The sequence below is a fragment of the Marinobacter sp. genome, assembly GCF_035268745.1.
Taxonomy (GTDB): domain Bacteria; phylum Pseudomonadota; class Gammaproteobacteria; order Pseudomonadales; family Oleiphilaceae; genus Marinobacter.
The window spans coordinates 1-57,310 of sequence record NZ_DATFKH010000238.1 but is presented as its reverse complement, the minus strand read 5'-3'; the positions used below and the strand labels follow the sequence as shown (position 1 = coordinate 57,310).

54 protein-coding genes are annotated in these 57,310 nt (G+C 57.1%); 32 read left to right on the top strand and 22 right to left on the bottom strand.

Features of this window, described 5'->3' with window-relative positions; genetic code table 11:
• The first annotated feature begins 578 nt into the window (after positions 1-578).
• Positions 579-1,970 carry a diguanylate cyclase domain-containing protein gene (locus VJ956_RS15300; protein ID WP_324085905.1) on the top strand — a complete coding sequence of 464 codons (1,392 nt, stop codon included), beginning with the start codon at positions 579-581 and terminating at the stop codon, positions 1,968-1,970.
• Positions 1,971-2,109: 139 nt separating this feature from the next.
• Here VJ956_RS15300 and VJ956_RS15295 read toward each other — a convergent pair whose 3' ends face one another.
• From VJ956_RS15295 to VJ956_RS15260, 8 genes are all read right to left on the bottom strand, one after another.
• Positions 2,110-2,829 carry a HAMP domain-containing sensor histidine kinase gene (locus tag VJ956_RS15295; protein WP_324085904.1) on the bottom strand — a complete coding sequence of 240 codons (720 nt, stop codon included), beginning with the start codon at positions 2,827-2,829 and terminating at the stop codon, positions 2,110-2,112.
• Entirely contained in the window at positions 2,826-4,463 is a 1,638-nt protein-coding gene (locus tag VJ956_RS15290) for a tetratricopeptide repeat protein (RefSeq protein WP_324085903.1), read from the bottom strand. The genes VJ956_RS15295 and VJ956_RS15290 overlap by 4 nt, the downstream gene beginning before the upstream one ends.
• Positions 4,460-7,975: a PAS domain-containing hybrid sensor histidine kinase/response regulator gene (locus tag VJ956_RS15285; RefSeq protein ID WP_324085902.1), complete on the bottom strand. Its 3,516-nt coding sequence runs from the start codon at positions 7,973-7,975 to the stop codon at positions 4,460-4,462. The genes VJ956_RS15290 and VJ956_RS15285 overlap by 4 nt, the downstream gene beginning before the upstream one ends.
• Positions 7,976-7,985: 10 nt before the next feature.
• A complete protein-coding gene (locus tag VJ956_RS15280) occupies positions 7,986-8,489 on the bottom strand; it encodes a hypothetical protein (protein ID WP_324085901.1) in 504 nt (167 codons plus the stop codon).
• A 99-nt stretch (positions 8,490-8,588) separates the two neighbouring features.
• Complete coding sequence (locus VJ956_RS15275) at positions 8,589-10,355, bottom strand: sodium:solute symporter family protein (protein WP_324085900.1); 1,767 nt, start codon at positions 10,353-10,355, stop codon at positions 8,589-8,591.
• Positions 10,356-10,360: 5 nt separating this feature from the next.
• Complete coding sequence (locus VJ956_RS15270) at positions 10,361-10,624, bottom strand: DUF4212 domain-containing protein (protein WP_324085899.1); 264 nt, start codon at positions 10,622-10,624, stop codon at positions 10,361-10,363.
• A gap of 201 nt (positions 10,625-10,825) precedes the next feature.
• Positions 10,826-11,539: a 3'-5' exonuclease gene (locus tag VJ956_RS15265; RefSeq protein ID WP_324085898.1), complete on the bottom strand. Its 714-nt coding sequence runs from the start codon at positions 11,537-11,539 to the stop codon at positions 10,826-10,828.
• A gap of 17 nt (positions 11,540-11,556) precedes the next feature.
• Positions 11,557-13,509 (bottom strand): putative nucleotidyltransferase substrate binding domain-containing protein, encoded by a 1,953-nt coding sequence (locus tag VJ956_RS15260; RefSeq protein ID WP_324085897.1) that lies wholly within the window; start codon positions 13,507-13,509, stop codon positions 11,557-11,559.
• Positions 13,510-13,641: 132 nt separating this feature from the next.
• Here VJ956_RS15260 and smrA point away from each other — a divergent pair, with 132 nt between their 5' ends.
• The 6 genes from smrA (at position 13,642) to VJ956_RS15230 (ending at position 17,519) form a co-directional block, all read left to right on the top strand.
• Positions 13,642-14,220: a DNA endonuclease SmrA gene (gene smrA / locus VJ956_RS15255; protein ID WP_324085896.1), complete on the top strand. Its 579-nt coding sequence runs from the start codon at positions 13,642-13,644 to the stop codon at positions 14,218-14,220.
• 63 nt (positions 14,221-14,283) lie between these two features.
• Entirely contained in the window at positions 14,284-14,475 is a 192-nt protein-coding gene (locus VJ956_RS15250) for a hypothetical protein (RefSeq protein ID WP_324085895.1), read from the top strand.
• A 90-nt stretch (positions 14,476-14,565) separates the two neighbouring features.
• Positions 14,566-15,192, top strand: a complete 627-nt coding sequence (locus VJ956_RS15245; protein ID WP_324085894.1) for a methylthioribulose 1-phosphate dehydratase — start codon at positions 14,566-14,568, stop codon at positions 15,190-15,192.
• Entirely contained in the window at positions 15,189-15,749 is a 561-nt protein-coding gene (locus VJ956_RS15240; RefSeq protein ID WP_324085893.1) for a cupin, read from the top strand. Before VJ956_RS15245 ends, VJ956_RS15240 begins: the two co-directional genes overlap by 4 nt.
• Entirely contained in the window at positions 15,746-16,462 is a 717-nt protein-coding gene (mtnC, locus tag VJ956_RS15235; protein WP_324085892.1) for an acireductone synthase, read from the top strand. Before VJ956_RS15240 ends, mtnC begins: the two co-directional genes overlap by 4 nt.
• 1 nt (position 16,463) lies before the next feature.
• Positions 16,464-17,519, top strand: coding sequence for a DUF3080 domain-containing protein (locus VJ956_RS15230; RefSeq protein ID WP_324085891.1), 1,056 nt, complete (start codon positions 16,464-16,466; stop codon positions 17,517-17,519).
• Between the two features lie 69 nt (positions 17,520-17,588).
• Here the strand turns inward: VJ956_RS15230 and VJ956_RS15225 are convergent, their stop codons facing one another.
• The 3 genes from VJ956_RS15225 to wrbA are packed head-to-tail and all read right to left on the bottom strand — an operon-like array spanning position 17,589 to position 20,404.
• Entirely contained in the window at positions 17,589-19,391 is a 1,803-nt protein-coding gene (locus VJ956_RS15225; RefSeq protein ID WP_324085890.1) for a GspE/PulE family protein, read from the bottom strand.
• A gap of 11 nt (positions 19,392-19,402) precedes the next feature.
• The gene (locus VJ956_RS15220) at positions 19,403-19,771 is read right to left on the bottom strand and encodes a DUF2069 domain-containing protein (protein ID WP_324085889.1); all 369 of its coding nucleotides are present in this window, start codon (positions 19,769-19,771) and stop codon (positions 19,403-19,405) included.
• Between the two features lie 30 nt (positions 19,772-19,801).
• Positions 19,802-20,404 (bottom strand): NAD(P)H:quinone oxidoreductase, encoded by a 603-nt coding sequence (gene wrbA / locus VJ956_RS15215; RefSeq protein ID WP_324085888.1) that lies wholly within the window; start codon positions 20,402-20,404, stop codon positions 19,802-19,804.
• Between the two features lie 122 nt (positions 20,405-20,526).
• Here wrbA and VJ956_RS15210 point away from each other — a divergent pair, with 122 nt between their 5' ends.
• From VJ956_RS15210 to rpoS, 16 genes are all read left to right on the top strand, one after another.
• A complete protein-coding gene (locus VJ956_RS15210) occupies positions 20,527-21,018 on the top strand; it encodes a TlpA disulfide reductase family protein (RefSeq protein WP_324085887.1) in 492 nt (163 codons plus the stop codon).
• Positions 21,019-21,056: 38 nt separating this feature from the next.
• On the top strand, positions 21,057-24,539 hold the full coding sequence (gene dnaE, locus VJ956_RS15205; protein WP_324085886.1) for a DNA polymerase III subunit alpha: 3,483 nt from the start codon (positions 21,057-21,059) through the stop codon (positions 24,537-24,539).
• A gap of 116 nt (positions 24,540-24,655) precedes the next feature.
• Complete coding sequence (gene accA, locus VJ956_RS15200) at positions 24,656-25,609, top strand: acetyl-CoA carboxylase carboxyl transferase subunit alpha (RefSeq protein WP_324085885.1); 954 nt, start codon at positions 24,656-24,658, stop codon at positions 25,607-25,609.
• Positions 25,593-26,954, top strand: coding sequence for a tRNA lysidine(34) synthetase TilS (tilS, locus tag VJ956_RS15195; protein WP_324085884.1), 1,362 nt, complete (start codon positions 25,593-25,595; stop codon positions 26,952-26,954). The genes accA and tilS overlap by 17 nt, the downstream gene beginning before the upstream one ends.
• An 88-nt stretch (positions 26,955-27,042) precedes the next feature.
• Entirely contained in the window at positions 27,043-28,671 is a 1,629-nt protein-coding gene (locus VJ956_RS15190; RefSeq protein ID WP_324085883.1) for a CTP synthase, read from the top strand.
• Positions 28,672-28,673: 2 nt separating this feature from the next.
• Complete coding sequence (gene kdsA / locus VJ956_RS15185) at positions 28,674-29,519, top strand: 3-deoxy-8-phosphooctulonate synthase (protein WP_324085882.1); 846 nt, start codon at positions 28,674-28,676, stop codon at positions 29,517-29,519.
• A gap of 185 nt (positions 29,520-29,704) precedes the next feature.
• Positions 29,705-31,000, top strand: coding sequence for a phosphopyruvate hydratase (gene eno, locus VJ956_RS15180; RefSeq protein ID WP_324085881.1), 1,296 nt, complete (start codon positions 29,705-29,707; stop codon positions 30,998-31,000).
• Positions 31,001-31,184: 184 nt separating this feature from the next.
• Complete coding sequence (locus tag VJ956_RS15175) at positions 31,185-31,457, top strand: septum formation initiator family protein (RefSeq protein ID WP_324085880.1); 273 nt, start codon at positions 31,185-31,187, stop codon at positions 31,455-31,457.
• A 29-nt stretch (positions 31,458-31,486) separates the two neighbouring features.
• The gene (ispD, locus tag VJ956_RS15170; RefSeq protein WP_324085879.1) at positions 31,487-32,185 is read left to right on the top strand and encodes a 2-C-methyl-D-erythritol 4-phosphate cytidylyltransferase; all 699 of its coding nucleotides are present in this window, start codon (positions 31,487-31,489) and stop codon (positions 32,183-32,185) included.
• Between the two features lie 37 nt (positions 32,186-32,222).
• Complete coding sequence (gene ispF / locus VJ956_RS15165) at positions 32,223-32,702, top strand: 2-C-methyl-D-erythritol 2,4-cyclodiphosphate synthase (RefSeq protein WP_324085878.1); 480 nt, start codon at positions 32,223-32,225, stop codon at positions 32,700-32,702.
• On the top strand, positions 32,699-33,787 hold the full coding sequence (truD, locus tag VJ956_RS15160) for a tRNA pseudouridine(13) synthase TruD (protein WP_324085877.1): 1,089 nt from the start codon (positions 32,699-32,701) through the stop codon (positions 33,785-33,787). Before ispF ends, truD begins: the two co-directional genes overlap by 4 nt.
• Entirely contained in the window at positions 33,765-34,541 is a 777-nt protein-coding gene (gene surE / locus VJ956_RS15155) for a 5'/3'-nucleotidase SurE (protein WP_324085876.1), read from the top strand. The genes truD and surE overlap by 23 nt, the downstream gene beginning before the upstream one ends.
• The gene (locus VJ956_RS15150; protein ID WP_324085875.1) at positions 34,541-35,197 is read left to right on the top strand and encodes a protein-L-isoaspartate(D-aspartate) O-methyltransferase; all 657 of its coding nucleotides are present in this window, start codon (positions 34,541-34,543) and stop codon (positions 35,195-35,197) included. The genes surE and VJ956_RS15150 overlap by 1 nt, the downstream gene beginning before the upstream one ends.
• Positions 35,198-35,250: 53 nt before the next feature.
• On the top strand, positions 35,251-36,141 hold the full coding sequence (locus VJ956_RS15145) for a DUF368 domain-containing protein (protein WP_324085906.1): 891 nt from the start codon (positions 35,251-35,253) through the stop codon (positions 36,139-36,141).
• 323 nt (positions 36,142-36,464) lie between these two features.
• Positions 36,465-37,214: a peptidoglycan DD-metalloendopeptidase family protein gene (locus tag VJ956_RS15140; protein ID WP_324085874.1), complete on the top strand. Its 750-nt coding sequence runs from the start codon at positions 36,465-36,467 to the stop codon at positions 37,212-37,214.
• Positions 37,215-37,440: 226 nt separating this feature from the next.
• Positions 37,441-38,442, top strand: a complete 1,002-nt coding sequence (gene rpoS, locus VJ956_RS15135; protein WP_324085873.1) for an RNA polymerase sigma factor RpoS — start codon at positions 37,441-37,443, stop codon at positions 38,440-38,442.
• 109 nt (positions 38,443-38,551) lie between these two features.
• Here the strand turns inward: rpoS and nth are convergent, their stop codons facing one another.
• The 8 genes from nth to metG are packed head-to-tail and all read right to left on the bottom strand — an operon-like array spanning position 38,552 to position 46,699.
• On the bottom strand, positions 38,552-39,190 hold the full coding sequence (gene nth / locus VJ956_RS15130) for an endonuclease III (RefSeq protein WP_324085872.1): 639 nt from the start codon (positions 39,188-39,190) through the stop codon (positions 38,552-38,554).
• Positions 39,187-39,897, bottom strand: a complete 711-nt coding sequence (locus VJ956_RS15125) for an electron transport complex subunit E (RefSeq protein ID WP_324085871.1) — start codon at positions 39,895-39,897, stop codon at positions 39,187-39,189. Before VJ956_RS15125 ends, nth begins: the two co-directional genes overlap by 4 nt.
• A gap of 1 nt (position 39,898) precedes the next feature.
• The gene (gene rsxG, locus VJ956_RS15120; RefSeq protein WP_324085870.1) at positions 39,899-40,600 is read right to left on the bottom strand and encodes an electron transport complex subunit RsxG; all 702 of its coding nucleotides are present in this window, start codon (positions 40,598-40,600) and stop codon (positions 39,899-39,901) included.
• Positions 40,601-40,603: 3 nt separating this feature from the next.
• Positions 40,604-41,656: an electron transport complex subunit RsxD gene (gene rsxD, locus VJ956_RS15115; RefSeq protein ID WP_324085869.1), complete on the bottom strand. Its 1,053-nt coding sequence runs from the start codon at positions 41,654-41,656 to the stop codon at positions 40,604-40,606.
• Positions 41,656-43,431 (bottom strand): electron transport complex subunit RsxC, encoded by a 1,776-nt coding sequence (gene rsxC / locus VJ956_RS15110; RefSeq protein WP_324085868.1) that lies wholly within the window; start codon positions 43,429-43,431, stop codon positions 41,656-41,658. Before rsxC ends, rsxD begins: the two co-directional genes overlap by 1 nt.
• Entirely contained in the window at positions 43,431-44,009 is a 579-nt protein-coding gene (gene rsxB, locus VJ956_RS15105; RefSeq protein WP_324085867.1) for an electron transport complex subunit RsxB, read from the bottom strand. Before rsxB ends, rsxC begins: the two co-directional genes overlap by 1 nt.
• A gap of 15 nt (positions 44,010-44,024) precedes the next feature.
• The gene (gene rsxA / locus VJ956_RS15100; RefSeq protein ID WP_324085866.1) at positions 44,025-44,606 is read right to left on the bottom strand and encodes an electron transport complex subunit RsxA; all 582 of its coding nucleotides are present in this window, start codon (positions 44,604-44,606) and stop codon (positions 44,025-44,027) included.
• 35 nt (positions 44,607-44,641) lie between these two features.
• On the bottom strand, positions 44,642-46,699 hold the full coding sequence (gene metG / locus VJ956_RS15095; RefSeq protein ID WP_324085865.1) for a methionine--tRNA ligase: 2,058 nt from the start codon (positions 46,697-46,699) through the stop codon (positions 44,642-44,644).
• Between the two features lie 147 nt (positions 46,700-46,846).
• On the opposite strand from metG, the gene apbC reads away from it, so the two are divergent.
• The 4 genes from apbC to VJ956_RS15075 all read left to right on the top strand — a co-directional run bounded on the left by apbC (position 46,847) and on the right by VJ956_RS15075 (position 50,662).
• Positions 46,847-47,947: an iron-sulfur cluster carrier protein ApbC gene (gene apbC, locus VJ956_RS15090; RefSeq protein WP_324085864.1), complete on the top strand. Its 1,101-nt coding sequence runs from the start codon at positions 46,847-46,849 to the stop codon at positions 47,945-47,947.
• A gap of 250 nt (positions 47,948-48,197) precedes the next feature.
• Entirely contained in the window at positions 48,198-48,764 is a 567-nt protein-coding gene (gene dcd / locus VJ956_RS15085) for a dCTP deaminase (RefSeq protein ID WP_324085863.1), read from the top strand.
• Between the two features lie 16 nt (positions 48,765-48,780).
• The gene (locus VJ956_RS15080; RefSeq protein WP_324085862.1) at positions 48,781-49,380 is read left to right on the top strand and encodes a YjaG family protein; all 600 of its coding nucleotides are present in this window, start codon (positions 48,781-48,783) and stop codon (positions 49,378-49,380) included.
• A 1-nt stretch (position 49,381) separates the two neighbouring features.
• Positions 49,382-50,662, top strand: coding sequence for a valine--pyruvate transaminase (locus VJ956_RS15075; protein WP_324085861.1), 1,281 nt, complete (start codon positions 49,382-49,384; stop codon positions 50,660-50,662).
• Here VJ956_RS15075 and VJ956_RS15070 read toward each other — a convergent pair.
• The 3 genes from VJ956_RS15070 to purM form a co-directional block, all read right to left on the bottom strand.
• Entirely contained in the window at positions 50,631-51,401 is a 771-nt protein-coding gene (locus VJ956_RS15070; RefSeq protein ID WP_324085860.1) for a DUF3108 domain-containing protein, read from the bottom strand. The two genes, VJ956_RS15075 and VJ956_RS15070, sit on opposite strands and share 32 nt — an antisense overlap.
• Positions 51,402-51,545: 144 nt before the next feature.
• Entirely contained in the window at positions 51,546-52,226 is a 681-nt protein-coding gene (gene purN, locus VJ956_RS15065; RefSeq protein ID WP_324085859.1) for a phosphoribosylglycinamide formyltransferase, read from the bottom strand.
• Positions 52,223-53,287 carry a phosphoribosylformylglycinamidine cyclo-ligase gene (purM, locus tag VJ956_RS15060; RefSeq protein ID WP_324085858.1) on the bottom strand — a complete coding sequence of 355 codons (1,065 nt, stop codon included), beginning with the start codon at positions 53,285-53,287 and terminating at the stop codon, positions 52,223-52,225. Before purM ends, purN begins: the two co-directional genes overlap by 4 nt.
• Before the next feature lie 161 nt (positions 53,288-53,448).
• Here purM and VJ956_RS15055 point away from each other — a divergent pair, with 161 nt between their 5' ends.
• The 5 genes from VJ956_RS15055 to VJ956_RS15035 all read left to right on the top strand — a co-directional run bounded on the left by VJ956_RS15055 (position 53,449) and on the right by VJ956_RS15035 (position 57,298).
• Positions 53,449-54,756 (top strand): DUF2066 domain-containing protein, encoded by a 1,308-nt coding sequence (locus VJ956_RS15055; protein WP_324085857.1) that lies wholly within the window; start codon positions 53,449-53,451, stop codon positions 54,754-54,756.
• Between the two features lie 32 nt (positions 54,757-54,788).
• A complete protein-coding gene (locus VJ956_RS15050) occupies positions 54,789-55,346 on the top strand; it encodes a CDP-alcohol phosphatidyltransferase family protein (protein WP_324085856.1) in 558 nt (185 codons plus the stop codon).
• Positions 55,343-56,044 carry a DnaA regulatory inactivator Hda gene (gene hda, locus VJ956_RS15045; protein ID WP_324085855.1) on the top strand — a complete coding sequence of 234 codons (702 nt, stop codon included), beginning with the start codon at positions 55,343-55,345 and terminating at the stop codon, positions 56,042-56,044. The genes VJ956_RS15050 and hda overlap by 4 nt, the downstream gene beginning before the upstream one ends.
• 72 nt (positions 56,045-56,116) lie before the next feature.
• Positions 56,117-56,914, top strand: coding sequence for a ParA family protein (locus VJ956_RS15040; RefSeq protein ID WP_324085854.1), 798 nt, complete (start codon positions 56,117-56,119; stop codon positions 56,912-56,914).
• Between the two features lie 45 nt (positions 56,915-56,959).
• A complete protein-coding gene (locus tag VJ956_RS15035) occupies positions 56,960-57,298 on the top strand; it encodes a YqcC family protein (RefSeq protein WP_324085853.1) in 339 nt (112 codons plus the stop codon).
• The last annotated feature ends 12 nt before the right edge of the window (positions 57,299-57,310 follow it).

The following is a 57,310-nucleotide window of genomic DNA, read 5'->3' as shown; positions in this document are numbered from 1 at the left end:
GTTGGTGGATCTGACCCAGGTCCGAACCGGTATCACTGTCCCCGAGTTCGGGGTAAGTTAATGGCATGAGCCGTATACGTGGTCCGTATGTACGGTTCTGTGAGAGGGCTGAGGCGGTGACGCCTCACCCTACTCGATATGGGATTAAGAGCCTGACGATGACCTGTTGTCGACTACACGGCCCCATGTGACAAGGCGTGCCACGCACGCCGCAGGACGCGGGAGCGCAGCGACGGCGGGCCCGAAGGGCCGAGCGCGACAGCGCGAGCAAAGTAGGTCATCCCGGCGCGAAGCGTCGGCCGGGGCCCGGGTCCGCTCCGGGTCATCGTTGCAGTGCGAAGCGCTGCCAGCATCAGGCAACTCTGAATCCATATGACATAGCTTGCCACGCACGCCGCAGGACGCGGGAGCGCAAGCAAAGTAGGTCACACGACCTATGAAAGTTTGTCGTTTATTTCTGCGGCCAAAGGTGAAAGAGGAAAACACCAGCCCATTTTTGTGACGCAAAGATATACATGAAGGTATAATTGGTACGGTCGATGAATCAAATCGCTTGCCTCAATGTACTGGTGTGAACCTTGCAAAACCATAGTAAAAACCCCCTCATTGATGACAGTCCTCTTGGTTCCGCCCACACAAGCGACGGGTCAGAGCGTTTGGGGCGGCTGCTTGTTGGTGACGATGAGCGGCGTTTGCTCGAAAGCTTATGCTCGATACTGCATGACAAAGGGTTTGAGGTCGATGGTGCCATAGACGGCGACGCCGTCTGCCAGCAATTGCGGGATAATGTGTATGATCTGATTTTGTTGAATATCTGCATGCCCGGGAAGAGCGGTTTAGAGATCATGGCCTGGTTGAAAGAAACCGGCAATGACGCTCAGGTCATCATTATCAGCGGCCATTCCGACTATCGTATTGTCAGGCAAGCATTCAAATTGGGTGCCTGCGATTATTTAAAGAAGCCTTACGATGTCGATGACCTGGTTCGGGCTGTTGGTGGCAAAGTTCTGGAACGAAGACAGGGCCGTCCGCAGGCGACTACCGGTTGCTTTAACCCGCTAGCAGGCGAGTTTTTCAGGCATACACTTGATCATCTTCCGGAGCTGGTTTTCTCACTGGACGAGCGCAAGTGCATCAACTACCTGAATCATCAAGTCGCGGGTCTCGTGGGATTACCGGCGCAGGAGCTGATTGGGAAACCGTTTTCTCAGCTTGTTCATGAGGATGACATCGCGAAGCTTCCTCTGTTCTTTGAGAAGAACGAGGCTGGCGAGCCCATAACCCAAGAGATCAAACTTAAAACAAACAGTGGAAGCTTTGGTTGCAAAGACTTTGAAATTACCATTACGTCTCTGCTTGAGATGAATTCCGCGCTAACTGATGCAAAGTTCCATCAACAGAATCCTCCTTTTTTGGGTATTGCGCGGGACATCACTGAACGCAAACGGACACTGGAATGGATGGAGTTTCGCGCTTCTCACGATTTACTGACCGAGTTACCCAACAGAAGCTTGTTTATGGATCGACTCAGGCTGGCTGTCAGTCAGGCGAGACGTAATGGGCATAAGTTTGCTGTACTTTTTATCGACCTCAACGACTTCAAGGTGGTAAACGATACATACGGGCATGGGATTGGTGATCAATTATTGCAGAAAGTCTCAGCCGGTCTGAAACATTGTTTGCGAGAAGGGGATACCCTTGCTCGCTATGGTGGTGATGAATTTATGGCTCTGTTGCCCTTGCTTGATGAAAAAAAGGATGCAGCGACGGTCGCACGCAAACTTCTGAACTCGCTCGACACTCCCTTTCAGTTTGCGGGTACCGACCTTCACGTCTCTATCGGAACCAGCATCGGTATTGCACTGTACCCTGAAGACGGTGCCGGGGCGGAAACGCTGGTAGAGCGGGCAGACATGGCCATGTATGCCGTGAAACGGAAGAAAAAGAGCGACTTTTATTTTTACAGTTAGTGGAGTTTGAAAAAGTCTCGAAATCAGAGGTTCCCTGAGTGTGTCGGATTTGCCCTTCTCCCGGGCTGAGTACCAAAACAAAAGGTGCAAAAACCGCTGCGGATATTGCTGGAACCAAAAGACGGGTTCTTTTCCGGAATCAGGGCAACCATATCTCAAAAACCCCGCCACCAAGACTTCCGCCATTGAGCAACCGGATGGTGCCGGTTCTTTCACCCTCGCTGTGCAGCGCAGCAACCGACGACGCGAAGAAGAGCCCGAGACTGGTGCTCCCACTGTTGAAATCCAGTGTCTTGAAATCCGGCGCACCGGTGTGCTGCATGCTTTCGGGATAACCGTCGCCATCGTCCTCAACGGCGATCACCAGGTAGCCGTCGCGCTCGGTCGCTCCGAGCCTGATTTTTCTGCGGGTGTAACGAAGGGCGTTATTCAGGGTATTGTTGAGGACACCAGTAAGCAGGTCGGCATCAAAAAAGCCATTGATGTCGTCGGCCTCCAGCTCGAATTCTATGCCCAGTCCGTCAAGCAGTGGGGTGTGGCGAGCCATGTGTTCGGAAAGAAAGTCCGGGACAAAGTGTTCTTCAATGTGCGCAGACAGGTTGTTTTCACCCAACCGGTAAATTCCCAGAAGCTGAACCAGGTCGCTGTGCATGCGCTCAGCTTCATACTGGAGGGTATTAAACCTGGAGCTGTCGGCGATTGTTGCGCTTTGCTCCCGGCGTAAATCATCCAGGGAGTTGAGCAGCATTCCCAGAGAATTTTTCATGTCATGGACAGCGGACGCCAGAACCATTGAAAAATCGATGTTCTGCGTTGAATTCCGCGAGCCGCCCGTGGTGTCCGGATTATCAGGTGTCATGCCATCATTCCCTGCAGTTTTTTACGAAGCGAGACCAGTCGGCGGTACTGGCGATGTTGTTCCGGCAGATTTTTCAGCCGATCAAGATGCTCTTCCGCCTGCCTGAGCAGTGTGCTGTCACCAGAGCTCTGGTTCTTTTTCATCAGAACCTGGCAGAGGTTGAGGTTGAGTGCAGCGTGATTCGGAACAATCAACAGGGCTTCATTGAAAATTCTGATGGCATCATCGGAGCTGTCGGTCTCGAAGGCCTTGATTCCATCCCTGTTGAGCGCGCGGGCTTTCAGCTTCTGCTGGAATCCAACTGGCTCATCCAGCAGGCTTTCAATTTTGTGTAACAGAGGCGGGTTGTCCGCGCATCGCTGGAACAGGACGCCGAGAAGTTCGTTGGCATCATTGTCCCTGCCGAGTCGAAACAGGGTTTTGGCGTAATCTATGCCGAGTTCGGGATCTATGGTGTCGTTGTTGCTCAGCTCATCACCGACGCTTTCCAGCACCTTGTTTGCCTCGGCCTGATCGCCCTGTCCCGCGAGTACCCTTGACTGGACCACGCGGCTTCGAACCCTGATATTGTCTTCGTCGGGGAAACGTTGTTCCATCCGTTTCAGGGTGGCGATGGCTTCGTCGGCTCTGCCGCAGTCATCACTGGCAATATCTTCCTCACCAAGATCAGAGAGTGACTGGCCAAGAGCGAGGTAATGCCGGGAGCTGTCGTGAATCGAATGAAGTCCCAGTTCTATGGTCTTTCTCCATGCCTCTGATGCCGTGGACAGATCCTGATTGGACACAGCCAGGCGCGCAAGCTGTTTCTGTCGCAGCAGCGCATTGGGGGAGAGCATGGCCGCCTTTTCAAGTACTTTCTGCGCCCGGACCGGTTCGCCCTTTTTCTCGAGTGTCTCAGCGAGAAGGTCGTAAGCTTCCATGTAATCCGGATTTTTTTCTGTCAGTGTCTCTAATGTGGATGCCGCCTCATCATGGTTTCCGGTGGCGATCAGAACCCGGCCACGCCCGAGATTCGCCCAGGAAAGGTCCCGCTGCTTCAGCACATCCTCATAGATTTTGAGGGCGTGGCTGAAGTCTCCCAACCGGTAGTAAAGGTCGGCAAGGGTCTTCATCAGCCAGGTTTTGTATCGCGGTTGAGCCGACAGGTTCTTAAGGCACAGGGAGATGGCTTCGGGATAGTTTTCCCTGTCGATTTCGCGGTTAACGGGTAACAGCGCCGATCTCTGACTGATCAGACTGTCCAGACGCTTGATAAGCATGGCCCGGTTAATTGGCTTGGTCAGGTAGGCATCCGGCTGGTATTCGCGCGCGCCCATAACCATTTCTTTCGAGGCCTCGGCTGTTATCATCAGAAAAATGGATGACCGCTTCAGCAGTTTTTTGTGTCTGAGTTCTTCCAGAATATGCTGGCCGTTTTTGCCTTCGCCAAGGTTGAAGTCACAAAGCACAACATCGACATGGTTGTAGGAGCAGAACTGTATGGCCGGGGCGGCCCGGGCAAATGACTCGATTTCCTCTGCGCCAAAACTTCGCAGCATTTCGCGCATGGAGCGCTGGAAGTTGTCAAAGTCGTCGATAATGATATAGCTCAGTTTTCTGAAGTCAGTGCTGGTTGAAGCAGAAAATTCCGTCATCTTTTTTGCTGTCTCAACAGTTTGTTAACCATTGCGCGCAGGGCTGCGGGTTTGACCGGTTTGTAAAGAATCTGATAGCCGCGGCCAATCGCATCCTCCCGGACCTCAGGTGACATGTAGCCTGTGATCAGAATGCCCGGTATGTCCCGGCCTGTGTCGTGTCTCAGGGCATCCATGGCATCCAGTCCATTCTTGTTGTCATCAAGTTGGTAGTCCGCAAGTATGATCTCCGGAAGTTCTGCCGCCAACAGTTCCTGCGCGGCCTCAAGGCTCCTGGCGGCGCTGACCTTGCACTCCCAGTTTTTCAGAAGTGCGGTCATACCATGAAGGATAGCAGGATCGTTGTCGATGCAGAGGACGGCGAGGCCGCCAAGGCTGGACACCCGACGGCTGGACGTGCTCCGCTGGGGCAACTCCTGCTGGTCTTTTTCCGGGGTTGCCACGGGAACGGTAATTGAAAACACGCTCCCGATACCCTGGACAGAACGCACATTCACCGGGTGGTTCAGCATGCTGCTGATCCGGTCTACGATGGCAAGCCCGAGCCCGAGCCCTTTTTTGTCGCGGCCTTGATGGAAACGACGGAATTCCTCAAAGATCTTTTCAAGCTGATCGTCGGGAATGCCGGGCCCGGTGTCCCAGACCTCGATACGGATATACCCGCGGAGTCGGCGGCAGCCCAGAAGTATTCTTCCATGAGGGGTGTAGCGGATCGCGTTTGACAGGAAGTTCTGGATGACACGGCGAAGGAGTTTTGAATCCGAGCGCACCCATGCGGTGCTGGGCACTACGTGAAGGTCCAGTCCCTGGTCTTCGGAGATGGCGGAAAAGTCGTTGGCGAGATGCCGCATAATGTCGTTGACCGGAAAGTTGCCAATGTCCGGCTCAAGTGCCCCGGCGTCCAGTTTCGAAATGTCCAGCAGGGTGCTGATGATTTCTTCTGCCGCGCCCAGCGAACTGTCAATATGGTCCACCAGATCGGCGGTCTCAGGATCTGTCTTTTTGTCGGCGAGTGCAGATGTGAAGAGGCGGGCGGCATTCAGCGGCTGAAGCAGATCATGGCTGGCCGAGGCCAGAAATCGGGTCTTGCTCTGATTCGCCTGTTCGGCAACGGACTTGGCTTTGAGCATCTGTTCGTTGATGACCTGCAGTTCCTGGGTACGTTCTTTCACCCGTTGCTCAAGGTAAGTGTTGGTTTCCTTCAGGGCCTGTTCTGTCCGCCGCATGGCGGTTATATCCTGAAAGGTAGTGACGTAACCGCCGCCCGGTATCGGGCTGCCATCGATACGGATCACGGTCCCGTCGGGACGCTGGCGCTCGTGGGACATGGGTTTGCCCTCACGCATGCTGCGGCATCTGTCATCAATAATTTCGTCAATCCGGCGAGCGGGAAGGTTGGCACTGGTGAGGTTATAACGCATCAGGTCCTGAACCGGCCGTCCCACCCGTACGAAGCTTTTCGGATAGTTGAACTGTTCCAGATAACGCTGGTTCCAGACCACCAACTGTTGCTGATTATTGACCAGCGATACTCCAAGGCTGATATTTTCAATCGCCGATTGCAGCAGTTCCCGGCTGAATGTCATGGCCTGGGAGGCCTCGTCCACAATGCTGACCACATCCTCGATCTGCATGTCACGGCCGGTCAGCGTCGACTCCAGAACCACCCGGGCAGTGGATGCGCCGATTACGGAGGCCAGCTGGCGCTCTATAAATTTCATCAGGTGCGCTGATGCCGGGCGCTGCGGGTGCAGACGGATGGCATTGCGGCGCTCATAGTTGCGAAAAATGGTTTCTGCCCGATCTTCGCCCATAAAACGGTCGGTGATGGCGTGCAGATCGGATGTCATCACCTCACCCTGCCAGCTTTGTTGCTGAGCTGTTTCGGCTTTGGGCTGGGGGTCCTGGAAAAACGAGGCAATCTGTATTTTTTCCCGCACTCGCTGCCGGGTAAACAGCGACAGCAGCACGTAGGCTCCAGTGTTGACCCCGAGGCTCCAGACGATGCCATGGCTGGTAGGGTCAAGGTCCAGTCCCAACAGGGCCGTTGGTCTGGTCCAGCCAATACCGCCAATGCCCTCGGTGATCAGGGTATCACCGAGCCATCCGGTTGACGCGAGGGCCGGCAGCAGCAGGGTATAGCCCCAGAAAAGGAAGCCAAGGCCCAGACCCCAGATGGCCCCCAGATAGTTGCCGGTGCGCCACAGAATGCCACCCACAAGAGCCGGGCCGAACTGGGCAGCGGCAGCGAAGGACAGCAGGCCAAAAGCGGTCAGGCTGAAGTCGTCCCCGGCCATGCGATAAAAGCCATAGGCAGTCAGCAGAATCAGAAAGATGGCTATCCGGCGGATGCCCAGCAACAGTGAGCTCAGGTCGACTTTCTTGTTCATTCTGGGCCGGAAGAACTTGAGTAGTGCCGGCATGACAATTTCATTGCTGAGCATGGTCGCAATGGCGACGGCGCATACAATCACCATGGCTGCCGCCGCGGATCCGCCGCCCAGAAAAGCCAGCACGGCCAGCCATTGCTCACCGGCCAGTATCGGCAGGTTCAGAATCAGGATGTCGGGATCGGTGGCCGAGGCCTCGGGCGAAAGCAGTCCCGCGGCCGCAATGGGCAGTACAAAGGCACTGGCGATGATCAGATAGATGGGCATTGCCCAGCGTGCGGTCTCGAAATCACGATGATCGGTATTCTCGACCACCATCACATGGAACTGACGGGGCAGGCAGAAGATCGCCAGCATCGCAACCAGTGTCTGGGTAATGAACGCCGGCGCCTCAACGTTGTCGAACGTCAGGGTGCCCACCAGATCTGCCTCATTGACCTTGCTCCAGAGATCGCCGAAGCCACCGTAAAGCCCATAACCCGCAAACAGACCAACAGCAACGAAGGCAACAAGCTTGATAACGGATTCAAAGGCGATCGCCTGAATCATGCCACGGTGATGCTCGGTGGACTCCAGGTGTCGGGTGCCGAATAGCACTGTGAAAATGGCGAGTGCCAGGGTGATGTACCAGGCTGAATCATTCCAGGGTACCGTGCCGACAAAGTGGCTGGCATCGGCGTCAGAAAGGATGTTGAAGGCCATCGAGATGGCTTTTAACTGCAGCGCGATGTAGGGAACAGTGCCTATCAGCGCAAAGATCGCAACCAGCGCTGCCAAAGACTGGGATTTGCCATAGCGGGAAGCAATGAAATCAGCTATGGACGTGGTGTTATTGCGCTTGCTGATATAGATAATCCGGCGTAGCAGGGGTGCGCCAAAGACAAAAATCAGCAACGGGCCAAGATAGATGGGCAGATAACCCAGGCCTTCCTGGGTGGCCCGGCCCACCGCGCCATAGAAGGTCCAGGAGGTAAAATAGACGGCCAGTGACAGGCCATAGATATGGGTCCTGACCAGTCGCTGACGATAAAGGCCGGGGCGCCGGTCGCCTGCCCAGGCGATAAAAAAAAGGATTGAAATGTAGGCGATGGAAATAAAGACCAGCAACCAGGCGTTGATCATATCCGGCTCTTTACTGACAAACGGTTTTATACAACTTGTCGTTAGCCCCAAGCTGCTTCATGTTGTCGACACGGGGGTTTCCGTCTGAGCCCAGAGGCACCAACTCTCTGTTGCCACAATGGATGATGTGAACGCGGTGTGAAACCGCATCCGTCAACTTTTGCTCAAACCGGTAAAGCGTGAAATGAGCCACCTCGCTGTTTTCCTCAACTCGGCGGATACTTTTTGTGTCGACCGTTGAGAAGGCCGTTACGTAGGGCGCGATGAAAGTCCAGGGCCGCCACAGGATGCCATCGGATTCGGTATTCACGATAACGGCTTCCTCGGGTAACTGGGACTGCTTCAATTCAAACCAGGTGTATTCTCCGTATATCAGATAGCCTAGCATGCCTGCCCCGGCAAACACTGGAATAAGCCATTTGGGTGTGGCTTTGCGGAATACGGCGCGAATGCCCAGGGCGATACCTGCTGCGCCAAGACCGCAGAAAACTGTGGCAATAAAAGTCCAGAACATAAAACTTGCTTCCTCAAAAAAAGAACGGGCTCCCTCAATGAGGAAGCCCGCTCGTTCTCAACCTGTCAGCAGAACCGCTGTTTCAGGCTGTTGCCTCGCTTAGTGGTCAGTAGCTTTTCCGGAACCGCGTGGGTAACGAACGCTTTCCACCAGCTCCTGGATCTCAACGGGCGGCTCTTCAGTTGCGTTGGACACAGTGAAGGCTACCGCAAAGTTGACCATAGCACCAATCGCACCGATAGACAGCGGAGAGATGCCCAGTACCCAGTTTGCGGGGATGTCGGCGAGGTTGTTGGTGCCCGGAATGAACAGCCAGCCCTTGTATACAAAGATGTAGGCAAGAGTGAAGACCAGACCTGACAGCATGCCGGCAATGGCGCCCTTATTGTTCACACGCTTTGAGAAAATACCCATCATCAGTGCCGGGAACAGCGATGCCGCAGCGATACCGAACGCCAGGGCCACCACCTGTGCCGCGAAGCCAGGCGGGTTTGCCCCCAGGTAGGTTGCCACAACAATGGCGACAGCCATCGATATTCGCGCAGCCAGCAGTTCCCCCTTATCCGTTATGGCCGGGTTGAAGCGTCCCTTGATCAGGTCGTGACTTATCGCCGACGAAATTGCCAGCAACAGGCCGGCAGCGGTGGATAGTGCGGCTGCAAGACCACCGGCTGCGATCAGACCAATGACCCACCCCGGCAGGTTGGCAATTTCCGGGTTGGCGAGTACCAGGATGTCCCGGTTCACCACCAGTTCGTTACCTTCCCAGCCACGAGCGTCCGCTTCATCCTGGAAGGAGGGGGCATCGTTATACAGCTGGATGCGGCCGTCGTTATTCTTGTCCTCGAACTGGATCAGACCGGTAACTTCCCATTCCTGCACCCATTGGGGACGGTTCTCGTACTCAATGGGAGCAGAGGACGTGCCATCAGGATAGATGGTAGTCATCAGGTTAAGCCGGGCCATGGAGGCAACAGCCGGAGCTGTCAGGTACAGCAGCGCAATGAAGACCAGCGCCCAGCCGCCGGACCAGCGGGCATCAGCTACCTTCGGTACCGTGAAGAAGCGGATGATAACGTGCGGCAGACCGGCCGTACCGATCATCAGGGTCAGGGTAAACAGAACCATGTTCAGCTTGTTGTCCACATCAGCGGTATACTCGTTGAAACCGAGGTCAGTAATGACCTGGTTCAGTTTCGTGAGCAGGGGCAGACCCGATTCGGTATGGGTGGAGAACAGGCCGAGACCCGGAATGGGGTTGCCCGTCAACTGGATGGAGATGAACACTGCCGGGATGGTGTAGGCTACGATCAGCACGCAGTACTGGGCAACCTGAGTGTAGGTGATACCCTTCATGCCACCCATTACAGCGTAGAGGAAAATTACAACCGCTGCGATGATCAGACCGAGCGTCGAGTCGACTTCGAGGAAGCGGGAGAATGCCACACCGGCGCCGGCCATTTGCCCGATTACGTAGGTAACCGAGGCAACAATCAGGCAGATAACGGCCACCATCCGCGCGTTCTGACTGTAGTAACGGTCGCCGATGAACTCGGGAACCGTGAACTTGCCGAATTTACGCAGATAAGGCGCAAGCAGCATGGCCAGCAGCACGTAACCACCGGTCCAGCCCATCAGGAAAGTCGAATTGGCGTAGCCGCCGGCGGCAATCAGGCCCGCCATGGAAATGAAGGATGCGGCCGACATCCAGTCAGCGCCGATCGCCGCACCGTTGGTGATCGGATGGACGCCGCCACCGGCGACATAGAAATCACTTGTGCTGCCGGCCTTCGCCCAGATGGCGATACCGATATAGAGGGCGAATGAACCGCCGACGAATAACAGGTTAATCGTAAATTGATCCATTGCTCTTACTCCTCGTGTACGCCGAATTTCTCATCAAGCCTGTTCATCCGCCAGGCATAATGGAAGATCAGAACAATGAAGGTCAGAATGGAGCCCTGCTGGGCAAACCAGAACCCGAGGTCTGTTCCGCCAATCGGAATGCCATAAAGCATTGGCCGCAGCAATATGGCAAAACCATAGGACACCAGAGCCCACACTATCAGGCTCCCGAAAATGAGGCGAAGATTCGCCTTCCAGTAACTTACAGCATCGTATTCATGCCCTGACATAGGATCACTCCTGGGTTGTTTTTGTAGAGGCTAGTTAAAAGATGTATGGGAACATTCGTATTGCTTATTTTTATGCGGTCTTCTATTGGACTGTTTGACTTTACCTGTCAACAGGGATATAGCTATTGGCAAAAGGTCTAATTTTCCGGAACTTGGCGAACTCTGCCGGTGATCGGGGGTTCCGGGAGGGGGCTTTCAAACCTAATGTCCATGGTGGTGCATGTTGCGTAGACGACGGTAGTACTTGAGGCGGTCGGCAAAGTCTTTCAGTGTTGTACACCCTTCTTTCTCGGCCCTGTTCAGCGCTGCCAGAGTCAGTTCTGCGGTAACCAGGGCGTCGGCGGCGGCGTGGTGCCTGGCGCTGACTTCGAGACCGAAATAATCGGCCCAGTCATCAAGGCCATGGCCGGTCGGCTTTGCTTCCGGAAAAAATGCCGGCATCAGGTCAGCGACATCAAACCAGGTGTGACTTCTGTTGTAGCCGAGGGTTTTGCTCAGTGTCTTTTCCAGAAAACCCTGGTCGAAGGCAGAATGGTAGGCCAGCACTGGATCACCGTTCATCCATTCCAGCAGGTACAGCAGAGCGTCTTCGGTTTCATGACCACGAGTGAGTGCCTCAGGGCCTATGCCGTGAATAAGTACAGTCTGGCTGATGTCAAGCTCCGGGCGCCGGAGCACCAGATCAAACTGGTCAGCCAGCCTGATAGCATTGTTATGTATGGCCACAGCGCCTACGGCGATAACTTCATCCTTTGCCTGGTTCAGACCGGTGGTCTCGAGGTCAAGAACGATGATGCGGCAATCTGAAAGCACTTGCTCGCCGGGCACGACCGGCGCGGGCATTTGCTTTGACCGGGGATCCTCTCCCTCTGGCCTTCGAAGGCGCCTGATCCAGTGTCTTAACTGATCCAGCATTGACAGAACTCCGGTCTCTAGAGCTGATAAGTGGTTTCGAGCTTCTGTTGCAACCGCTGTGCCTGGCGGAAGGATTCGCGCAGAATCCGCCGGTCCAGCGGGTTGAGGTCATCAGGGTTGATGTAATTGGACAGTGGCTCATTGCGATTCAGCAACTCCTGATGGGAGCGCATCCGGATGGCCTGGATCAGGCTGTAGGCCTCTTTCCAGGCGTTGGCGTCCTTGGGATCGAAGATGCCCTGTTTGGCCAGCTGGTCCATCCGCTCCAGAGTGTTGGCCTGTGCCACTCCGTTGGCCAGAGCGAAAACCCGCGCTGTCTCCACAAACGGAGCCAGACCCTGCCGCTTGAGGTCCAGAGATTTGCGATCACCATCCGGCGCATACCGGAAATTACGGAATATGGTCAGCGGTGGCTTACGGGTAATTGCATTGCCCGCCAGCATTTTCTGGAACAGGGCATTCTTGCGTATTCTGGTCAATACCTTTTCCAGCAGCCTTTCCAGCGGGTCCCGGTCACCGAAAATCGCACGCATATCCAGAAAAATTGATGAATAAACCAGGTTCTGGGGCGTGGAGGATTCAATGAACCTGATAAACCATTCATCCCACTCATCAACACTCAGGCACAGTTTCGGGTTGCTTGCCATGATGTTGCCTTCACAGAGGGTAAACCCGCACTCGGCCAGTTCCTTGTTCACATTTTCGGCAAAGGGCAGCAGTTTTTCCCTGACCTGGTCCTCGGTCATACCCTCGGGTGTGACGAAAAGGATGCCGTTATCCTGGTCTGTCAGCAGGGTCTGTTCCTGTCGGCCTTCGCTGCCGAAAGTCAGCCAGGTAAACGGAATGCCCGGGTCATCTTTCATCAGGTTAAGCTCAAGCACCCGGCGCACGGTGATATCATTCAGCGTGGTGATGATCTTGACGACCTGGCCCGAATCGGCGCCGTGGGCCAGCATGGTGTCTACCAGTCGCGATACATCAGTGCGAAGGCTGACCAGTGTCCGCAAGTGATTGGCTGTCCCTATGGTTCTGGCCAGATTCACCAGGTCGACCCGCTGCAGGGAGAACAGGTCCCGTTCTGAAACCATGCCGATCAGGCGGTCTTCCTCGTCTACCACACAGATATGTGAGAAATGATGCTCGGCCATTTTCATGGCGGCTTCAAAAGCGTCTGCCTCGGCGGTAAGGGTGCAGGGATCCGGTGTCATGACCTGGCCAATCGGGGTGTTCAGCGGTGCGCGTTCATTGGCAACCAGGGTGCGCAGATCCCGCAGGGTGAAGATACCCTTCGGCACCCGGCTATCATTGGTAATGACGATGCTGCTGACGCTGTTTTCATGCATGCGGGCAACGGCTTTTTGCACGGGCAGATCCGGCGAGCATACGATCGGATTGCGGATCGCATAGCGCTCAAGTGGCGTATCCAGAGAGCTGCTTCCGCCGATAGAAGCCATGGCTCTGGACTGGATACTCTGATTGACCTGGTCAAGCAGGCTGCTGACGCCGCGGATACAGAAATCACGAAAGTCTTCACTCTGGGAGAACAGAGTGACGAATGCTTCATGCTCAATACTGAGGCAGAAAGTGTCTCCCGCCGCCCGGTGCACAGTATAGGTCGGGCGTTCACCAATCAGTGCAGCGAGCGGAAAGCACTCGCCAACACTGATTTCAAAAGTCGTTTCTGTTTCGCCACTTTTGCTGCCAAGGCGCTCGCCAACGATCCGGCCCTGTTTAACCACGTAAAATCGGGTAACAGTACCGTCCTGGGGAGTCAGGACCACGTCGCCATCAGCATAGAACCGAAGTGACGCATGCTCGGCGAAGTGAGCGAGGTAGGCACCATCCATATAGGAGAAGGGCGCATGTTCTCTCAGAAAGGCTATGGTAGCCCGTATGTTCTGGGGTTGCGGGGCGTCCTGTGGCGCGCTTGCAGGCGCACCACCGGATGAACTGGAATGCTCGGCAGACATAGTCTCTGTCCATTTGGTTCGTGTTTACAATCGCTGTAAATAAGTAGTGTAGACCAAAGCTCCGGAGAGTGGCTTTATGATCACTGAAGCCGGTGATAGAGTTTCAGTAAATTGTTCCGGAAAGACAGCAATATGACCACCAGAGACGAACGGCTGAACTTTCTTGAAGAGATGCAGGATGTGCGTCGCATCCGCAAGCCGAACAGAGCCGACGTTAAAACTCCCAAGGATCTTACACCGGGTCACCTGGAGCGTCAGCGCGCGGCCGTCGACCAGCCTTTGGTGGATCGTAATCCATTGACGGCGGACATGGTCGAGCCACTGACCGCTCACGATCTGTTGAGCTGGCAGCGCCCGGGGGTGCAGCATGGTGTGTTCAGGAAGCTGAGGTTGGGGCAGTATCCGGTTGAAGCCCGCCTTGATCTGCACCGTATGACGGTGGAAAAGGCTCGTCGGGAGGTTTTCGGGTTTGTGAAGGACTGCGTGCGCTACGGTCTTCGTACGGTCATCATTCTGCACGGTAAAGGTGAGCGGAACCCTGACGGAATTGCTCAGCTCAAGAGTTATCTGGCGAAATGGTTGCCGGAACTTGAGGATGTACTGGCCTTCCATTCGGCCCAGAAGCATCATGGTGGCACCGGTGCCGTCTATGTGATGGTGCGAAAGGGGGATCGGGACAAACAGCGGAATCGTGAGATTCATCGGCGGTGATGCCGCTCCCGGTCTTCCACGGTATTGCAAATTTTACTCTTGTTAATGGTTTTGGGGAGATTGATGAAACAGCTTATTCTGGTCGTTTTTGCGGTGATTGCTCTGGCGGGTTGCAAGGATCGGGTTATCTGGAACGATAACGGCAAGGTGGAAGAGGCAACCCAAGATCGCGAAGTCTGGGACTCGAAGGGGAAAATAGATACCGGTGAGCGTAAAATCTGGAATGACAAGGATGGCGAACCTGTCATCAAATAATCCTCGTTGACAATGTGTCCGGGGGAGAGGGTCGATGGCAGTGGGCCTGCCGCAACTGGCTGCGGGCCGGGAGTTGAATGAGGATAGCCTGTGTTTGATGTCATACGCTTTGCCGACGCCGCCCGCGCCATCGTCGAGGCCGGTCAGTTTCTTTACCATCAGGGTTGGTCGCCGGCTACCAGCAGCAACTATTCGGCACGGATAGACCACAGCCACATTGCCATTACCGTGTCTGGCAGGCATAAAGGCCGGCTTGGCGCCGGCGATGTCATGGTGGTGGATCTGGAAGGCCGGGCGGTTCAGAGCGAGGCCCGCCCGTCTGCGGAGACACGGCTTCATACGGTGCTCTATAAACTGTTGCCTGACATTGGTGCCGTGCTTCACACCCATTCGGTAACAGCCACGGTGCTGAGCAGACTCTGTGGTGCCGATCAGGCCCTGGTTCTGGAGGGTTACGAACTCCAGAAAGCGTTTGCGGGCATCGATACCCATGAGTCGACTCTGACCATACCCGTTTTTGATAACACTCAGGATATCAGTGCCCTGGCCGGGCAGACGGTCGCCTGGCTGCAGCAGTATCCAGACCAGCCGGGCTATCTGATACGTGGCCATGGCCTCTACACCTGGGGCAGGACGATGGAAGACTGCCTGCGCCATGTCGAGGCACTGGAATTTCTTTTTGAATGTGAACTGGAAACAATGAGGGTCCGATCGTGACGACTTTAAGTATCTTTGATCAGAACGCACCAGCGACGCCTCGTGTGGTGACTGAAGATGGAGCTGAAATTGCCGGCCTGCTGGCTGAGCATGGCATCCGCTTCGAACGCTGGACTACCCGGGACCTGCCGGCTGATGCGTCCCAGGACGACATTCTGCAAGCCTACGCCACTGAAATTCAGACCCTGAAAGATGAGTGCGGATTCCAGACCGCAGACGTTATCAGCCTGAACCCGGACAATCCCCAGAAACACGCTTTTCGTCAGAAGTTCATCGATGAGCATATTCACAGCGAAGATGAAATCCGCTTTTTCGTTCGGGGTCAGGGACTGTTCTATCTGCACCTGGGTGATCAGGTGTACGCCGTGATGTGTCAGAAAAATGATCTGATCAGCGTGCCCCAAGGCACCCGGCACTGGTTTGATATGGGGCCGGAGCCGGCATTCACCTGCATCCGTCTGTTCACCAACCCGGACGGCTGGGTCGCGGACTTCACCGGCGCGGACATCGCCAGCGAACTTCCACGTTATGAGTTGCTGGAGCAGGCTACAGCATGATCCGGATAATATTGACGGATATCGAGGGCACCACCAGCTCGATCTCATTCGTTCATGAGGTCCTGTTTCCCTATGCGGCAGAGCATATCGCCCAGTTTGTGCGCGAGGGTCACCAGGGCACTCTTGACACCACTCTCGAAAGCACTCGCGAAATTTCCAGGCAGCTCGACGTTGTGGCGGAGGTTTCCGGCGTCGAACGTGATGATATCGAAGGCCTGATCGATGTCCTGCAGGGCTGGATTCGGGAGGATCGCAAGGAAACCTCGTTAAAGACACTGCAGGGTATGCTCTGGCAGCGCGGCTACCAGGAAGGCGCCTTCAAAGGTCATGTGTACGCCGACGCCGCCGATTATCTTCAGCGCTGGCACGACCGCGGGCTAAGACTTTTCGTGTTTTCCTCCGGCTCGGTCAAGGCACAGAAGCTCATTTTCGGATTCAGTGAGGCGGGCGATCTGACGCCTTTCTTTTCAGGGTATTTCGATACCCGCGTTGGCGGAAAAAAAGAACCGGAAGCTTATCGAACCATTGTGGATGAGCTTGGTGTTGAGGCCGGCACCATACTGTTTCTTTCGGACGTTGAAGCGGAGCTTGAAGCCGCAGAATCTGTCGGCATGGGAACTGTCTGGCTGGTCCGCGATGGCGGCAGGCCGGATACTGCCCGCCCGGTCGCTGCTGATTTTGCCGAGGTTGATGCGCTGATCAGGGCGCGTTGACATGAGCCTGGCCGTGCAAAAGGCACTGGTGCTGGCAGTGACCGCGTTGTTTCTGGGCGGCTGCAATCCGTTCTCCAGTGCCGGGCCGATGATGGATGAGTACGTCAAGCGCGTCGCCCGTGTGCTTGAGCTGAATCCGGAACTCTCTGAACTTCCCTCCGCTTCAACGCTACCCCGGCGACGGGACCGGCAACTGACGGTGCCCGAGCTGGAGATGGGGATGCTGGACTTCCTTTCCCTTTACGGTTGTGAACTGCAGTATGTTGTTGGCGAGAAGAACTCGGTGATGGGCAGGGTAATGCAGCCTCTGAACCGGCTGAGATATGAGCTGCGCTTCATCCGGGCTGGTGAGGAGTGCCTGCCGGAAGTGACCCGCGAAGGGGTTAAGGAGTCCCTGGAGGAGGCCATCGCAAGCAAAAAAGAGACCTTACCGATGGTGCTGTGGAATGCCACCTGGGGCGTTGAGGAAATGGAATCACTGTTTACCCTGGCCCAGGGCGACTACCCGGTGGCAGCGGAAGGAAACCCGGTCTCCGACCTGGCAATTGATGCGAACAGGCTTAAGCGGCTGACCAGGCAGTTGCTGAATGGTGACCTGAGCCCGTCTCTGGAATCTGTTGGTGCCATTCAGCAGCGCTGGCAGGCCGAGCACAGGGCCGGACAACTGATCAACAGTGCCCGCCTGCTCGCGGCGAGGCTGGAAGATGCGTCAGCCCTGCTGGAACAGCGCATAGAGGGGCGCCCGCTCTGCCTCGGCGGCCAGTCAAACAACCAGTCCGATATTGTTCAGAACATGTTTTTCAGTGTCTATATCGAAAGGATACAGCCCTATGTGAGCAATATCATCAGGGCAAGAAACCAGCTGATCGGGCCTCTCAGCGATCTTGCCGCCATGCAGGAGGAGGTGATGCCAGCAGCTTTCCGGCAATGGTACCGCTACCATCTTGATGAGCAGGCGGAGGCGTCACTCTGGTTCAGGCTCGATCAGGCGATTGCCCGTCATACGCGGCTCTGGCAGACACTACTGGAGCAATGCGGGCTCAGACCCGGGGCTTGAAGACATGATACTAAGAAAAGAAAGTAGGCGGACCTGTCCGCCTAGTTTCCTGCTCATTAGTAAGTATTGCTAGCGCTGGCTTTCCGGGGTCACCCGAAGAATTTCTTCCACCGTGGTTTCACCGGCAGCGACTTTCTGTGCGCCGCTGAGTCGCAGTGATTTCATGCCCTCTTTGTAGGCGACCAGCCGGATCTGCTCAAGCTCACAGTTCTCCGTGATTTTCTGGATCAGACCATCGCTGAGTCTCATGATCTCGTACACACCCTCCCGGCCGAAATAGCCCGTGTTGCGGCATTCCAGGCATCCCACCGGATGATAGATCTGCTTTGGCGCTGCGGCTTTCCATGGCCGGGTCAGGCTTTGCCATGCTTTTTCGTCCACCTCGCCCGGCGTTTTGCAGTGAGGGCAAAGGGTTCGCGCAAGCCGTTGGGCCATCACCCCCAATACCGTGGCGCGGATCAGATAGGGCGGGACGCCGAGTTCCATCAGGCGGGTAATGGCGCTCGGGGCGTCGTTGGTGTGCAGGGTGGATAGCACGAGATGGCCGGTCAGGGCCGCCTGCACGGCCATTTCAGCGGTCTCGAGGTCCCGGATTTCGCCAATCATGATGATATCAGGGTCCTGGCGCATAAGGGCCCGCACGCCCGTGGCGAAAGTCAGTTCAATGTTTGACTGCACCTGCATCTGATTGAAGGCAGGCTCGACCATCTCAATCGGGTCTTCAATGGTGCAAAGGTTGACTTCCGGCGTTGCCAGTTGCTTCAGCGTTGAATACAGCGTGGTGGTTTTGCCAGAGCCGGTAGGGCCGGTGACCAGAACAATGCCGTGGGGGCGGCCGGTAATCGTCTGCCATTTTTCACGATCCTCGGCTGAAAAGCCCAGTTGCTGGAAGGATTTCAGCAGCACTTCCGGGTCGAATATCCGCATGACCATTTTTTCGCCAAAGGCTGTGGGCATGGTGGCCAGGCGCAACTCGACTTCGCTGTTGTCCGGCTTGCGGGTTTTTATCCGGCCATCCTGGGGACGGCGTTTTTCTGCCACATTCAGTCTGCCGAGTATTTTCAGCCGGCTGGTAACGGCAACGCCCACCTGCTCGGGAAACTCGTAGACATTGTGCAGAACACCGTCGATCCGGAAGCGGACCTGGGAGACGGTCCGGCGGGGTTCTATGTGAATGTCCGAGGCGCGCTGGTCAAAGGCGTATTGCAGCAGCCAGTCCACAATCTTGACCACATGCTGGTCATTGGCATCGGGATTGAGGTTGGCGCCGAGATCAAGAAGCTGTTCAAAGTTCTGCGACCCGGCCCCTGCCTTTCCGCGATTGCCGCTGGCTTTACTGACTGAGTTCGCAAGCTGATAGAACTCTACGGTATACCGGCGAATGGCCTCAGGGTTGGCAACCACACGCCGGATATCTTTCTGTACCGCCTGTCTGAGGTTGTCTTCCCAGTCATTTTTGAAGGGTTCGGCGCTGGCGACCAGCACTTCATCCCGGCCTATTTCCACCGCCAGAATGCCGTGGCGCTGGGCGAAGGCATAGGACATCACCCTGGCAATTCCCGGGGTATCTATTTTCAGTGGGTCAATATGGTAATAAGGCTGGTCAGCCCAATTGGCCAGCCAGGATGTCAGTGTGTCCAGATCGAGAGTGCGGTCGCTCCGCTGGCTCTGAAGCTCGGCTTTGGCAATCAGTTCCAGCGGGTGCCTTTTGCTGGCCGGATGGCGCCCGTCACTGCCAGCCGCGATATTGGCGGACAAAACCCGGTCAGCATCCTCCTGCTTTATCTCGCCACTGCTTACCAGTGCATTAGTCAGATCCCGAAGTGTTATCGTGCTGTGGTGGGGTGGCGCAGGAAAGCTCTGGTCAGCCATCAGTGTTCCTTTCATTCTGCGGTGGCAGGCGGCATGCGATTCAGTTTGAGGTGAAACATCGCCACAGTAAACAGCAGGAATGTCAGTATGGCCAGAATGACCGGCGCGGCTGCGCCTTCACTGAGCCAGGCAGAGACCGTGTAGCGGGTGAAATAGAAGATCACGACAAAACTGAGCCAGATAATGCCCCGGTTGTCTGCCCTGAACACCGGTACTGCAAAGAGTAGCAGTGGTATCAGTTTGATGCTCAGCATCAGCGTGACTGAAACACCTTCTGCCCGGACAGGGTAAAAGGTGGTGATCAGCAGCGTCGCAAGGGTGATAATGTAAAGGACGATAATCAGCCTGGCGGTCAGCTTTGCTTTCGGATTATGAAGCATTGATCAGTTCCGTTTTGATGCCGGTGAATGTCAGCGTAATTTGAGGGCAAGGCTGGCCAGTCGTTGCCCGAACGTCTGGCATATGGCTTTTTCCGAATCGCTCAGCTTCTGCTGTGGCCCGGTTCCGGCCCAGTGGGAAGGCCCGTAAGGGGTGCCGCCGCTGGCAGTCTCGTGAAGTGCTTGCTCGGAATAGGGCACTCCGCACAACACCATGCCGTGGTGCAGAAGCGGAATCATCATGGTCAGCAGGGTGGTTTCCTGGCCACCATGCAGGCTACCTGTCGAGGTAAAGGCGCCTGCCGGTTTGCCGCTCAGAGCGCCGCTGAGCCAGAGGTCGCCGGTGCCGTCAAGAAAATGTTTAAGCGGTGCTGCCATATTGCCAAAACGGGTCGGGCTGCCGAGGGCAAGGCCTGCACACTTCTCAAGATCGGCCCTGGATGCATAGGGCGCACCACTGTCCGGAACCGGCGGCAGCGATGCCTCGGTATCCGGGGATACCGGCGCTACGGTACGAATTCGGGTATCCACACCGGCCACCCTGGCAATGCCCCGGCCGATCTGTGTCGCCATTTCAGCGGTCTGCCCGGTGCGGCTGTAATACAACACCAGTATGTACGGCTGCTCAGTGGCCATGGGTATCCCCGATCAAGCGTCCAGTGTGGAAAATATCATTGGGTTCTGGCATGGTTCCGGTCGCAGAAAGTGCCGACAGAGTGCTGAACCGCAAGTTCTGCAGTCTAACAGGAGGACACCCTTTGCAGTACCCTCGACAGCAATCAGGGCTGATCCCCGCTGCAGCGCCCGGATATGTCAATCGATACGGGCTTGCGGGCCTTCTGGTTCTGTTGCTGATGGCCGGATGTCAGAGCCAGGAATTTGAGCGCGCAGACGGCACTGCCCTGGACTGGGAAAGTCTCCGTGGACACTGGGTTCTGGTGAACTACTGGGCGGAGTGGTGTAAGCCGTGTCTTGAGGAAATTCCTGAGCTCAATGCCCTGGATCGCTCTGGCTCTGTCATAGTGTTGGGTGTTAATTTTGACGCCGTGACAGGTCAGTCGCTGATAGACCTGGGCCAGCGAATGGGCATTGAATATGAAATGCTGGGCGAAGATCCTGGCCCGGTGCTCGGATGGCAAATGCCTGTGGGCCTGCCCGCTACCTTTGTGGTGGATCCACAGGGAAATCTGAAAGAAACCCGTTTCGGTCCGCAGACCGAGGAAGATATCATCGCCCTGATCAGTGAGTAATCCGGAACCGGTAATCCATGCAGGAATCTCCCCAGCCCATGTCTGACACCTTTGTTCATTTGCGCGTCCATTCCGAGTATTCAATGGTCGATGGCCTGGTGCGGGTCAAGCCGCTGATCAACCGGGTTGCTGAGCTTGGAATGCCCGCCGTGGGGCTGACCGAGCAGTCCAACATGTGCTCTCTGGTGCGATTCTACAAGGCCGCCATGGCGGCCGGCGTGAAACCTGTTATCGGGGCTGATCTGTGGGTGGATAACCCGGATGAGCCCGAAAACCCCTTCCGCCTGACCCTGCTGGCCCGCAACCAGGACGGCTATCGGAACCTTACCGAGATCGTTTCCCGGGGCTACACCGAAGGGCAGCGGTTTGGTATTCCGATTATTCAGCGCCAATGGCTGGAACACGGTCGCGAAGGATTGATTGCGCTCTCCGGCGGGAAAATGGGCGATGTCGGGCGAGCCCTGCTGGCTGAAAAGCCAGAACTGGCCATGGCAAGGGCGCAATACTGGATGTCGCTGTATCCGGGCTCTTTCTATCTTGAACTCCAGCGCACCGGCCGCCCTGGCGATGAAGACTGCCTGCATGCCAGCGTGGCCCTGGCCACAGAGCTGTCCTGCCCGGTGGTCGCCACCAACGACGTGCATTTTCTGCATGCCGATGATTTCGAAGCGCACGAAGCCCGGGTCTGTATCGGTGAGAGCCGAACCCTCGACGACCCGCGTCGCGACCGCCGTTTCAGCGATCAGCAGTACCTGCGCAGTGCTGATGAAATGATCGAGCTGTTCGCAGACATTCCGGAGGCCGTGCAGAACACCATCGAAATTGCCCGCCGTTGTTCCGTCCAGGTGCGAATGGGGGAATATTTCCTGCCGGATTATCCGGTTCCCGAGAGCATGACCATGGACGAGTTCTTCCGCAAGGTATCGGAAGAAGGCCTGGAAGACCGGCTGGCGAAAACCCTGAGCCCGGACGATCCGGAATACGACCGGAAGCGCGAGGCTTACTATTCCCGCCTGAATTTTGAGCTGGATATCATCATCCAGATGGGGTTCCCCGGTTACTTCCTGATCGTTATGGACTTTATCAAGTGGGCCAAGAACAATGGCGTTCCGGTGGGGCCCGGCCGCGGTTCCGGTGCCGGTTCGCTGGTGGCCTACGCCCAGTTGATTACCGACCTTGACCCGCTGGAATACGACCTGCTGTTTGAGCGGTTTCTCAATCCCGAACGGGTCTCCATGCCGGACTTTGACGTGGACTTCTGTATGGAAGGCCGCGACCGCGTTATTGCGTATGTCGCCGAAAAATATGGTCGTGAAGCGGTCTCCCAGATCATCACCTTCGGTACCATGGCGGCAAAGGCGGTGGTGCGGGATGTGGCAAGGGTTCAGGGCAAGTCCTACGGGCTGGCGGACAAAATGTCCAAAATGATTCCGTTCGAGCCGGGCATGACGCTGGCGAAGGCGGTAGAACAGGAGTCCCAGATCGGCGAGTTTCTGGCAAACGATGAAGAAGCCCAGGAAATCTGGGACATGGCGCTGAAGCTTGAGGGTATTTGCCGCAATGCCGGCAAACACGCCGGTGGCGTGGTGATTGCGCCCACCAGGATTACCGATTTTTCGCCGCTCTACTGTGATGACGAGGGCGGCAGTCTGGTCACCCAGTTCGACAAGGGCGATGTTGAAGACGCCGGGCTTGTGAAGTTCGACTTTCTGGGCCTGCGGACCCTGACGATCATTGACTGGGCCCTGAAAATGATTAATCCGCGCCGGCAGAAGCGCGGTGAGCCTGAGCTGGATATCAACGAAATCCCGCTGAAAGATGCAGCTTCGTTCGAGATGCTGAAAAAGGCGGAAACCACCGCCGTATTCCAGCTGGAATCCCGGGGCATGAAGGATCTGATCCGCCGCCTGCAGCCGGATTCCCTCGAGGACATGATTGCCCTGGTGGCCTTGTTCCGTCCAGGCCCGCTCCAGTCCGGCATGGTGGATGACTTTATCGACCGGAAGCACGGTCGCCAGCCGGTGTCTTTCCCGCACCCGGACTATCAGTATGAAGGCCTGAAGCCGGTGCTGGAGCCCACCTATGGGGTGATCCTGTACCAGGAACAGGTCATGCAGATTGCCCAGGTCATGGCGGGGTACACCCTCGGTAACGCCGATATGCTGCGCCGGGCCATGGGCAAGAAAAAACCCGAGGAAATGGCGAGGCAGAAACAGTTCTTCCTTGATGGCTGTGCCAACAACGGCATTGACAAAACCCTGGCCGAGAATATCTTCGATCTGGTGGAAAAATTTGCCGGTTATGGCTTCAACAAGTCGCATTCGGCCGCCTATGCGCTGGTGTCTTACCAGACGCTCTGGCTCAAGGCCCATTATCCGGCGGAGTTCATGGCGGCGGTGCTGACCGCTGATATGCAGAACACCGATAAAGTCGTCACGCTGGTGGAAGAGTGTCGAAGCATGGGGCTGGAGCTGCTGGTGCCGGACGTCAGTCGTTCTCGGTTCACGTTTACTGTAAACGATGAAGGCCAGATCATCTACGGGCTTGGCGCCGTCAAGGGCCTGGGCGAAGGCCCGATAGACAGCATTGTTGAAAGCCGCACTGACGATGAGCCTTACCAGGACCTGTTCGATTTCTGTCGCAGGGTGGACCTGAAAAAAGTGAACAAGCGGGCCATCGAAGCACTGATTCGTTGCGGCGCCATGGACAAGCTCGGTGCCGGGCGCGCGCAACTGATGGCCAGTATTGATCAGGCGATTCAGCAGGCTGGTCAGCAGTCCCGCAATGAGTCGGTGGGCATGATGGACATGTTTGGTGATATTTTCGCCGGCGGCGAGGGGGAAGACCCTTACAGTGGCGTTGCCCGGGTGAGAGAATGGCCGGAGAAACAGCGGCTCAAGGGTGAAAAGGATACCCTGGGAATCTATCTGACCGGGCATCCGTTCGATGAGTACGAACGGGAAGTGCGCCGGTTTGTGCGCACTCCGATTGCCGAGCTGAAACCCGCCCGTCAGCCCCAGCGGGTTGCGGGCCTGGTGGTCGCCCAGCGCTCAATGAAAACCCGCACCGGCTCCACCATGGCGTTTATAACCCTGGATGATCGCAGCGCCCGGATTGAAGCCACGCTATTTTCCGAGGCGTTTTTCGAGCACAGGGAACTGCTCCAGTCAGATCAGGTTATCGTGGTAGAAGGCCAGGTCAGTCATGATGATTATTCCGGGCAGATGAAAATGCGGGTCAGTTCGGTAATGAATGTAGCAGCGGCGAGGCAGCAGTACAGTCGCGGGCTCCAGCTTGCGATCCGTGCCGATCAGCTTCAGAACGGTCTGCTGGACAAACTTGATGCCACGCTCAGACCCTTCCGTTGTGATGGCAGTCCGGTATGGATTGAATACAGCACCAACGACGCCAGTACACGCATTGAGCTCGGGGAGTCCTGGCGAGTGCAGCCAGACGACGATCTGCTGTTGGAGCTGAAATACCTGGTAGGCGACCAGGCGGTGGAACTGGTCTATGATTAACACAACGTTATACCAAGGTCCGCTTTAGTGACCAGCCTGGCGCTGCTATCTTTGCGGATAATTCTTATTTCCGGCGGCCCCGAGTGTTCGCCCTGCAAATATAATGATGGATCTTCATGAACCCTAACTATCTTGATTTCGAACAGCCTATTGCCGACCTTGAAGCCAAGATCGAAGAGCTTCGTATGGTGGGTAATGACACCGACATCAACATTACCGATGAAATTACCCGGCTGAAGAAAAAAAGTATCAGCCTGACAGAGAGCATTTTCGCGGACCTGAAATCCTGGGATGTGGCACGTCTGGCCCGTCACCCCCGGCGGCCCTATACCTATGACTACATCGAGATGATGTTTGATGATTTCGACGAGTTGCATGGTGATCGCCGATACGCAGATGACAAAGCGATTGTCGGTGGCACGGCGCGGCTTAACGGCAAGCCGGTCATGATCATCGGCCATCAGAAAGGTCGGGAAGTCCGGGAAAAGGTCCAGCGTAATTTCGGTATGCCGAGGCCCGAGGGTTATCGCAAGGCGATCCGCCTGATGGAATTGGCGGAGCGTTTCCATATGCCGGTGCTGACCTTTATCGACACACCCGGCGCCTATCCCGGAATCGGTGCCGAAGAGCGCGGGCAGAGTGAGGCGATTGCCTGCAACCTGGCGGCTATGTCGCGCCTGAGAACGCCGATTATTTCCACCGTCGCCGGTGAGGGTGGCTCGGGGGGCGCACTGGCCATTGGCGTCTGCGATCAGCTCAATATGCTTCAGTATTCCACTTATTCGGTTATTTCCCCGGAAGGCTGCGCGTCGATCCTGTGGAAAAGTTCCGATCATGCTGCCGAGGCCGCAGAAGCGATGGGCGTTACCGCTGACCGGCTGAAAGAGCTGGGCATTGCCGACAACCTGATCCAGGAGCCACTGGGAGGCGCCCATCGCGCGCCGGAAAAAATGGCGGAGTCGCTGAAAGCGGTTCTTGCCCAGGGCGTTGAAGAACTCAGTGCGTTATCGATCGACGACCTGGTCGCGCGCCGTTACGAGCGGCTGACCCATTATGACACGGGCCGGTAAGGCCGGCCCCGAACGCGCCTGGCCAGAGGCACTCACCGCCGCCATCAGAAATCTGCCCGACCACTCCGGTCTTTACGTTGCTCTCAGTGGCGGCCTTGATTCGGTTGTTCTGCTTCAGGCTCTTGCTCGCGATTGCCGCAGCAGCGACCGGCTGACCGCAGTGCACGTCAATCATCAGCTCCAACCCAACGCCGGGGAGACCGAAAACTTCTGTCGGCGTTTGTGTGAGTCCCTTCAGGTCCGCTGTCAGATTATCCGGGTGGAGGTATCAGCCACGCCTTCCGGTGATTTCCCGGGTACCAGTGGCCTTGAAGAGGCTGCCCGGGACGCCCGTTACCGGGCCTTCAGATCCTGCCTCGCAGCTAATGACCTGTTGTTGATGGCGCACCATGCCGATGATCAGGCCGAAACCGTGCTGTTCCGGCTGCTGCGTGGAACCGGTGTGGCTGGTCTGGCTGGCATGCCGGCGTTCCGGGCGCTCGGCAACGGCGCGCTTTATCGTCCATTGCTGAATTTCAGCCGCCAGCAGCTGGAAGCCTGGGCCGCGGAGCAGTCGTTTGACTGGATCGAGGATCCCAGCAACCAGGATCAGCGGTTCGACAGGAACTACCTGCGCAAGGCCATCATTCCGGCCCTGAAACAACGCTGGCCCACTCTGAACCGTCGGTTGGCATCGACGGCCCGCGCTTGCAGCGAGAGTGACGAGCTTGCCAGCAGTCTGGGCCGTCTTCATTTTTCCCGCTGCGGGACATCAGATGGCGGGCTGGATATTTCCCTGCTGGCCGGATTAACCCTGGTGGAACAGAAAAATCTGATTCGCTGGTGGGTTGGGCGTCAGCAGCGCTCGCCGCCCAATCCGGCTGACTGGGGCGGGCTCATGTCTGCTTTTATCGACTCCGGTGACGACCGCCAGCCGCAGTATTGCGGTGACGGTTATGTGATCCGTCGACATCAGAACACGCTTTACCTGGTTAGCGGTCACTCCGCAACGGGTGACCAGGGAGTGCCGGTATTGCCCGGTCAGGAAACTGCCTGGGGTGAGTGGCGGCTTTGGTTGCAGGCGGCCGGTGCGGAAAGCGGAACCGCCCCGGAACTGCAGGTTTGCCTGCGCCAGGGCGGCGAGCGCATCCGGACGCGCGCGGGTGGTCCCTCAAAACCGTTGAAAAAATGGCTGCAGGAGCAGGCGGTGCCAGCCTGGGAGCGAAATTGTCTTCCGCTTGTAAAAAACACGGCCAGCGCCAGTGATGAAGTCGTTGCCGTCGGTCAGCTGTGGATCTCAGAGCACTACAGCGGCAGGGCTCCCGCAAGTGGCTGGCGCCTGGTTCTGGAACGGGATTACGATTGAGTAGGTGGGGGACTTCTGGTAATCTGATGTCCCATCCCGAGATGACAATCTCCCTCCTCCACCGAACCAGACAATTCACGGAATCTGCATGACCCGTTATATTTTCGTCACCGGCGGTGTCGTGTCCTCCTTGGGGAAAGGAATCGCCTCTGCCTCTCTGGCTGCGATCCTGGAGGCACGCGGCCTTAAGGTCACCATTCTCAAGCTGGACCCGTACATTAACGTGGACCCCGGCACCATGAGCCCGTTCCAGCATGGTGAAGTCTTTGTCACCGAAGACGGCGCGGAAACGGACCTGGATCTGGGTCACTACGAACGGTTTATCCGCACCCCCATGACCCGCCGGAACAATTTCACCACCGGAAGGGTCTATGAGGAAGTGATCCGCAAGGAGCGCAGGGGCGACTATCTCGGCGGGACCGTTCAGGTCATTCCCCACATCACCGACGAAATCAAACGCCGGGTCGTCGAGGGCGCTGCGGGGGTGGACGTTGCCATGATCGAAATTGGCGGCACCGTGGGTGACATCGAATCACTGCCGTTTCTGGAAGCCTGCCGGCAACTGAGAGTGGAAGTGGGTTCCCAGCGTGCCCTGTTCATGCATCTCACCCTGGTTCCCTATATTGCGACCGCCGGTGAGATCAAAACCAAACCGACCCAGCATTCGGTAAAAGAAATGCGCTCAATCGGTCTGCAGCCGGATATCCTGCTGTGCCGGTCCGAGCACGAGGTCGATACCAGCTCCCGCCGCAAGATTGCGCTGTTTACCAACGTGGAAGAGCGCGCGGTCATTCCGCTTCAGGACGCGAAATCCATTTATGCCATCCCGCGAATGCTCCATGAGTTCGGCCTGGACCAGCTGGTCATAGAGCGTTTCTCACTTGACGCCAATCCGGCGGATCTGAGTGAGTGGGATGCGGTCATTGAGTCCCTGCTGAACCCCGACGGCGAAGTGACCGTCGCCATGGTGGGCAAGTACATGGAGCTGCTGGACGCCTATAAGTCATTGGTCGAGTCACTATTGCATGCCGGTATCAAGACCCGTACCAAGGTCCGGATCAACTATATCGATTCCGAAGACATAGAGCGGGATGGCACCGGCGCGCTGGAAAGCGCCGATGCCATTCTGGTACCCGGCGGTTTCGGTGAGCGCGGGGTGGAGGGCAAGATTCGCACCGTCCGTTATGCCCGGGAAAACCGGGTGCCCTACCTGGGCATCTGTCTGGGTATGCAGGTAGCGGTTATTGAATATGCCCGTAACGTCGCCGGTCTGGAGGGTGCTCACAGCACGGAATTCCGCGAGCATGCCCCGGCGCCCGTTGTGGGCCTGATTACCGAATGGCTGGATGCCAGTGGCGAGAAGGAAGAGCGTTCAGACGAGTCCGATCTTGGCGGCACCATGCGCCTTGGTGCCCAGGACTGCGTTGTGGAAGAGGGCTCGACCATCGCCGGTTGCTATGGCAAGAAAACCATTCGCGAACGTCACCGTCATCGCTATGAAGTGAACAACCATTTTCTGCCGCAGCTTGAAGGTGCGGGGTTGCGGGTTTCCGGCAGGTCCACTGACGGCAAGCTGGTGGAGGTAATCGAAGTGCCGGACCATCCCTGGTTTGTAGCCTGCCAGTTCCACCCGGAATTCACCTCCACCCCCCGGGACGGTCACCCGCTGTTCAAAGGCTTCGTGGAAGCCGCGCTGGCACGAAAAAAGGAATCCTGATTATGGCAAGGAGCATGGTTGAGGTTTCCGGCATTCAGGTCGCCAACGACAGGCCCTTTGTGCTGTTTGGCGGCATGAATGTGCTGGAATCCAGGGATCTGGCTTTCGAGGTAGCGGATGCGTACGTAGAGGTGTGTTCAAAGCTTGGCATCCCCTACGTTTTCAAGGCTTCATTTGATAAAGCCAATCGCTCGTCGGTTAACTCCTTTCGTGGGCCCGGCCTTGAAAAGGGTTTGCAGATTCTTGCTGATATCAAAAGCAGATACGGCATGCCCATTATTTCCGATGTCCACGAGCCGGAGCAGGCAGCACCTGCGGCGGAAGTGTGCGACATCATTCAGTTGCCGGCTTTTTTGAGTCGACAGACCGATCTGGTGGTTGCCATGGCCCGGACTGGGGCGGTGATCAACATTAAAAAAGCCCAGTTCCTCGCGCCCCAGGAAATGAAGCATATCATCACCAAGTGTGGAGAAGCCGGTAACGATAAAATCATTCTGTGTGAGCGCGGCACCAGCTTTGGTTACAACAACCTGGTGGTGGATATGCTCGGTTTTGGCATCATGAAAGCGATGAATGTTCCGGTGATGTTTGACGTCACCCATGCCTTGCAGATGCCGGGTGGCCGCGCCGACTCGGCCGGTGGTCGCCGCGCTCAGGTAACGGAACTGGCATTGGCGGGTATGTCACAGGGCCTGGCCGGATTGTTCCTGGAGGCGCACCCTGATCCGGATAACGCCATGTGCGACGGCCCCTGCGCGTTGCGGCTCAGCCAGCTGGAACCGTTCCTCGAGAGGGTGAAAGCCGTGGATGAACTGGTGAAAAGCTTTAAACCTGTCGACACCGCCTGATTGGCGGTGTTGGCGTTTGACGACTGAAGATTCGGGAGCGAATGGGGAATGGCTTTGCAAAAATGTGCGGAGCCAGGGATGGCGGAGCCCAAGCGCACATGGATGTGCTTGTAGCGTTTTTTGCAAAGCCATTCCCCATTCGCTCTTGCTCCCAATTGAAAAGATAGATCTGGAGAATCGGAAGAATGACCAAGATTGCCAATATCAAAGGCCGTGAGGTTCTGGATTCGCGCGGGAACCCGACAGTAGAGGCGGATGTGATTCTGGAAGACGGTACGGTGGGCAGCGCTTGTGCTCCATCTGGTGCCTCAACGGGTTCGCGGGAAGCACTCGAGCTTCGCGACGGTGATTCGTCACGCTACCTGGGCAAAGGCGTAACCAAAGCGGTTGGGGCTGTAAAGGGCGCAATCCGTGAAGCGCTTGTTGGGAAGGACGCCGCCGACCAGCGTGGTCTGGACAAAATCATGCTGGACCTGGATGGTACGGACAACAAGGCGAACCTGGGGGCGAACGCCATTCTTGCAGTTTCCCTGGCTGCGGCAAAAGCTGCGGCGACTTCTCTTGGCAAACCGCTGTATGCCCATATCGCTGACATCAACGGCACTTCCGGCCAATACAGCATGCCGGTGCCGATGATGAACATCCTTAACGGCGGTGAGCATGCGGATAATAACGTGGATATCCAGGAGTTCATGGTCCAGCCGGTTGCAACCCGGACCTTTGCTGAAGGTCTGCGTGTAGGCGCAGAGATTTTCCATTGCCTGAAGAAAGTATTAAAGGCACAGGGTCTGAATACCGCAGTAGGTGACGAAGGCGGTTTTGCGCCGGATCTTCCGTCCAACGAGGCTGCGCTTGCCGTCATTCAGGAAGCTGTCGAGAATGCCGGTTACAAGCTGGGGAGTGATGTGACTCTGGCTCTGGACTGTGCCTCCTCGGAGTTCTACAAGGACGGCCAGTACCAGCTTGCCGGAGAGGGCAAGAGCTTTGATTCTGCGGGCTTTGCGGATTATCTGGCCGGACTGTGTGAGCGTTATCCCATCGTGTCCATTGAAGATGGCATGGACGAGAGCGACTGGGACGGCTGGAAGGTTCTGACCGACAAGCTTGGCAGCAGGGTACAGCTTGTGGGCGACGATCTTTTTGTCACCAATACCCGGATTCTCAGGGAAGGCATCGAAAAGGGGGTTGGTAACTCGATTCTGATCAAGTTCAACCAGATCGGCAGCCTGACCGAGACTCTAGACGCCATCAAAATGGCTCAGGATGCCGGTTATACCGCCGTTATCTCGCATCGTTCCGGGGAAACCGAAGATACCACCATTGCCGATCTGGCAGTTGCGACCTGCGCCGGGCAGATCAAGACCGGGTCGCTATGCCGGTCTGACCGGGTGGCCAAGTACAACCAGTTGCTCCGTATCGAAGAGGCGCTGGGCAATAACGCACCATATCGTGGCCTGAAAGAAATCAAGGGTCAGAGCTAGCACCGGGCACCGGGGTCAGACCCCTGGCGGGTCTGTTGGCGCCACGGAATCAGGAAAAGTCCATCACGTTGCAGTTACCCGGAATGTGATGGCTTTCTTATACAAGTGCTTAGCAGCACTTGTTGAAAAACTACGCTAAGGTCTATACTCAACACTCGGTGTTGATACGGTATGCATAACTGCAATGAAACTGCTTTGGTCCATCATGGTTTTGCTGATCATCCTGCTACAGTTCCGGCTATGGGTCGGGGAAGGCAGCTTTGCCCAGGTATGGGGGCTGGAGGAAGCCATCACAGAGCAGCGCGCAGAAAACACCGACCTTGCCGTACGCAATGAACGTCTGTTTGCCGAGGTCCAGAATCTGCGGGGACAGCAGGGCGCCCTGGAAGAACGGGCCCGGATGAATCTGGGGCTGATCCGTGACAACGAAACCTTCTTTCTGGTGGTCGAGCCATAGCAGACTGCCTTTCAACGCCGACCATGCCCATGACTACCCCCAGACTCTGGCTTGTTATTCCCGCCGCCGGCTCCGGCCAGAGAATGCATTCGTCCCGTCCCAAACAGTATCAATCGTTGCGTGGAAACCTGATTCTGGATCTGGCCATATCGCGGATTACCGCGACCGTTACGCTGGCCGGCTGCGTTGTTGCTATCCGTCCGGACGACCCCTGGTGGGGTGAGACCCGGGCCAGTAAAGACGACCGTATCACTTGTTGCACCGGCGGCAGGGAGCGTGCAGACTCGGTGCTCGCTGGCCTGCAGTCGCTGCAAGCCCGGGCGGAGGAAAATGACTGGGTTCTGGTGCACGATGCTGCCAGGCCATGTCTGCATCCCGATGATCTTAATCGACTGGTGTCCCGGCTGTCTGACCACGGGGTTGGTGGGTTACTGGCAACGCCGGTAGCGGATACCCTGAAGAAAACCGGCGCCGGGACACTGGATGTTCAGGAAACGGTAGACCGGAGCCACCTCTGGCGTGCCCTGACCCCGCAGATGTTTCGTTACGGAATCCTGAAAACCGCTTTACAGGCGGCGCTTTCAGCCGGGCGCCCCGTCACCGATGAAGCCTCTGCGGTCGAGCAGTCCGGTTATTTCCCCTGTATTGTCGAGGGTCGTCCCGATAACATCAAGATAACGGTACCAGCGGATCTGGCGTTGGCGGATTTTTTGCTCAGCCGCTTCTGAATTCACTTCGGTCGATCGGTAAAAAAGGAAACCCAGCATGCGAATAGGGCAGGGCTTTGATGTCCACGCCTTCTGTGAAGGCGATCATGTCGTTCTCGGTGGCGTAACCATTCCATCCGAGCAGGCTATCAAGGCGCATTCGGATGGGGATGTGCTTTTGCACGCGCTTGCCGATGCCTTGCTGGGTGCCGTTGCCCTGGGTGATATCGGCCACCTGTTTCCGGATACCAGTGATGAGTGGGCGGGAGCAGACAGCCGGAATCTGTTGCGCAGGGTAATGGAGCGGGTAATGGAAGAAGGTTACAAAGTGGCCAACGTCGATACCACCATTATTGCTCAGGCACCGAAAATGGCTCCGCATATTCAGACCATGCGGCTGAATATTGCCGAAGATCTGAATGTTGCCGCCAATCGTGTCAGTGTGAAGGCAACCACCACGGAACGCCTGGGGTTCACCGGCCGTGGCGAGGGCATTGCCTGCCAGGCCGTCTGTCTGCTTGAGCCGGATTTACTGTGACTAACGCCCCTGATTCACCCGGCCTGAAGCGCTGGCGGCTGGACTGGCCGACATCCACCGGACAGCGGGTCGGGCAGGCCGTGCTCAAAGCCAGTGCCTCCGATTTTGTTGTCGATGAGCAACTGGATGTTGCTGGTTGCGCAGGCGGTGAGCACCTTTACCTGCGCCTTGAAAAAACCGGCGATAATACCGAGTTTGTCGCCCGTCAGCTTGCTGCACTGGCTGAATGCCGCCATTTTGATGTCGGCTTTTGTGGCTTGAAAGACCGTCATGCGGTGGCTCGCCAGTGGTTCAGTATCTACCGCCCGGGCCTTGAGGCAGACGATACCGCTCTGATGTCCAGGATTGCTGAAACCTGGCCCGTGCTCGCCGGGTGCCGGGGTCAGAAAAAGCTGCGCCGCTCCGACCATCACGGCAACCGGTTCGAGATAACCCTGACTGGTGTCAGCGGGCAGAAAGAGGCGATTGACGAAACCCTGCAAAGACTCGGTAAGAAAGGCTGCCCGAATTACTTTGGCCCTCAGCGATTTGGCTTCCGGGGTGGCAACCTGGACCGGGCAATTGCGATGGATCCGGCCCGAATGATTTCCGGCCGGCGGCGAAGTCGTAAAAACCAGGGGCGCGGGCGTTCTTCCGCTGGCAGTGGCGAGTCTAAAAACGTATTGTACTTTTCGGCGGCGCGTTCCTGGCTGTTCAATGAGGTGCTTGCCCGGAGGGTAGAGGACGGCAACTGGCAGAGTATCCTGGACGGTGAACCCGGCCTGTCCGGCACGGCGGAGTCAACGGCAACAGGCCCTATGTGGGGCGACGGCGGTACGGAAGCTGTTGCGGAACAGGGTGAAATCGAACGTTCGGTGGTTTCCCGTTACCCGGAAATCGAATCGGTTTTTGCGGCGACCCGGATGAAACCGGAGCGTCGTAGCCTGGTTATGATGCCAAAATCCTTGAGCTGGGAATGGCTCGACCCGGAACGGCTACTGATTTGTTTTTCGTTACCTCCCGGGCAGTATGCAACAACCCTGCTCGGCGATGTGTTTGATCTGGCGGTAAGTGGAGGCAACAGTGCGAATTCTGTTATCCAATGATGACGGTGTGCATTCGCCGGGCCTGAAGGCCCTGTATGAGGGGCTTGAGGGGCTGGGCGAATTACATGTGCTGGCCCCTGACCGTGATCATAGCGGTGCCAGCAATGCGCTTACACTGAACCGCCCGTTGACGGTTGAAAACCGCTCCAATGGTTTTCAGTCCGTGGATGGTACCCCGACCGACTGTGTCCACCTCGCGGTCAACGGCCTTTTTGACAAGCCGTTTGACAGGGTGGTTTCCGGAATCAACACTCACGCCAATCTTGGCGACGACATCATCTATTCGGGCACGGTGGCTGCCGCTACAGAGGGCCGGCATCTGGGCCTTCCGGCTATTGCCGTGTCACTGGTCAATGAGGGGCGCTTTCATTACGAGACCGCTGCCCGCGTTGTCAGGATATTGCTGGCAGGCACGTCGCCGGATTCCCTTGGCCCCCGCTGCATTTTAAATGTGAATGTGCCGGATCTGCCCTGGGACGAGATTGCCGGCTTCCGGGTAACCCGTCTGGGCCACCGCGACCGTGCCGAAGGTGCAGTGCTGATGACTTGCCCGCGAGGCAGAACCCGCTACTGGATTGGCGCGCCGGGCGAGGGTGTCGATGCCGGTGACGGAACCGACTTTCAGGCCGTCAGGGATCACTTTGTCAGCATCACACCTGTGCATGTGGATATGACCCGCCACGATGCGCTACCCCCGCTGGAGCGCTGGGTCGAGCGGCTGAATCTGGTGCCGGACGGGGGGGAAGCACGCTGATGGTTGCCGAACTGGATGGTATCGGGATGACCTCCCGGCGAACCCGTATGCGGTTGATTCAGCGTCTTCGGGAATCCGGCATTACCCATGAGCAGGTACTGACCGCCATGTCGAATGTGCCCAGGCACATCTTTCTGGATGAGGCCCTTGCCCACCGCTCCTACGAAGATACGTCCCTGCCTATCGGATACAGCCAGACCCTGTCCCAGCCGTACATTGTTGCCCGCATGACGGAAGTTCTGATGAAATACAAGCCGTCGCGGGTGCTGGAGCTGGGGACTGGCTCCGGCTACCAGACAGCAATACTGGCAGCGCTGGTCGATCAGGTCTTCAGCGTTGAGCGTATCAGACCGCTGCAGGATCGTGCCCGTGAGCGGCTGCGTACACTGGGGGTGCGCAATGCGCTGATGAAACACGCCGACGGTGGTATGGGCTGGCCTGACAAGGGACCCTTCGATGGCATTATGGTAACGGCTGCTCCGCGTGAAGTACCGGAGGAGCTCAAGTCCCAACTGGCTGATGGTGGTGTTCTGGTTGCGCCGATCGGAGAGGGTACCCAGATGCTGACAGCAATTGTCCGTAAGGGGGATCGCTTCGAGATTAACGAAGTGGAGCCGGTGCGGTTTGTCCCCTTGCTGGCAGGAGTTGTCCGTTGAGCGAACTGAATCCGGACCGGAATCAGGCGCTCTGGACCGTGTTTCTGCGGGGCATGGCGATGGGCGCCGCAGATATCGTGCCGGGTGTGTCGGGCGGTACCATCGCCTTTATTACCGGTATCTATTTTCGCCTGCTGCAAGCCATCAGTCGCATACCTGAAGCGACTCTCCGGCATCTTCGCAAAGGTCATTTTCGCTCCTTCTGGTCGGACTGTGACGGCACCTTCCTGGCGTTTCTGCTTGCCGGCGTGCTTGTCAGTATTGCCGCTCTTGCTTCGGCCATCAGTTATGCTCTGGACCAGTACCCCATTCTGATCTGGAGTTTCTTTTTTGGCCTTATTACGGCGTCTGTTTGGCACGTCAGCCGTCAGATAAAGTCCCCGCGCGCCATTCTATGGTTTCCTTTTGCCCTCGGTACCGGTTTTGCCTGGTGGATAACCACGCTTTCCGGTATGCCCCTGAATCCCTCTGCGCTGATGTTCCTGGGCTCCGGCGCTCTGGCAATCTGTGCAATGATATTGCCCGGCATATCCGGCTCTTTCATTCTGGTTCTTCTGGGCATGTACACCCCGGTTCTGGACGCGATACGGTCGCTGGACTTTGCCACGGTGGGCGTTTTCGCGGGCGGATGCCTGATCGGTCTGCTTTCGGTGGCCCGGATCATCACCTGGGCGTTTTCCCGGTTCCATGATCTGGTGCTCGCATTGCTGACCGGCTTTATGGTGGGTGCGCTGAACAAAGTCTGGCCCTGGAAGCAAACCCTGAGCTGGCGCATCAACAGTTCCGGCGAGCAGGTTCCCCTGAGCGAGGCAGGCGTCAGCCCCTTCAGCTATGCTGATATAGCCGGGCAAGACCCGCAGTTGCTGCTGGCCTGCGTTTTTGCGCTGGCCGGTATAATGCTGGTGCTGGGCGTGGAGTGGGCCGGTGCAGCCAGAGAAGAATGATCGCCAGTTCGCACCTTGTTTGCGGCTGGTGTTACTTTTCCGGTCCAGTCAGTTGTTTCGGGCAGTAACACGTAACGGCGCACAGTAACTTGGTATTGCGCATAAAATGTGCAATAAATTAATGGCTTAGTTTAAAGACCTGATAGCTGCCCGCGTTTTTTATACAAAAATAGATTAAAAGGGCTATTTTTATTCCTTTTTGATCGGTGTCCAGGTTTGTGTTTTTTACAATGTCATTTTGGGGCCTCATGCTTACCGGCAATTTTCTACACCCTGAATCCGGTTTAATGACCGGCGCACGGCTTTTTTCGGGATGCCGGTTGATGGTCGCCACATTGATCATTGCGCTCGGTCTGGCCGGGTGCAATACGCCCCAGATTCACCAGGACGACCGCTACAATCCTCCCGTTTACTGGGGCCGCCATGTGGTAAAAGCCGGTGAAACCCTCTACAGCATTGCCTGGCGTTACGGGCGGGACTACCGTGAACTGGGCGATGCCAATGACATACCGCCACCCTACGATCTTCAGGCAGGGCAGGTGCTGCGCCTCGACAGACGGGGCAATGTGTCGGTGGCGTCCGGCTCTCCCCGTTCCCCGGATCCGACCCGGCGCCCACCCCCTTCCGATTCACCTGCGCCAACAGTTTCAAAGTCGGCAAATACGTCAGTGCCGACGAATCAGCGAAGCCAGACTGTCGCCAGCATCGCGTGGCACTGGCCCCACCTTGGCACCATAATTGCAGCTTATTCAACCTCCGGTAAAGTCAATAAAGGTATTGATATTAATGGGAATCCGGGTGACTCTATCCGGGCAGCGGCAAACGGAAACGTGGTTTATGCGGGTGATGGTTTGCTTGGCTACGGTAATCTGGTCATAGTGAATCATAATGAGCACTTTCTCAGTGCCTATGCCCATAACCGAAAAGTTCTGGTCAGAGAGGGGGAAGAAGTCGTCGCCGGGCAAATTATTGCCGAGTTGGGCAGCAGCGGCACAGACCGGCCAAAACTGCATTTTGAAATTCGGAAAAATGGCAACCCGGTAAATCCGTTGCCGTATCTGCCGCCGCGCTGAGAATTGTTCAGGCCATGGTAGTCGCCGGCAAAGAGCGCAGAAACAAGAATCAGAAAAACAGAAAATAGCAAAAAGGAAAAAGTGGCTAACAACAAAAACAACAATAGCGATGGTCTGGAACAGCCAGCAGATGATGTCCTGAACAAGAAAACAGATAACAACAGCGCTCAGCACAATAAGAAACTGTGAGCAAACATCCAGGATAGTCGAAAGACGGGGCAAGCGTATGTCGTCAGAGCAGGAAGAACTTATTATTGATCGTGTTGCAGATGCAGAAGAATCAGATGACCCGGTGTTAGCCGAAGACAAGGTCGAAAAAGAAGAAGCAGTCGATACTGAGGCTGCGGCCACCGAAACTGAAATACCGGCCCAGGGTCGCTATTTCACCAGTGCCAAACAGCTGGATGCTACTCAGCTGTATCTTAACGAAATCGGATTTTCTCCCCTGTTAACCCCCGAAGAAGAGGTTTATTTTGCTCGTCTGTCGCGCAAGGGCGAGGAATCGGGCCGCAAGCGGATGATTGAAAGCAACCTTCGGCTGGTAGTCAAGATCGCCCGACGGTATGTGAACCGGGGGCTGACACTGCTGGACCTGATTGAGGAAGGCAACCTTGGTCTGATTCGTGCCGTTGAAAAATTCGACCCGGAGCGCGGGTTTCGTTTCTCGACCTATGCAACCTGGTGGATCCGTCAGACGATTGAACGGGCGATCATGAACCAGACCCGCACAATCCGGTTGCCGATTCATGTGGTCAAAGAGCTTAACCTTTACCTTCGGGCGGCCCGCGAGCTCACCCAGAGGCTTGATCACGAGCCCACCGCGGAAGAAATAGCGCAGATGGTGGACAAGCCCATTGCGGACGTCAAGCGGATGCTGGGCCTTAATGAGCGCGTTGCGTCAATGGACATGCCCATTGGTAGTGGCGGCGAAAAGTCTCTGCTGGATACGGTCGCTGACGAGGGGGCAACGGATCCCGCCGATCAGTTGCAGGACAACAATATGTGTTCCTGCGTCGAGAAGTGGATTGATCAGCTTAGCGACAAGCAGCAGGAAGTGTTGTCCCGGCGTTTCGGTCTCCGTGGTTATCCGATCAGTACACTGGAGGAAGTCGGGCAGGAGATTGGCCTCACCCGCGAGCGGGTTCGCCAGATTCAGGTTGAGGCCCTGCGCCGCCTTCGCGAAATTCTCGAGAAAGAAGGCCTGTCAGGTACAATGCTGTTCAAATAGAATGTCCGGAACCGATAAATCCGGAGACAGAGAGAAACCGGCCCTTTCGGGGGCCGTTTTTTTTCTGCTCAATCCGGAACCAGCCGGCAGGCTGATTCGATCCGGTTCATCAGAGATAGTCCCTTTTGTGTTTGAACTCGCAAAGATCCTCAATTTCGCAGGCGCCGCACCGGGGCTTTCGCGCCGTGCAGGTGTAACGGCCGTGCAGGATCAGCCAGTGATGGGCATCCATGAGAAACTCTCTGGGCACCAGCTTCATCAGCCGCCGTTCAACCTCAACTACGTTTTTACCCGTTGCAATCCCCGTCCGGTTGGACACCCGGAATATGTGGGTATCCACGGCCATGGCCGGCTGGCCGAAGGCGGTATTCAGGACCACGTTGGCGGTTTTCCTGCCCACGCCCGGTAATGCCTCCAGGTCTTCCCGGTTGGCCGGCACCTGACCGTTGTGTTTCTCGATCAGGACCTTGCAGGTTTTGATCACGTTCTCCGCCTTGCTGTTAAAAAGGCCGATGGTCCTGATGTATTCCTTCAGTCCTTCAACTCCAAGCTGATAGATCCCTTCCGGCGTGTTGGCGACAGGAAAAAGCTTTGCCGTGGCCTTGTTCACACCAACGTCGGTTGCCTGGGCGGAAAGAATAACGGCAACCAGAAGCTCAAACGGATTCGAGTAGTTCAGCTCGGTGGTTGGCGACGGATTGGCGTCTCTCAGCCGCCTGAAAATGGCGGTTCGCTTTGCCCTGTTCATGACACGTTGCCTGTTACGCGGACCCGCCTGCTTCCGGCCTCGACAGGCTGAACCACGGCCCGGCGGGCCTTGAGGTGATTATCGATGCCGTTTTTAAGTGCAATAAGCAGTCCCAGGCCAATAAAGGCGCCGGGCGGCAATACCATGAACAGCACATTCGGATAGTTTTCCAGCGGGCGGATGACCCAGTCACTGGCAACTGGTCCCAGCAAAAGGTCCATGTCGGCCAGCAGGGTGCCCTGACCAACCAGTTCGCGAATGGCGCCAAGGGCGACCAGTACCAACAGGAAGCCGAGACCCATCATGAAGCCGTCAAGCAGCGCCGGCAGTGGCGGATTTTTCACCGCGAACGCTTCGGCACGGCCCAGAATGGCACAGTTGGTAACGATAAGAGGAATGAAAATCCCCAGTATCAGGTAGAGCTCATAGGTAAAAGCCTGCATCAGCAGTTCGGCACAGGTTACGAACGACGCGATAATCATTACAAACGCCGGCAGCCGCACGGATTCGCTGACAAAATTGCGGATCAGGGAGACCGCAAGGTTGGACCCCATCAGCACCAGCAGTGTGGCCAGTCCCAGGCCGATGGCGTTGACCACGGTGCTGGTAACAGCCAGCAGCGGGCACAGACCAAGCACCTGCACCAGGGCCGGGTTATTGCCCCAGAGGCCGTCACGGATGATTTCTGAGCTGGATTTGGTCGCCATGTCAGGAATGCTCCTGTTTTGATTCGCTACCCGCCAGGGACTCTGGCGTTACCGGATCTCCTTGCGGCGATGCCGGTTGTCTGATGATTTCCCTGATCTGCTGCCGGTTCTCGCGAAAATACATCAGGGTCTCCTTTACCGTGCTCACCACGGCCGACGGTGTAATGGTGGCGCCGGTGAACTGATCAAACACTCCGCCGTTTTTTTTGACAGCCCACTGTTCTGGTTCCGGGTTATCCAGCGAACGGCCCTCGAAGCTAAGGATCCAGTCGGATTTTCTGGTCTCGATCTTGTCACCCAGCCCCGGGGTTTCCCGGTGGTCAGTCACCCGGACACCCAGAATGTGGCCCTCAAGGTCTATACCGATCAGCAGGCGTATGTCACCGGAATAGCCGTCCGTCGCTGTCACCGGAAGTATAAGCGCAAATGGGCGCTCACTCCGGCGCGCCACCCAGGCCGTCAGAGGTTCGCCGTCGGTCAGAGTCTTGCTGGCGGGCAGGGAAACGGTAGCTCTGAGGAGTTCGTTGTCGTGCCGGTTTGCAGGAATGATTTCGAACAATGCAGCGGCCTCGGCACGGGCTATCTGTTGCTCGATGCGGTCCTGAGTAAGTGCATGGGTGAGGGCAATGGTGCCGCCGGTAATGATGGCAAAAAGGCCAAGCCCGATGGCGTTTCGCCCCATGGATTGTCCGATACCTGCCATAGCCTAGCCCTGTCCCTTGCGGGGTAATCCACGCCGGGCCTTATGGTGGCCATAAGTACGCGGAGGTGTGTAGTAATCAATGAAGGGGACAGCGAAGTTCATCAGCAGCACTGCGAAAGCGACCGCATCCGGGTAGGCGCCCCAGGTCCGGATAAGATAGATCAGAATACCGATGCCGGCGCCATAGATCAGTTTGCCCTGATGGCTGGTGGCGGCGGAAACCGGATCCGTGGCAATGAAAAACGCCCCCAGCATGGTGCCGCCTGCAAGCAGGTGCATGGACACCGGCGCGTACTGATCCGGATTGCTGCCAAAAGCCAGGCTCATGATGGCAAGCCCCGCGAGAAAACTGACCGGAATGTGCCAGGTAATGAGGCGCTGCCACAGCAGTAACAGCCCGCCCGCCAGAAAGCCCGCGTTGACCCATTCCCAGCCCCTGGCAATACCCTCGCCGAATGTGGGGTGTTGAAGGACCTCGGCGGCGGTCCGGGAGCTGATGTTGTGCTTGTATTGGTCCAGAGGGGTGGCCATGGTATAGGCGTCCACGGCTGTTTGCTGGCCGGACGCAATAACCTTGAGCGTTTCCCATATGCCCGGGGCGGTCCCCCAGACCAGACCGGGCTCCGCCCAGTTTGTGGTCATGGCTAGCGGAAATGAAATCAATACCAGCGCGTAGCCCACCATGGCAGGATTGAAAGGGTTGGAGCCGGTGCCGCCATAGAGTTGCTTGGCAAGGACGATGGCAGCCAGGACCGCGGTGGCAGACACCCAGAAAGGTACCAGTGGTGGCAGACAAAGCCCGAGCAAGAAGCCGGTCACGGCAGCGGTATTATCCTGTAAAAAGAACTTTACCGGCCGTCCGCGTAATCTGAGCATGGCCGCTTCCGCGCCAATCGCCAGTGCCATGCACCAGACCACGTTGATCAGGTTTCCCCAGCCAAAAAAGATAACCTGGGCCAGCAACCCGGGAAGAGCGGCCAGCATCACCCAGAGCATGACGTTCGACGTCGAACGGGCATGGCGGGCATGGGGCGATGATTGCTGGGCAAGTGCCATCAGTTCCGGGCTCCGGCAAGCGCTGTCTCGGCGCGTTTCACGCGATCGTGGTTTTTGGCGACGGCCCGCTCGAGCTGTTCCACGTTGTCGGCATTTTCGGCTCTGGCATCTTCCAGCATACTCTGCATGGTATTCAGTTTGGCGGTGGCCTGGGCCAGCTGTTTCTCCAGAGCTTCAAGATCAGGGGGCTCGGCCTGGTCAGTCGTTGCCGGGCCAGCCGCATCTGTCTTGCCAGCTTTGGCTTTTTTGCGCGCCAATGCTGCTGCCACCAGAGTGGATCTGGCAGCGTGATCGTCCGAGGGCTGGTCCTCTGCTTTCGCCTGTTGCTTTGCCTGGGCTTCGGCAGCGGCCTTTGCCCGGTCTTTCCGGCGCTGTTCTTTCTCATGCTGTTCGCGTTCGAGTCTGGCCTGACGGGCTTCAAAGCGCTCACGTGCCCGGTCCGCCTTCAGGAGTTCGGCCTGCTGCACGCGGATTTCGCCTTTTGCCGCCCGGTAATACTGGACCAGCGGGATTGAACTGGGGCAAACGTAGGAGCAGGCACCGCACTCGATGCAGTCGAACAGATTAAGGTGCTCAGCCTTTTCCAGCTCCCCGGCCCTGGAGTGCCAGAACAGCTGCTGCGGCAGAAGTTCCATCGGGCAGACTTCGGCGCACATGCCGCAGCGGATACAGGGCTGTTCCGGTGGTGGTGCGGGCAGCTCTTCGGCGGTGGCCGCGATCAGGCAGTTGGTGGTTTTCACCACCGGTACACCGGGCGTCTCGAGGGTATAGCCCATCATCGGGCCGCCCAGGATCAGCCGGTGGAGTTGCTGGGAATCCAGCCCGGTCTGCGCCAGCAGATGTTCGACCGGAGTGCCCAGCAGGACATCAAAAGTCCCGGGGCTGGATACAGCCCTGCCGGTGACGGTGACAACCCGCGATATCAGAGGCTCACCCTGGTGGATTGCGCGTGATACTGCGATAGCTGTTCCGGTATTCTGACACATCACGCCGATATCCGCGGGTATGCCGCCACTCGGAACTTCCATGCCGGTGAGGATCTGGATCAGCTGTTTTTCGCCACCGGACGGGTATTTGGTCGGAATGACCACCACTTCTGTCCGGGTGTTTTCAGTGGCTATTTTTACTGCCTCGATTGCTTCCGGTTTGTTGTCCTCTATGGCAATGACGCAGCGCTCGGGCCGAAGCACCCAGGCCATAACCCGCAGCCCCGCGACGATTTCATCGGCGCGTTCCCGCATCGTCATATCGTCAGCGGTGATGTAAGGCTCGCACTCTGCGCCGTTCAGGATCAGTGTGCTCACCTTCCGGTCTTTCGGGGGGCGCAGTTTGATATTGGTTGGAAACCCCGCGCCGCCAAGACCGGCAATGCCGTATTGTCGAATTCGCTCCAGAACGGTATCCCGGTCCAGGGCATGGTAATCCGCGATGGGCTCGCGCCCGGTCCACTGGTCGAGGCCGTCCGGGGCAATGGTAATACAGCGGTCACTCATACCCGACGGATGGGGCACGGGATGCATTGAGATCGCTTCAATTGTGCCGGATGTGGGCGCGTGGACGGGAACCCCGACAGCCCCCGGCACAGTGGCAATCACCTCACCCTTCAGCACCCTGTCACCGACGGCCACGCAGGCTTCAGCCGGGGCGCCGATATGCTGCTGAAGTGGCAGGATCAGCCGTTCCGGCAGCGATGATTGCCGAATCGGGCAAGCGGTAGACAGATGCTTGTGCTGTTCCGGGTGAATACCACCACTGAAATCCCAGAGTTGCGTCATCAGGCGCCGGCTCCCGCCCGGTCTGTCGCGATGATACCGGACCTCGGCGGCGACCAGGTCCAGCTCCGGATATCCGGTTCGATGGTAATCATGTCAATGCAATCAACGGGGCAGGGGTCCACACACAGGTCGCAGCCAGTGCATTCGCTTTCAATCACCGTATGCATTTGTTTTGCAGCGCCCAGAATTGCGTCTACCGGGCAGGCCTGAATGCACTTGGTACAGCCAATGCACTCGTCTTCACGGATCACCGCAACGCGTTTCGCCTGTTCCACGCCGTGCTCGGCGTCCAGTGGTTGGGGCTCAACATCCAGCAGGTCGGCCAGCGCCCTGATGGTAGTCTCGCCACCGGGAGGGCATTTGTTGATGGCGTCGCCGTTGGCGATGGATTCGGCGTAGGGCCGGCAACCGGGGAAGCCACACTGGCCGCACTGGGTCTGGGGCAGCAGTGAGTCAATCTCATCGACCAGCGGGTTGCCCTCAACCTTGAAGCGCTCGGAGGCAAAACCCAGCAAACCACCGAAAATCACGGCCAGTACCAGCAGAACACCCACGGCAATCAACAGACTTGTCCACATAGTCAGAATGCTCCGTCAGACTTTGACAAGGCCGGTAAAACCCATAAACGCCAGTGCCATTAACCCTGCGGTCACCATGCCAATGGCAGCGCCCTGAAAGGCAACGGGCACGTCAGCGACAGCGATGCGCTCGCGCAGGGCGGCAAACAGCACCAGCACCAGGGAGAATCCGGCTGCGGCCCCGAAACCATACAGCACCGATTCGACAAAATTATTATTCTTGTTGAGGTTAAGCAGAGCAACACCCAGCACCGCGCAGTTGGTGGTAATCAGCGGCAAGAAAATCCCCAGTACGCGATAGAGCAGGGGGCTGGTCTTGCGCACCACCATTTCGGTGAACTGCACCACCACCGCGATCACCAGAATGAAGGTGATCGTCTTCAGGAATGCCAGATCCAGCGGTTCCAGCAGGTAGGTGTAGGCGAGATAACTGCACACCGAAGCCAGGGTCAGCACGAAGGTCGTCGCCAGTGACATGCCCATGGCCGTTTCCAGCTTTCCGGACACCCCCATGAACGGGCAGAGTCCGAGAAACTGGACCAGCACAAAATTGTTCACCAGAATGGTGCTGACCAGGATAAGCAGGTACTCGGTCATCTGGGGGCTCCGTCGTTCGCCGTGGTCCGGCCAGGCTACATTATCCGCATACCGGGGGTGGCGCCCGCATCCGGCGACAGGATAAAGATGTCTTTACCGCCCGGACCTGCTGCAAGCACCATACCCTCTGACATACCAAACTTCATCTTGCGGGGTTTCAGGTTTGCCACCATCACCGTCAGCCGGCCGGTGAGATCTTCCGGTTCGTAGGCGGACTTGATGCCGGCAAAGACATTGCGTTCACCGTGGCCGATGTCCAGGGTGAGCTGCAGCAACTTGTCCGCACCTTCGACGCGTTCGGCTTTCACGATTCTGGCGACCCGGAGGTCGACCCTGGCAAAGGCGTCAAAATCGATCTCGTCTGAAATTGGCGCCGGCGCTTCCGCCTGTTCGTTTGCTGCGCCGGTGTCTGGAGCCCGGGAACCGGTGGCGACCGCCAGTTCCTCTTTCGAGGCATCCAGCATTTTTTCGATCTGGGCCATATCAACCCGGTTCATCAGCGGTTTGAATTTGTTGATGCTGTGGTTCTCGAGCCGGTTTTCACGGTTGTTCCAGTCCAGCCCCGCATTCAGGAATGCCTCGGAGGCTTTCGCGGTGTCCGGCAATACCGGCGCCAGATAGGTCATCAGCAACCGGAACATGTTGATGGCGTTGGTGCAGATGGCCTGAAGGTTTTGATCCGCGCCATCCTGTTTTGCGATCACCCAGGGCTGCTCGTCGTTCACATACTGGTTGGCGATATCCGCAAGCTCCATGACACGGCGCATTGCGCGGCCGAATTCCCGGGTTTCGTAGAAGTCCGCAATTTCATCACCGGCATTGACAAACGCTTTCAGCTTGTCGTGCTCGGTAACGGTGCCAAGCCTGCCCTGGAAACGCTTGGTGATAAACCCGGCACTGCGGCTGGCAATGTTCACGACCTTGCCGACCAGGTCCGAGTTCACCCGTGCGGCAAAGTCCTCGAGGTTGAGATCCATGTCATCGACGCCACCGGTCAGCTTGGAAGCAAAGTAGTAGCGCAGATATTCCGGGTTGAGATGGTCCAGATAGGTGCGGGCCATGATAAAGGTGCCGCGGGATTTGGACATCTTCTTGCCGTTCACCGTCACGAAGCCATGGGCCCAGACCGCGCTGGGGGTGCGGAATCCGGCGCTGTGGAGCATTGATGGCCAGAACAGGGCGTGGAAGTTGATGATATCCTTGCCGATGAAGTGATAGACCTCGGCGGTGGAATCCGCTTTCCAGAAACGATCGAAGTCGATGCCATCACGGTCACACAGGTTCTTGAAACTGGCCAGATAGCCAATGGGCGCGTCCAGCCAAACATAGAAGTATTTGCCGGGCGAGTCGGGGATTTCAAAGCCGAAATAGGGCGCATCCCGGCTGATATCCCACTCCTGCAGGCCTGCCTCCAGCCATTCCGCCAGCTTGTTCGCCACCTGTGGCTGCAGGGTGCCGCTGCGGGTCCAGTTGGCGAGAAAGTCCGCAAATTCGGGCAGCCGGAAGAAATAGTGTTCCGATTCCTTGTCAACGGGTGTTGCGCCGGAAACCGCAGACGTCGGATTAACAAGTTCAGCCGGCGTATAGGTGGCGCCACAGGCTTCGCAGTTGTCCCCGTACTGGTCTTCGGTCCTGCATTTGGGGCAGGTGCCCTTGATAAACCGGTCCGCCAGGAACATCTGCTTTTCCGGGTCGTAGGCCTGGATGATCTTGCGGGTGGCAATATGGCCGTGGTTCTGCAGTTGCCGGTAGATGTATTCCGAAAACTGCCGGTTTTCGGTCGAGTGGGTGGTGTAGTAGTTGTCAAAACGAATGTGGAAGCCGGAAAAATCCTGCTGATGTTCACCGCGGATCCGGTCGATCAGTTGCTCGGAAGAAATGCCTTCCCGCTCTGCCCGCAGCATGATGGCCGTGCCGTGAGCGTCGTCGGCGCACACGTAGTAGCAGTTCTCGCCCCGCATATTCTGATAGCGCACCCAGATATCGGTCTGGATATATTCCAGCAGATGGCCCAGATGGATGGGGCCATTGGCATAGGGAAGGGCGCTGGTTACCAGAATATCGCGCTGGTGCCGGGGGCTAGCTTGCGTCATGTTGTGTTCCGAACCTTCATTCGTGAGGATTGGGGCCGTATGGCCAGAAACGGGCACAAATGATACCTTCCAAGCAGAGTTTTTTCATCCGAAACACCCGGTTCCGGCCACATTTAAGTGCCGGAACACCCTATCCCGGAGATGCCAATGACCAAGATTTCCCAACAGGCCCTTGAATCGGCCGTCAAACAGTATCGGGATCCGTATCTGAACAGGGATTTATACGAACTTGGTGCGGTAAAGTCTCTGCAGGCCGATGACGCTGGCAGGGTCACTGTGTCAATTGAACTGCCCTACGCCTCGAAAGGCATCGCCGGCGCCGTAAAAGAGCTTGTCAGTAATGCCGTCGAGGACATTGACGGCGTCGGAAGTGTCGAGGTAACCGTCAGCCAGCGCATTCATTCCCATAAAGGCCAGAAAGACATTGCCTCTGTGCCGGGGGTGAAAAATATCATCGCTGTCGCTTCCGGCAAGGGTGGCGTGGGCAAGTCCACCACGGCAGTCAACCTGGCCCTTGCCCTGCACGCCGAAGGCGCCCGCGTGGGCATTCTGGACGCCGACATATACGGCCCCAGCATTGGCATGATGCTGGGCGTCCCCGAAGGCAAACGCCCGGAAACCCGGGAACAGAAATATTTCCTGCCGATGGAGGCCCATGGTCTGCAGGCGAACTCCATGGCCTTTGTGGTAACCGACAAAACTCCCATGGTCTGGCGCGGCCCCATGGTCAGCGGTGCCGTCATGCAATTGCTGCAACAGACCCTGTGGAACGAACTGGATTACCTCATTCTGGACATGCCCCCCGGCACCGGTGATATCCAGCTCACCATCGCCCAGAAAGTCCCGGTTACCGGCGCAGTGATTGTCACCACGCCCCAGGACATTGCTTTGCTGGACGGCAAAAAAGGCATCGAGATGTTCCGCAAGGTGGACATCCCGGTGCTTGGCGTGGTGGAAAACATGAGCGTTCACATCTGCAGCAACTGCGGCTACGAAGAACACCTGTTCGGCCAGCACGGCGGCGAGCGCATTGCCGAAGAGTACGACACCGCATTGCTTGGCCAGCTACCGCTGCACATCACCATTCGTGAGCAGACCGACGGCGGCATACCCTCGGTGGTGGCGGAACCCGACTCGGAAGTGGCCAGGCGCTACAAAGACATCGCCCGCAGAGTGAGCGCAGAACTGTCTACCCGGGAAAGAAATCTGACCGGCTCCATTTCGAGTGTCTCAGTAAGCGAACACTGATGCTGCTGCAAGAGGAATCCACGCGTAAACTCTGATCGCGCTTACGGATAGGGCAGATTCAAAACTGTGAAAAACATGGATGTTTTTCTCAAGCCTACAGGGATGTATCTACGGCGTGTTTTGAATCTGCCCTATCCGTAGGCGCAGCCCCAAGGATGCAGGTGATTTTAGGCCGGTTAAGGCTTCGACACCAAAACATCAAGCAGGTAAACTACGCCCACTTTTTTCAGGCCGAAACGAGACCCCACCCATGAGTATCAAATCCGACCTCTGGATCCGCCGAATGTCCGAGGACCACGGCATGATCGAACCCTTCGAGTACGATCAGGTCCGCGAGAACGAAAGAGGCCGGGTCATCTCCTACGGCACCTCAAGCTACGGCTACGATGTGCGCTGCAGCGACGAATTCAAGATCTTCACCAATGTTCATTCGGCCACCGTTGATCCCAAGAACTTCGATGAGAACAGCTTCGTAAACTATACCGGCGACGTCTGCATCATCCCGCCAAACTCCTTTGCGCTGGCCCGCACGGTGGAATATTTCCGGATCCCGCGCAGCGTACTGACTATCTGCCTGGGCAAATCCACCTATGCCCGCTGCGGTATCATCGTTAACGTCACACCTCTTGAGCCGGAGTGGGAAGGGCAGGTCACCCTGGAATTTTCCAATACCAGTAACCTGCCAGCAAAAATCTATGCCAACGAAGGCGTCGCCCAGATGCTGTTTTTCGAGTCTGACGAGATGTGCGAAACCAGCTACAAGGATCGGGGCGGCAAATACTTCGGCCAGACAGGCGTGACGCTTCCACGCACATGAGCAAAGGCAACCTGACGTGAATGCCAACCAGTTTCTCAAAGCCGTATCCCAGCTCCAGGGTTGGCGCGAGTTTGCCTTTATTATGGCACTGGCCGAGCGATCATTTCCCAATTACGCGCTGTTTGCAGACGCGGTTGAGCTGAAGACCGGGGGAAAAATGCGCCAGCTGCTCGACCTTGGCTGGGACATGCTACAGCGAGAAACGTCTGAAGCCACTATCCCGCAGTTACTGGCGAGACTGGAAACGCTTTCCCCCGATGTGGATGCCTACGATGCCTATGGCGTGTATCCGGCATTCGATTTCTGCCAGATCCTTGAACAGGCCCTGCTGAACCGGTTAAATCCCTCGAAGCATCGCGCAACCGGAGTCTCCCGGATTGCCACTGCAACGGTCATGAAATTTATCGAGCTCTCTGAAGGCGAAGACCTTGATGAGGACCAGTTGGTGCGGCTTCTGGAGCAGCACCCCCTGATGAAAGAAGACAAGGTGTTCCAGCGGGATCTGGTGCTGTCTCTCAAGCGCCAACGCACGCCCACAACCCAGTTTGTTGAAGCTATCCGCAAGGATGCAGCTAACGATGGCGTCAGCAATCTGGGCATATCCCTGAGCGACTGATATGAAATTATCCTCCTTTGGTCAGAAGTTTACCGCCAATTCCGGCATCACCTCTCTCATGGATGACCTGGGCAACGCCCTTGCTTCGGGCGACGACATGATCATGATGGGCGGGGGTAATCCCGGGCATATTCCGGAGATACAGCAGCGGGTCCAGCAGATTCTTGCCGACATGAGTCGCAGCGAGGAGGACGTACGTCGCGTCGTCGGTATTTATGACCCACCCCAGGGCGAGAAACAGTTCATCGGGTCGCTGGCGGATTTACTGAACCGTGAGTATGGCTGGGACCTCAAACCGGAAAATATTGCCCTGACCAATGGCAGCCAGGCTGCTTTTTTCATGCTGTTCAACATGTTTGGCGGCCGTTATGGCGATGGTCATCGCAAGCATATCCTGTTGCCTCTGGCGCCGGAATACATCGGTTATGCCGACGCTGGCATCGAGCCCGAGTTGTTTCGTGCGGTGCAACCGGATATTTCGTTTACCGATGCCCACGAGTTCAAGTACCGGGTGGATTTCGACGCCGTAGAGGTGACGGGTGAAACCGGCGCTATCTGCGTATCCCGCCCCACCAATCCCACCGGCAACGTCATTACCGACGAAGAGCTCGATCGCCTGGAAGCGCTGGCCCGGCAGCATGATATCCCGCTGATTGTGGACGGCGCCTATGGCACACCCTTTCCGAACCTGGTGTTCACGGCAGCCACACCGCACTGGAACGACCAGATCATACTCTGCCTGAGCCTTTCCAAGCTGGGTCTGCCTGCCGTCAGAACCGGGGTCGTGATTGCGTCAGAGCCCGTTATCAAGGCACTTTCGAGCATCAACGCCATTATGAACCTGGCCACCGGCAGTTTCGGCGCCATGCTGGCAGAGCCGCTGGTGAAATCCGGGGAAATTCTGTCGCTCAGCAACGATGTGGTTTGTCCTTTCTACCGCAACAAGATGGAAAAAGCGGTTGCCGTCTTCGGACAGGCCATGGGAGAAGATTCTTGCCGCTGGTACATTCACAAGCCCGAAGGCGCGATGTTTTTATGGCTGTGGTTTCCGGGTCTGCCCATTACCAGTCTCGAGCTTTACCAGCGCCTGAAGGCAAGAGGTGTGCTGGTGGTTTCGGGCCACTATTTTTTCCCGGGGCTGCCGGAGGATGACTGGAAGCACCGGCACGAGTGTCTGCGTGTGACCTATTCCCAGGATGATGATCGCGTTGCTGACGGACTGCGGATCATCGCGGACGAGGTTAAATCACTCAGCCGCCTAGCCGGGCCTCGGCAAGGCTGATTTCGTACTCGCTGCCATCGGGTTCGATCTGCAGCAGTCTGACCAGCAGATAATCCTGATCTGGTGCAAACCACATCAGGGTCTTGCGCTTACTGTCGTCGTCACGCACCTTTTCCGCTTTCAGGGTTGTCAGCCTCTCGCCATTGCTGGTCAGGGTTTCCTCGTCAATGACCGCAAAACGGTCGGTGTCGTAACGGCCTTTATCAATAACCCGGTAGGTCATATCCCTTTGCCCGGCCTTGATGTCCTGGCGCAGTTGCAACTGGTAGCCCATCGGGTCCAGGGCGCCTTCCTCCAGCGCCAACGAGAATTTCCGGCCCCGATGGTGGCCTGTTGCCACACCGTTGTCCCAGTCAAAATCAATGGCCTGCTTTCGATCTTTGATCATGAACCCTGACAGGCTGTAGCGATAGCGCAGGGGTACAACCTGCCCGTCTTCCCAGCGAAAGATCAGTGACTCATCAATGTCCGCGATCAGTGAATCCACATCTGTCTGGTAGTGCCAGATGCCACCACTGCGCTCCTGCAGCGTACGGCGGGCCTCACCACTCAGGGCAAAGCCTTTTTCCATCGAGGCTTTGTAGCTGACTTCCAGGGGTAGCAGCGATGAGGATTGCGCGCCGGTTTCAGGTTCAGCTCCGGATCCGGTCCCGGAATCCGCAGCGGTTGCAGGATAAATGCCCAGCAGGGCAGCCAGCAGCAGATAGTGAATCAGCACAGTAACCAGGGATTTCATCATGGCGAACATCCGTCCAGCATTCTTTGGCGCGGTCAGCATGGTGCGTAACCAGTGCGTGAATGGTGCGCGAGTGTGTCAGCATAACGCGGACCAGATACCCGGACGATGACGATATGTTTAAGGAGCCTCTGAACAACTCCTGAATCAGGCGTCGGATGGGTCCGGGTCATCAGGGAGAACCATCGGCTGTTTCAGTGGTTGGCCATCGAACAATACATGGTCATCGCCAAGCTGAATGCGACCCTCGCAGAACCAGCGGACAACAATCGGATAGAGCAGGTGTTCTCTGGCCTGAACTTTCTCAGCCAGGGTTTGCGCTGTGTCGTCCCGGGCAACCCGGACCTCGGCCTGCGCAATAACGGGGCCACCATCAAGCTCTTCGGTCACGAAGTGAATGGAGGTTCCGTGAATCTGATCGCCTGCATCCAGCGCGCGCTGGTGGGTATTCAGGCCCGTGTATTTCGGCAATAGCGACGGATGGACGTTTATCAGGGTGCCCCTGAGAGCCTGCACGAAATCGTCGGTCAGAATTCGCATGAAGCCCGCCAGACAGATCAGGTCCGGATTATGACGTCTGATCTCTGCCATCAACTTGCCGTCAAACTCCTGCCGGGAGCCACTGCGGGTATGATCCACGGTAAAGTGCGCAATGTTGGCCTGGGCTGCCCGCTCAAGCGCGAATGCGTTGGGCCGGTTGCAACCAACGGCGACGATCTGTCCCGGAAAATCCCGCTGCTGGCTGGCGTTAATCAGGGACTGAAGATTGGTGCCGTTGCCGGAGGCCAGGACCAGGATTCGCGGCGCAGTTACCGGATCAGCCTTCATACCGCCAGCAACCCTGGCGCATAGCGCACCGAAGCCGGTGTCGAGCTGCTTGCTGCCGACTCGATGATACCCACCTGCCAGGCGTTTTCGCCAAGCCCTTCGAGCGTGTCCAGAGCGAGATCTTTCTGGTTGGCCGGCACGCAGACCACCATGCCGATTCCGCAGTTGAAAGTGCGGTACATCTCCTCACTGGCAACGCCTCCGGCGGTTTTGAGCCATTCGAACACCGCCGGCAGTTTCCAGCTGGCGGTGTCAATGGCAGCAATGATGCCGTCCGGTAATACCCGCGGAATATTTTCCGGTAGGCCGCCGCCGGTTATATGGGACAGGGCGCGTACCTCGACTTCCTTGTTCAGCTGCAACAGGCTTTTGACGTAAATGCGGGTAGGGGCCATCAGGGCATTGGCCAGGGTGGTCCCGCCAATGCCCTGATCAAGGTTGGCGTTGCTCACCTCCAGGATCTTGCGGATCAGTGAGTAACCGTTCGAGTGGGGGCCGGAAGACCCCAGTGCCAGCAGCACATCGCCGGATTGCACGCGGCTGCCATCAATGATTTCACTGCGCTCGGCAATGCCCACACAAAAACCTGCCAGGTCATAGTCATCGCCTTCATACATTCCCGGCATTTCAGCGGTTTCACCACCCACCAGAGCGCAACCGGACAACTCACAACCGCGGCCGATGCCTTCAACGACCTGGGCCGCCACATCGACGTTAAGCTTGCCCGTGGCGTAATAGTCGAGAAAGAACAGCGGTTCCGCACCACCGACGACCAGGTCGTTTACGCACATGGCCACCAGGTCAATGCCAATGGTGTCGTGCTTCTGAAGCTGCATCGCCAGTCGCAATTTGGTTCCGACACCGTCGGTGCCAGATACCATCACCGGTTCGTGATAGCCGGGCGGAATCGCCACCATGGCACCGAAGCCGCCGAGGCCACCGAGGACTTCCGGCCTGCGGGTCCTGGCGGCGGTGTCCTTGATCCGGTTGACGAGTTCGTTGCCGGCGTCGATGTCGACGCCGGCATCGCGGTAGCTGAGGGACGGCTTGTCTTCGCTCATGGAGTGTTCAACCAGTTGGGTTGTGAGTCAGGCGCGGAATTTTAACAGCTGAAAGGTGGGGCTCCAAATGCAATTGCAAGTGGAGATTCTGCAATCCCCGGTTGCTACTTTCGGCCCGGACCTTGGTGTATCCTAGGCTTCCAAGAGTTCCAGGACCAATCATGCAAGGCTCAGGAATTACCCCGATGGCAATAGCGCAGAAAATAGTTCGTATATTCACCAGGGTCGCGATTATGTCGCTGCTGGCACTGGCACTGCCGGTGTCAGCGGTCACCGTGCCGGGGCTGTATTCAGTCGAGGTGCCGGTTGAGACCTCGCAACCGGAGGATCTGGCCGAAGGTTATTCCGCCGGCCTGAGCCGGGTTTTCGTGCGAGTTTCCGGTTCTCAGAAGGTGTTGCAGAAAGAGGGTGTCCAGGAACTGCTGGACAATGCCGAGTCGCTCCTGCAGTCCTACCAGTTCCTGCGCTCCGAAGACGACGGCAATCGCCTGCGAATGGCCTTTGGTGCGGTCGGGGTGAACCGTGCCCTGGCTTCTGTTGATGCGCCGGTATGGGGGGCCAATCGTCCGCTGACGCTTGCCTGGATTGCCGTTGAATCCGCTGGCTCCCGTGACCTGTTGCATCGGCAGGAGGATCCGGAAGCCTCGTCGCTCTGGCTGGATGCCTTTACCGAGGCTGCCGCGGATCGGGGACTGCCGCTTGCGCTGCCTCCGGCATCATATGCCGACCGCCGGGAACTGATGTCCGATATCTGGGGCCAGTTTACCGGTAATGTCCGGGCCGCGTCCGAGAATCTCAGCCATGACCTGATTGCAATGGTCCGGGTCAGCCGCTCGGGCAGCGAATGGCGTGCCGGCTGGGTTTTTGATGGCATGGGGCTTGAAGGCCCGGAACAATCCCTCACCGCTGACGACCCCCGTCAGCTCGCTGCTGCCGTTGTCGGCCGCTGGACCGATGCCTTTGCCGAGCGTTATGCGGTCGCTGGCAGCGATGTGGGCGAATCTCCACAGGTTGATATCGTTCTGCATGGTATTGACGGAGTTGAAGCTTACGGGCAGGCAAACCGTGTCCTCAAGAACCTTTCGCCGGTCGAGAATGCCGGTGCGACTGCAACCAGGGATAGCCGTGTCACTCTTCGCGTGACCTTCTCGGGAGAAATTGAGCAATTAAAACGGTATATTGCTCTGGATCCGCGCCTGGTGCCGCTCTCCGAGGCAGAGGTATCGAATCTGCCTGCAGCTGAAGACGCCGCCGACAGTAATCAGGACGAGTCAACGGAAAGCTCTGCGCCCGCTCCATTCATCATGTCTCCGCTCGACAATACAGCACCGGATATCGATTCCCTGTTCGCTTATGACGATCTGCTGGCTGAGGAAGAGGAAGCCGACAAAGCTTTTGAGTCGCTTTATCAGGTGCTGCATTATCGTTGGCAACCGGCGTCAGTGATCCAGGGTGAGAGCGGCGGGTGAACGGGCCCGATAAGGCTTCAGGGAGAGGGGGTATGGCTCAGAACTGGTGCTGGATTCCGAACGCGTTGACGTTGCTGCGGATTCTGCTGGTATTGCCGTTTGCGGTGGCTCTGCTTGCCACGGAATATCGTATCGCCCTGGTTATCTTTTTCGTGGCCGCCGCTACCGATGCCCTCGATGGTTTTCTTGCCCGTGAATTTGACTGGCGGACGCGCCTGGGTGCAATTGCCGATCCGCTGGCTGATAAAGTGCTGCTGATCGCTGCCTATCTGATGCTCACCCTGAACGGCGTGCTGCCTTACTGGTTGTTCTGGTTGGTCCTGGGTCGGGATCTGCTGATCGTGAGTGGTGGACTGGTCTACCATTACTGCATCGGCCACTTTGATCTGCAGCCAAGCCTGCCCGGTAAGCTAAACACCCTGATCCAGATTCTGGTTGCCCTGGCCATTATGGTTTTGCTGGCCGGTCTGCCGATGATGCCCCGGGTTATCGAGTTCGGCAGTGTACTGGTGGCTGTTTCCGCATTGCTCAGTGGTGGTCACTACCTGTTGGTCTGGGGCTTGAAGGCCTGGAGGGCAAGGCAGACGTGATTGCGGGGCAACTGGCACTGGGCGTAAAGCTGCGAGACGATGCCCGCTTTGACAACTTCCATGGTGAACGCAATGCCGAAGCGGCAAGCCGTCTTCGCACCGCCGTGGAGCAGCAGCACGACCGTCCCCGGTCCATCGTTATCTGCGGGGATGGGGAGACCGGCAAAAGCCATCTGTTGCAGGGGGTTTGCCACCTGGCAGAACGGCAGCAGCGCCAGGCCATTTGTGTAAGCATGACAGAACTGCTGCACTTTGGTCCGGATGCCATCGGTGGACTTGAGTTGAATGCGGTGGTCTGTCTGGATGATCTGGACAGGGTTGCCGGGCTACCAGAATGGGAAGAAGCCGTTTTTCACCTGTATAATCGAATCGATGACCGGGACGGACAGATAGTGATCAGCCTCTCGGATCTGCCGGCGCAGCTACCCTTTTCGCTTCCCGATCTGGTTTCGCGTCTGCGTCACGGCTTGCTGATACAGCTGGGGATCAACCGGGATGACGACCGCCTGCGCATTCTGGTTGCCCGGGCCGAGCAGCGGGGCCTGGTGTTGAGCGAAGACGTGGCCGGGTTTATCCTCAAGCGGGCATCGCGCAGCCTGGCGGATCTGCTGGCGGTACTGGATCAGCTTGATGATAAATCGCTCAAGGCCCGGCGGCGGCTGACCATCCCGTTTGTGAAGTCAGTAATGGGATGGTAGGGAAACGGGATGACAGTGCACCGGTGGTGTAAGCCGCAGGATAACCGACAGGATTAACCAAGAGGAAAAAACATGAGGCGAGTGGTATTCAATCAGAAGGGTGGCGTCGGTAAATCCAGCATCACCTGTAATCTGGCCGCCATCAGTGCGGCCCGTGGCAAGCGGACGCTGGTTGTTGATCTGGATCCGCAGGGGAATTCCACCCAGTACCTGCTGGGCAAGTCCGTCTCGGACCTTAAGGACACCGTGGCGGATTATCTGGAACAGACCATTGCCTTCACTGTATTCAGTCGCCGGCCGGATGAATTTGTCCACGCCACAGCCTTTGATAATCTGTTTGTCATGCCCTCAAGCCCGGAGCTGGACTTTCTTGAGCGCAAGCTGGAAGCCAAGCACAAGATCTACAAGCTCCGCGAGGCCCTGAAAAAGCTCAGTGAATCGTTTGATGCCATTTATATTGATACCGCTCCGGCGCTGAATTTTTACAGCCGGTCTGCGCTTATTGCCTCCCAGCGCTGTCTGATTCCCTTTGACTGTGATGATTTCTCACGCCAGGCGCTGTACAGCATCCTGCATGAAATCCGTGAGCTTCAGGAGGATCACAATGAGGATCTGGTGGTCGAGGGAATTGTGGCTAACCAGTTCCAGCCCCGTGCCAGCCTGCCGAAGCAACTGGTGCGTGAACTGATGGATGAAGGGCTGCCGGTTTTGCCGGTACGGCTATCCAGTTCGGTAAAGATGAAAGAATCGCACCAGACCAAAAAGCCGCTGATTCACCTGGCCCCGAAACATCCGCTGACCCGGCAGTATCAGGACCTGTTCGCAGTGCTGCATGGTGAGAAAGTTGAGTTGGAGCCCCTGGCCGACTAATCAGAGCCGTTTGCCAACTGAACAGACCGGAAGGGGGGAAGCTTAATGGCCGGTGCATCCGACCATGTCGCCAGAGTCGCAGACAGTCTCATCCAGATCGAGATTGAATTAAGGCGCCTGGGCGTGTGGGAAAGCAGACCGCCGTCCAGGGAGGCGCTGCAGAGTACCCAGCCGTTTGCTATTGACCGCCTGGAGTTCACGCAGTGGCTTCAGTTTGTCTTCATCGCCCGCATGAAAGTGCTGATTGAGGCGGGGCGGCCAGTGCCGGAGGTTTCGGGGATGGCGCCCATGGCGGAAGAGCATTTCCGCGCCCGCAAGGAGTCCGGCAAGGACCTGATCGAGGCGCTGGCGGAAATGGACCGGTTGTTGTCAGGCAGAGGCTGAAGGCCTCAGGCG

Excerpts from the sequence above, each read along its gene's own strand:
- VJ956_RS15295 (WP_324085904.1), bottom strand. The coding sequence starts at position 2,829 with ATGACACCTGATAATCCGGACACCACGGGCGGCTCGCGGAATTCAACG.
- VJ956_RS15290 (WP_324085903.1), bottom strand. The coding sequence starts at position 4,463 with ATGACGGAATTTTCTGCTTCAACCAGCACTGACTTCAGAAAACTGAGC.
- VJ956_RS15285 (WP_324085902.1), bottom strand. The coding sequence starts at position 7,975 with ATGATCAACGCCTGGTTGCTGGTCTTTATTTCCATCGCCTACATTTCA.
- VJ956_RS15280 (WP_324085901.1), bottom strand. The coding sequence starts at position 8,489 with ATGTTCTGGACTTTTATTGCCACAGTTTTCTGCGGTCTTGGCGCAGCA.
- VJ956_RS15275 (WP_324085900.1), bottom strand. The coding sequence starts at position 10,355 with ATGGATCAATTTACGATTAACCTGTTATTCGTCGGCGGTTCATTCGCC.
- VJ956_RS15270 (WP_324085899.1), bottom strand. The coding sequence starts at position 10,624 with ATGTCAGGGCATGAATACGATGCTGTAAGTTACTGGAAGGCGAATCTT.
- VJ956_RS15265 (WP_324085898.1), bottom strand. The coding sequence starts at position 11,539 with ATGCTGGATCAGTTAAGACACTGGATCAGGCGCCTTCGAAGGCCAGAG.
- VJ956_RS15260 (WP_324085897.1), bottom strand. The coding sequence starts at position 13,509 with ATGTCTGCCGAGCATTCCAGTTCATCCGGTGGTGCGCCTGCAAGCGCG.
- smrA (WP_324085896.1), top strand. The coding sequence starts at position 13,642 with ATGACCACCAGAGACGAACGGCTGAACTTTCTTGAAGAGATGCAGGAT.
- VJ956_RS15250 (WP_324085895.1), top strand. The coding sequence starts at position 14,284 with ATGAAACAGCTTATTCTGGTCGTTTTTGCGGTGATTGCTCTGGCGGGT.
- mtnC (WP_324085892.1), top strand. The coding sequence starts at position 15,746 with ATGATCCGGATAATATTGACGGATATCGAGGGCACCACCAGCTCGATC.
- VJ956_RS15230 (WP_324085891.1), top strand. The coding sequence starts at position 16,464 with ATGAGCCTGGCCGTGCAAAAGGCACTGGTGCTGGCAGTGACCGCGTTG.
- VJ956_RS15225 (WP_324085890.1), bottom strand. The coding sequence starts at position 19,391 with ATGGCTGACCAGAGCTTTCCTGCGCCACCCCACCACAGCACGATAACA.
- VJ956_RS15220 (WP_324085889.1), bottom strand. The coding sequence starts at position 19,771 with ATGCTTCATAATCCGAAAGCAAAGCTGACCGCCAGGCTGATTATCGTC.
- wrbA (WP_324085888.1), bottom strand. The coding sequence starts at position 20,404 with ATGGCCACTGAGCAGCCGTACATACTGGTGTTGTATTACAGCCGCACC.
- dnaE (WP_324085886.1), top strand. The coding sequence starts at position 21,057 with ATGTCTGACACCTTTGTTCATTTGCGCGTCCATTCCGAGTATTCAATG.
- accA (WP_324085885.1), top strand. The coding sequence starts at position 24,656 with ATGAACCCTAACTATCTTGATTTCGAACAGCCTATTGCCGACCTTGAA.
- tilS (WP_324085884.1), top strand. The coding sequence starts at position 25,593 with ATGACACGGGCCGGTAAGGCCGGCCCCGAACGCGCCTGGCCAGAGGCA.
- VJ956_RS15190 (WP_324085883.1), top strand. The coding sequence starts at position 27,043 with ATGACCCGTTATATTTTCGTCACCGGCGGTGTCGTGTCCTCCTTGGGG.
- kdsA (WP_324085882.1), top strand. The coding sequence starts at position 28,674 with ATGGCAAGGAGCATGGTTGAGGTTTCCGGCATTCAGGTCGCCAACGAC.
- eno (WP_324085881.1), top strand. The coding sequence starts at position 29,705 with ATGACCAAGATTGCCAATATCAAAGGCCGTGAGGTTCTGGATTCGCGC.
- VJ956_RS15175 (WP_324085880.1), top strand. The coding sequence starts at position 31,185 with ATGAAACTGCTTTGGTCCATCATGGTTTTGCTGATCATCCTGCTACAG.
- ispD (WP_324085879.1), top strand. The coding sequence starts at position 31,487 with ATGACTACCCCCAGACTCTGGCTTGTTATTCCCGCCGCCGGCTCCGGC.
- ispF (WP_324085878.1), top strand. The coding sequence starts at position 32,223 with ATGCGAATAGGGCAGGGCTTTGATGTCCACGCCTTCTGTGAAGGCGAT.
- VJ956_RS15150 (WP_324085875.1), top strand. The coding sequence starts at position 34,541 with ATGGTTGCCGAACTGGATGGTATCGGGATGACCTCCCGGCGAACCCGT.
- VJ956_RS15145 (WP_324085906.1), top strand. The coding sequence starts at position 35,251 with ATGGCGATGGGCGCCGCAGATATCGTGCCGGGTGTGTCGGGCGGTACC.
- VJ956_RS15140 (WP_324085874.1), top strand. The coding sequence starts at position 36,465 with ATGGTCGCCACATTGATCATTGCGCTCGGTCTGGCCGGGTGCAATACG.
- rpoS (WP_324085873.1), top strand. The coding sequence starts at position 37,441 with ATGTCGTCAGAGCAGGAAGAACTTATTATTGATCGTGTTGCAGATGCA.
- nth (WP_324085872.1), bottom strand. The coding sequence starts at position 39,190 with ATGAACAGGGCAAAGCGAACCGCCATTTTCAGGCGGCTGAGAGACGCC.
- VJ956_RS15125 (WP_324085871.1), bottom strand. The coding sequence starts at position 39,897 with ATGGCGACCAAATCCAGCTCAGAAATCATCCGTGACGGCCTCTGGGGC.
- rsxG (WP_324085870.1), bottom strand. The coding sequence starts at position 40,600 with ATGGCAGGTATCGGACAATCCATGGGGCGAAACGCCATCGGGCTTGGC.
- rsxD (WP_324085869.1), bottom strand. The coding sequence starts at position 41,656 with ATGGCACTTGCCCAGCAATCATCGCCCCATGCCCGCCATGCCCGTTCG.
- rsxC (WP_324085868.1), bottom strand. The coding sequence starts at position 43,431 with ATGACGCAACTCTGGGATTTCAGTGGTGGTATTCACCCGGAACAGCAC.
- rsxB (WP_324085867.1), bottom strand. The coding sequence starts at position 44,009 with ATGTGGACAAGTCTGTTGATTGCCGTGGGTGTTCTGCTGGTACTGGCC.
- rsxA (WP_324085866.1), bottom strand. The coding sequence starts at position 44,606 with ATGACCGAGTACCTGCTTATCCTGGTCAGCACCATTCTGGTGAACAAT.
- metG (WP_324085865.1), bottom strand. The coding sequence starts at position 46,699 with ATGACGCAAGCTAGCCCCCGGCACCAGCGCGATATTCTGGTAACCAGC.
- apbC (WP_324085864.1), top strand. The coding sequence starts at position 46,847 with ATGACCAAGATTTCCCAACAGGCCCTTGAATCGGCCGTCAAACAGTAT.
- dcd (WP_324085863.1), top strand. The coding sequence starts at position 48,198 with ATGAGTATCAAATCCGACCTCTGGATCCGCCGAATGTCCGAGGACCAC.
- VJ956_RS15075 (WP_324085861.1), top strand. The coding sequence starts at position 49,382 with ATGAAATTATCCTCCTTTGGTCAGAAGTTTACCGCCAATTCCGGCATC.
- VJ956_RS15070 (WP_324085860.1), bottom strand. The coding sequence starts at position 51,401 with ATGATGAAATCCCTGGTTACTGTGCTGATTCACTATCTGCTGCTGGCT.
- purN (WP_324085859.1), bottom strand. The coding sequence starts at position 52,226 with ATGAAGGCTGATCCGGTAACTGCGCCGCGAATCCTGGTCCTGGCCTCC.
- purM (WP_324085858.1), bottom strand. The coding sequence starts at position 53,287 with ATGAGCGAAGACAAGCCGTCCCTCAGCTACCGCGATGCCGGCGTCGAC.
- VJ956_RS15055 (WP_324085857.1), top strand. The coding sequence starts at position 53,449 with ATGCAAGGCTCAGGAATTACCCCGATGGCAATAGCGCAGAAAATAGTT.
- VJ956_RS15050 (WP_324085856.1), top strand. The coding sequence starts at position 54,789 with ATGGCTCAGAACTGGTGCTGGATTCCGAACGCGTTGACGTTGCTGCGG.
- VJ956_RS15040 (WP_324085854.1), top strand. The coding sequence starts at position 56,117 with ATGAGGCGAGTGGTATTCAATCAGAAGGGTGGCGTCGGTAAATCCAGC.
- VJ956_RS15035 (WP_324085853.1), top strand. The coding sequence starts at position 56,960 with ATGGCCGGTGCATCCGACCATGTCGCCAGAGTCGCAGACAGTCTCATC.